The 57,671-nt window shown below is 40.5% G+C and carries 54 protein-coding genes, 1 tRNA gene, 1 other RNA gene, 2 pseudogenes, 1 riboswitch and 1 other annotated feature (2 of these 60 only partly in view); of the genes and pseudogenes, 55 read left to right on the plus strand and 3 right to left on the minus strand.

The genetic code is table 11. The annotated features are described in order from the left end of the window. From I872_RS01875 to I872_RS01970, 20 genes and pseudogenes are all read left to right on the plus strand, one after another. Positions 1–302, plus strand: partial view of an O-acetylhomoserine aminocarboxypropyltransferase/cysteine synthase family protein gene (locus I872_RS01875; protein ID WP_015604466.1) — the 3' portion only. It extends 979 nt beyond the left edge of the window; the window shows 302 of its 1,281 coding nt (coding positions 980–1,281); its start codon lies beyond the left edge, outside the window; it ends in the stop codon at positions 300–302. A gap of 97 nt (positions 303–399) precedes the next feature. Beyond that, positions 400–1,326: a glycosyltransferase family 2 protein gene (locus I872_RS01880; RefSeq protein WP_015604467.1), complete on the plus strand. Its 927-nt coding sequence runs from the start codon at positions 400–402 to the stop codon at positions 1,324–1,326. A gap of 54 nt (positions 1,327–1,380) precedes the next feature. After that, positions 1,381–2,589 (plus strand): hypothetical protein, encoded by a 1,209-nt coding sequence (locus I872_RS01885; protein ID WP_015604468.1) that lies wholly within the window; start codon positions 1,381–1,383, stop codon positions 2,587–2,589. A gap of 123 nt (positions 2,590–2,712) precedes the next feature. Continuing rightward, complete coding sequence (rfbD, locus tag I872_RS01890; protein ID WP_015604469.1) at positions 2,713–3,567, plus strand: dTDP-4-dehydrorhamnose reductase; 855 nt, start codon at positions 2,713–2,715, stop codon at positions 3,565–3,567. A 56-nt stretch (positions 3,568–3,623) separates the two neighbouring features. After that, on the plus strand, positions 3,624–4,913 hold the full coding sequence (locus tag I872_RS01895) for a lipopolysaccharide biosynthesis protein (protein ID WP_015604470.1): 1,290 nt from the start codon (positions 3,624–3,626) through the stop codon (positions 4,911–4,913). Between the two features lie 6 nt (positions 4,914–4,919). After that, a complete protein-coding gene (locus I872_RS01900; protein ID WP_015604471.1) occupies positions 4,920–5,894 on the plus strand; it encodes a glycosyltransferase family 2 protein in 975 nt (324 codons plus the stop codon). 26 nt (positions 5,895–5,920) lie between these two features. Beyond that, complete coding sequence (locus I872_RS01905; RefSeq protein ID WP_015604472.1) at positions 5,921–6,892, plus strand: glycosyltransferase family 2 protein; 972 nt, start codon at positions 5,921–5,923, stop codon at positions 6,890–6,892. Then, positions 6,889–7,605, plus strand: coding sequence for a glycosyltransferase family 2 protein (locus I872_RS01910; protein ID WP_015604473.1), 717 nt, complete (start codon positions 6,889–6,891; stop codon positions 7,603–7,605). The genes I872_RS01905 and I872_RS01910 overlap by 4 nt, the downstream gene beginning before the upstream one ends. Then, positions 7,605–7,964, plus strand: a complete 360-nt coding sequence (locus tag I872_RS01915; RefSeq protein WP_015604474.1) for a DUF2304 domain-containing protein — start codon at positions 7,605–7,607, stop codon at positions 7,962–7,964. Before I872_RS01910 ends, I872_RS01915 begins: the two co-directional genes overlap by 1 nt. Next, positions 7,954–8,733: a glycosyltransferase family 2 protein gene (locus I872_RS01920; RefSeq protein WP_015604475.1), complete on the plus strand. Its 780-nt coding sequence runs from the start codon at positions 7,954–7,956 to the stop codon at positions 8,731–8,733. Before I872_RS01915 ends, I872_RS01920 begins: the two co-directional genes overlap by 11 nt. Positions 8,734–8,757: 24 nt before the next feature. After that, a complete protein-coding gene (locus tag I872_RS01925; RefSeq protein WP_015604476.1) occupies positions 8,758–11,691 on the plus strand; it encodes a rhamnan synthesis F family protein in 2,934 nt (977 codons plus the stop codon). Then, complete coding sequence (locus I872_RS01930; protein ID WP_041826868.1) at positions 11,678–12,979, plus strand: DUF2142 domain-containing protein; 1,302 nt, start codon at positions 11,678–11,680, stop codon at positions 12,977–12,979. Before I872_RS01925 ends, I872_RS01930 begins: the two co-directional genes overlap by 14 nt. 9 nt (positions 12,980–12,988) lie before the next feature. After that, on the plus strand, positions 12,989–14,224 hold the full coding sequence (locus I872_RS01935) for a glycosyltransferase family 4 protein (RefSeq protein ID WP_015604478.1): 1,236 nt from the start codon (positions 12,989–12,991) through the stop codon (positions 14,222–14,224). A gap of 126 nt (positions 14,225–14,350) precedes the next feature. Beyond that, positions 14,351–15,499: pseudogene (cps2T, locus tag I872_RS01940) on the plus strand (beta 1-4 rhamnosyltransferase Cps2T). Continuing rightward, positions 15,496–16,431: a glycosyltransferase family 2 protein gene (locus I872_RS01945; protein ID WP_015604479.1), complete on the plus strand. Its 936-nt coding sequence runs from the start codon at positions 15,496–15,498 to the stop codon at positions 16,429–16,431. Before cps2T ends, I872_RS01945 begins: the two are co-directional and overlap by 4 nt. 5 nt (positions 16,432–16,436) lie before the next feature. Next, entirely contained in the window at positions 16,437–17,246 is an 810-nt protein-coding gene (locus I872_RS01950; RefSeq protein ID WP_015604480.1) for an ABC transporter permease, read from the plus strand. Further along, positions 17,246–18,454, plus strand: coding sequence for an ABC transporter ATP-binding protein (locus tag I872_RS01955; protein WP_015604481.1), 1,209 nt, complete (start codon positions 17,246–17,248; stop codon positions 18,452–18,454). The genes I872_RS01950 and I872_RS01955 overlap by 1 nt, the downstream gene beginning before the upstream one ends. Positions 18,455–18,471: 17 nt before the next feature. Further along, entirely contained in the window at positions 18,472–20,118 is a 1,647-nt protein-coding gene (locus tag I872_RS01960) for a rhamnan synthesis F family protein (RefSeq protein ID WP_015604482.1), read from the plus strand. A gap of 24 nt (positions 20,119–20,142) precedes the next feature. Next, on the plus strand, positions 20,143–22,659 hold the full coding sequence (locus I872_RS01965; protein WP_015604483.1) for an LTA synthase family protein: 2,517 nt from the start codon (positions 20,143–20,145) through the stop codon (positions 22,657–22,659). 23 nt (positions 22,660–22,682) lie between these two features. Continuing rightward, positions 22,683–23,170 (plus strand): annotated as a pseudogene (locus I872_RS01970) (EbsA family protein). Here the strand turns inward: I872_RS01970 and I872_RS01975 are convergent. Then, on the minus strand, positions 23,167–23,364 hold the full coding sequence (locus tag I872_RS01975) for a ferredoxin (RefSeq protein WP_015604484.1): 198 nt from the start codon (positions 23,362–23,364) through the stop codon (positions 23,167–23,169). The pseudogene I872_RS01970 and the gene I872_RS01975 sit on opposite strands and share 4 nt — an antisense overlap. A gap of 45 nt (positions 23,365–23,409) precedes the next feature. Between I872_RS01975 and I872_RS01980 the strand changes: the two genes are divergently transcribed. The 18 genes from I872_RS01980 to I872_RS02065 all read left to right on the plus strand — a co-directional run bounded on the left by I872_RS01980 (position 23,410) and on the right by I872_RS02065 (position 38,431). Beyond that, entirely contained in the window at positions 23,410–23,868 is a 459-nt protein-coding gene (locus tag I872_RS01980; protein ID WP_015604485.1) for an SAG1386/EF1546 family surface-associated protein, read from the plus strand. A gap of 9 nt (positions 23,869–23,877) precedes the next feature. Next, entirely contained in the window at positions 23,878–24,555 is a 678-nt protein-coding gene (gene cmk, locus I872_RS01985) for a (d)CMP kinase (protein WP_015604486.1), read from the plus strand. Between the two features lie 26 nt (positions 24,556–24,581). After that, positions 24,582–24,712: a sequence feature (ribosomal protein L20 leader region), on the plus strand. A gap of 17 nt (positions 24,713–24,729) precedes the next feature. Continuing rightward, the gene (infC, locus tag I872_RS01990) at positions 24,730–25,260 is read left to right on the plus strand and encodes a translation initiation factor IF-3 (protein ID WP_015604487.1); all 531 of its coding nucleotides are present in this window, start codon (positions 24,730–24,732) and stop codon (positions 25,258–25,260) included. Positions 25,261–25,292: 32 nt separating this feature from the next. Continuing rightward, positions 25,293–25,493, plus strand: a complete 201-nt coding sequence (rpmI, locus tag I872_RS01995) for a 50S ribosomal protein L35 (protein WP_015604488.1) — start codon at positions 25,293–25,295, stop codon at positions 25,491–25,493. 46 nt (positions 25,494–25,539) lie between these two features. Further along, positions 25,540–25,899 carry a 50S ribosomal protein L20 gene (rplT, locus tag I872_RS02000; RefSeq protein WP_005590588.1) on the plus strand — a complete coding sequence of 120 codons (360 nt, stop codon included), beginning with the start codon at positions 25,540–25,542 and terminating at the stop codon, positions 25,897–25,899. 102 nt (positions 25,900–26,001) lie between these two features. Then, positions 26,002–26,469, plus strand: coding sequence for a deoxycytidylate deaminase (locus tag I872_RS02005; RefSeq protein WP_015604489.1), 468 nt, complete (start codon positions 26,002–26,004; stop codon positions 26,467–26,469). A gap of 33 nt (positions 26,470–26,502) precedes the next feature. Then, complete coding sequence (locus I872_RS02010) at positions 26,503–27,117, plus strand: tetratricopeptide repeat protein (RefSeq protein ID WP_015604490.1); 615 nt, start codon at positions 26,503–26,505, stop codon at positions 27,115–27,117. Between the two features lie 173 nt (positions 27,118–27,290). Continuing rightward, a complete protein-coding gene (gene metK / locus I872_RS02015) occupies positions 27,291–28,481 on the plus strand; it encodes a methionine adenosyltransferase (protein ID WP_015604491.1) in 1,191 nt (396 codons plus the stop codon). A gap of 103 nt (positions 28,482–28,584) precedes the next feature. Continuing rightward, entirely contained in the window at positions 28,585–29,844 is a 1,260-nt protein-coding gene (locus I872_RS02020; RefSeq protein ID WP_015604492.1) for a UDP-N-acetylglucosamine 1-carboxyvinyltransferase, read from the plus strand. A 33-nt stretch (positions 29,845–29,877) separates the two neighbouring features. Continuing rightward, entirely contained in the window at positions 29,878–30,429 is a 552-nt protein-coding gene (locus I872_RS02025; RefSeq protein WP_015604493.1) for a GNAT family N-acetyltransferase, read from the plus strand. Further along, a complete protein-coding gene (gene spxR / locus I872_RS02030; RefSeq protein ID WP_015604494.1) occupies positions 30,422–31,699 on the plus strand; it encodes a CBS-HotDog domain-containing transcription factor SpxR in 1,278 nt (425 codons plus the stop codon). Before I872_RS02025 ends, spxR begins: the two co-directional genes overlap by 8 nt. Positions 31,700–31,712: 13 nt before the next feature. Next, the gene (locus I872_RS02035; protein WP_015604495.1) at positions 31,713–32,570 is read left to right on the plus strand and encodes a methionyl aminopeptidase; all 858 of its coding nucleotides are present in this window, start codon (positions 31,713–31,715) and stop codon (positions 32,568–32,570) included. Positions 32,571–32,617: 47 nt separating this feature from the next. Continuing rightward, complete coding sequence (locus I872_RS02040; RefSeq protein ID WP_015604496.1) at positions 32,618–33,538, plus strand: YihY/virulence factor BrkB family protein; 921 nt, start codon at positions 32,618–32,620, stop codon at positions 33,536–33,538. Positions 33,539–33,841: 303 nt separating this feature from the next. Further along, positions 33,842–34,942, plus strand: a complete 1,101-nt coding sequence (locus tag I872_RS02045; protein ID WP_015604497.1) for a hypothetical protein — start codon at positions 33,842–33,844, stop codon at positions 34,940–34,942. Between the two features lie 53 nt (positions 34,943–34,995). Continuing rightward, positions 34,996–35,904, plus strand: a complete 909-nt coding sequence (locus tag I872_RS02050) for a hypothetical protein (protein WP_015604498.1) — start codon at positions 34,996–34,998, stop codon at positions 35,902–35,904. A 120-nt stretch (positions 35,905–36,024) separates the two neighbouring features. Then, positions 36,025–36,849: a hypothetical protein gene (locus tag I872_RS02055; RefSeq protein WP_015604500.1), complete on the plus strand. Its 825-nt coding sequence runs from the start codon at positions 36,025–36,027 to the stop codon at positions 36,847–36,849. 416 nt (positions 36,850–37,265) lie between these two features. Continuing rightward, positions 37,266–37,715 (plus strand): MarR family winged helix-turn-helix transcriptional regulator, encoded by a 450-nt coding sequence (locus I872_RS02060; RefSeq protein WP_015604501.1) that lies wholly within the window; start codon positions 37,266–37,268, stop codon positions 37,713–37,715. Positions 37,716–37,723: 8 nt separating this feature from the next. Then, the gene (locus tag I872_RS02065; protein ID WP_015604502.1) at positions 37,724–38,431 is read left to right on the plus strand and encodes a B3/B4 domain-containing protein; all 708 of its coding nucleotides are present in this window, start codon (positions 37,724–37,726) and stop codon (positions 38,429–38,431) included. Between the two features lie 71 nt (positions 38,432–38,502). On the opposite strand, the gene I872_RS02070 is transcribed toward I872_RS02065, so the two are convergent. Continuing rightward, positions 38,503–38,943: a GtrA family protein gene (locus tag I872_RS02070; RefSeq protein WP_015604503.1), complete on the minus strand. Its 441-nt coding sequence runs from the start codon at positions 38,941–38,943 to the stop codon at positions 38,503–38,505. Positions 38,944–38,971: 28 nt separating this feature from the next. Further along, positions 38,972–39,094: riboswitch (PreQ1 riboswitch) on the plus strand. On the opposite strand from I872_RS02070, the gene I872_RS02075 reads away from it, so the two are divergent. From I872_RS02075 to pulA, 4 genes are all read left to right on the plus strand, one after another. Then, complete coding sequence (locus tag I872_RS02075; protein ID WP_015604504.1) at positions 39,092–39,607, plus strand: QueT transporter family protein; 516 nt, start codon at positions 39,092–39,094, stop codon at positions 39,605–39,607. Its footprint overlaps the riboswitch before it by 3 nt. 106 nt (positions 39,608–39,713) lie before the next feature. Continuing rightward, positions 39,714–41,672 carry an NAD-dependent DNA ligase LigA gene (ligA, locus tag I872_RS02080; RefSeq protein WP_015604505.1) on the plus strand — a complete coding sequence of 653 codons (1,959 nt, stop codon included), beginning with the start codon at positions 39,714–39,716 and terminating at the stop codon, positions 41,670–41,672. Positions 41,673–41,680: 8 nt separating this feature from the next. After that, positions 41,681–42,640, plus strand: coding sequence for a diacylglycerol kinase family lipid kinase (locus I872_RS02085; RefSeq protein ID WP_015604506.1), 960 nt, complete (start codon positions 41,681–41,683; stop codon positions 42,638–42,640). A 14-nt stretch (positions 42,641–42,654) separates the two neighbouring features. Continuing rightward, on the plus strand, positions 42,655–44,952 hold the full coding sequence (gene pulA, locus I872_RS02090) for a type I pullulanase (RefSeq protein WP_015604507.1): 2,298 nt from the start codon (positions 42,655–42,657) through the stop codon (positions 44,950–44,952). A gap of 153 nt (positions 44,953–45,105) precedes the next feature. Here the strand turns inward: pulA and I872_RS02095 are convergent, their stop codons facing one another. Continuing rightward, a complete protein-coding gene (locus tag I872_RS02095; protein ID WP_015604508.1) occupies positions 45,106–47,307 on the minus strand; it encodes an LTA synthase family protein in 2,202 nt (733 codons plus the stop codon). A 463-nt stretch (positions 47,308–47,770) separates the two neighbouring features. Between I872_RS02095 and I872_RS02100 the strand changes: the two genes are divergently transcribed. The 13 genes from I872_RS02100 to I872_RS02155 form a co-directional block, all read left to right on the plus strand. Next, positions 47,771–48,934 (plus strand): class I SAM-dependent rRNA methyltransferase, encoded by a 1,164-nt coding sequence (locus tag I872_RS02100; protein WP_015604509.1) that lies wholly within the window; start codon positions 47,771–47,773, stop codon positions 48,932–48,934. Beyond that, on the plus strand, positions 48,931–49,608 hold the full coding sequence (gene aroD, locus I872_RS02105; RefSeq protein WP_015604510.1) for a type I 3-dehydroquinate dehydratase: 678 nt from the start codon (positions 48,931–48,933) through the stop codon (positions 49,606–49,608). The genes I872_RS02100 and aroD overlap by 4 nt, the downstream gene beginning before the upstream one ends. After that, entirely contained in the window at positions 49,598–50,452 is an 855-nt protein-coding gene (locus I872_RS02110; RefSeq protein ID WP_015604511.1) for a shikimate dehydrogenase, read from the plus strand. Before aroD ends, I872_RS02110 begins: the two co-directional genes overlap by 11 nt. Before the next feature lie 52 nt (positions 50,453–50,504). Continuing rightward, positions 50,505–51,572 (plus strand): 3-dehydroquinate synthase, encoded by a 1,068-nt coding sequence (aroB, locus tag I872_RS02115; protein WP_015604512.1) that lies wholly within the window; start codon positions 50,505–50,507, stop codon positions 51,570–51,572. A gap of 89 nt (positions 51,573–51,661) precedes the next feature. Next, entirely contained in the window at positions 51,662–52,828 is a 1,167-nt protein-coding gene (gene aroC / locus I872_RS02120) for a chorismate synthase (protein ID WP_015604513.1), read from the plus strand. Between the two features lie 16 nt (positions 52,829–52,844). Then, entirely contained in the window at positions 52,845–53,951 is a 1,107-nt protein-coding gene (locus I872_RS02125; protein WP_015604514.1) for a prephenate dehydrogenase, read from the plus strand. 18 nt (positions 53,952–53,969) lie between these two features. Beyond that, entirely contained in the window at positions 53,970–54,305 is a 336-nt protein-coding gene (locus tag I872_RS02130) for a YlbF/YmcA family competence regulator (protein WP_015604515.1), read from the plus strand. A 257-nt stretch (positions 54,306–54,562) separates the two neighbouring features. After that, complete coding sequence (locus I872_RS02135) at positions 54,563–55,048, plus strand: thioesterase family protein (RefSeq protein ID WP_015604516.1); 486 nt, start codon at positions 54,563–54,565, stop codon at positions 55,046–55,048. A 107-nt stretch (positions 55,049–55,155) separates the two neighbouring features. Then, positions 55,156–55,504, plus strand: a transfer-messenger RNA (tmRNA) gene (ssrA, locus tag I872_RS10765). Between the two features lie 587 nt (positions 55,505–56,091). Next, positions 56,092–56,916 (plus strand): DUF695 domain-containing protein, encoded by an 825-nt coding sequence (locus tag I872_RS02140; RefSeq protein WP_015604517.1) that lies wholly within the window; start codon positions 56,092–56,094, stop codon positions 56,914–56,916. A 38-nt stretch (positions 56,917–56,954) separates the two neighbouring features. Next, positions 56,955–57,042 (plus strand) — tRNA-Ser (locus tag I872_RS02145). Between the two features lie 210 nt (positions 57,043–57,252). Next, a complete protein-coding gene (locus I872_RS02150) occupies positions 57,253–57,633 on the plus strand; it encodes a CidA/LrgA family protein (protein ID WP_015604518.1) in 381 nt (126 codons plus the stop codon). After that, on the plus strand, positions 57,626–57,671 hold the 5' portion of the coding sequence (locus tag I872_RS02155; protein ID WP_015604519.1) for an LrgB family protein. 650 nt of this gene lie beyond the right edge of the window; only the first 46 of its 696 coding nucleotides appear in the window; its start codon is at positions 57,626–57,628; its stop codon lies beyond the right edge, outside the window. Before I872_RS02150 ends, I872_RS02155 begins: the two co-directional genes overlap by 8 nt.

A 57,671-nucleotide genomic window follows, 5' to 3' on the forward strand; every position in this document is an offset into this window, starting at 1 on the left:
ATCATGCTTTGGCTAAAAAATATTTCCCTAAAGGCGTGGGCTCTATCTTCACCTTTAATGTCAAAGGTGGAGAGAAAGAAGCTCGTAAGGTTATTGACAGCTTAGAGATTTTCTCTGACTTGGCCAATGTAGCTGATGCTAAGTCTCTGGTTGTCCATCCAGCTACGACGACTCATGGTCAGATGTCGCCAGAGGCTCAGCTGGCAGCAGGTATTACGCCAAATCAAATCCGTCTCTCTATCGGCTTGGAAAATGTGGATGACTTGATTGAGGATTTGAGAATCGCCTTGGAATCTATTTAATTTTCAAGATCTCTAGACAGAGCAAATAAGATTAAAACTAGGTTTTTGCCTAGTTTTTGTTATAATGAAAGATATAAAAAAATAGCAGGTAATCAAAATGGCAATTTCAGTGATTGTTCCGTGCTTCAATGAAGAAGAGTCTATTCCTTTGTTTCATGAAGCCATGGAAGCGGTGAAATATCAAATCCGTGACCAGTTCGAATATATTTTTGTCAATGACGGATCGACGGATCGGACCTTGGATGTTTTGCGTGAGCTCAGTAGTCGCTGTCCAGATGTTCACTATTTGTCCTTTTCTCGTAATTTCGGAAAAGAAGCAGCCCTCTATGCTGGTCTGCAGGAAGCAAGCGGGGATTTGGTGACAGTCATGGATGTAGATTTGCAGGATCCGCCCGAGCTTCTGATTGAGATGAAGGCAATGCTAGACACGAATCCCGAACTGGACTGTGTGGGGACCCGTCGGACTACTCGAGAGGGAGAGCCGCCAATCCGAAGCTTTTTTGCCAATTTGTTCTATAAGCTGATTAACAAGATTAGTCAGGTAGAGATGGTAGATGGTGCACGTGACTTCCGACTGATGCGCCGCCCAATGGTAGACGCTGTTCTGGAAGTTTCAGAGTACAATCGTTTCTCCAAGGGGATTTTTGCCTGGGTTGGCTTCAATACCGAGTACTTGGAATATAAAAATGTCGAACGAGTGGCTGGCAAGACCTCTTGGAATTTCTGGTCTCTTTTCAACTATTCTTTGGAAGGCATCGTCAATTTCTCTGATGCGCCGCTCAACATTGCCTTTTTAGGAGGTATCTTGTCTTGGATTTTAGCCTTCATCCTGATGGCGGTGATTATTATCCGTACCTTGGTTTTTGGTGACCCAACATCGGGCTGGCCGTCCCTTATGACCGTCATTCTCCTTATCGGCGGCTTCCAGCTGCTGACCATAGGCATATTGGGCAAGTACATCGGTAAAATCTTCATGGAAACCAAGAAACGACCGGTTTATGTGGTTAAGGAGAAGAGTAAGTGAACCTTTGAGAGAGTTTTTAGGACTTGAGTAGCCTATATTAGCTGAGGAGAGATTGTGAAAAATAAAAAAATTAATATTGTCTTATGCTTATCTTCGTTTATTTATGCGATACAGTTTTATATCAATAATAAAATCACCCCAGTAGGAGACCAAACAGCCTTTTTAGAATATGCTAAGGAATTTCATTATAATTATTTATTCTTTGGGATTGATCGTTATTTTACTTGGAGCAGTAGACTGCTCATTGAGTCAGCTACCTTATTATTTTCCGTTCACGAAAAGCTGTTCATAGCAGCAGCCTTTCTGGCAACGTTGCTTTTGGTTTATGCTTTAAGGAAGCTGACCCCTTCCTTGCCTTGGCTGCCAGCTTTACTAATTTTTATATTCCTTCCGGCAACTGAATTTTTAAGCGCGGGCTCTATTCCGACCTATGTTAATTACATTTTCCCTGCTTCCTTGTTGTTTTTTGCACTTTTTTTCAGAGAATCTAAAAATACTTTGATTAATATAGCTAGCCTTTTGTGCTTTTTAGTTGCTATCATGCAAGAACAATTAGCTGTCTACGCTTTTTTGTGGCTTCTGTTTGAAACTGCCCTTGCGAAGAAAGATAAAAAAACTTTACTGGGTAATCTATGCTATTTGGCACTAAGCGCTTTAGGAATTTTATCAGCTAAGCTGTCTCCAGGGAATGCCCTACGTTTTGAAAAGAATATTGTCAGTTGGTTCCCCAACTTTCCGAACTTGAATATCTTCCAAAAGCTTGGGCTTGGCTTTCTGGAGACAGGGGATAATCTGCTTTCCACATCCTTTGCCTTTGTGATGGTCTTCTTGCTTGTGCTTTTTGTTTATGCTCTTCACAAGAAAAATGTAACAGCCATAGCTCTGAGCGGTTTTGTCATACTCAATATTTTTTCACAAAAAATGGGCTGGAATACTATTTTTGGTACCTTAACAGGTATCAGTAAAGTAGCCAGAGAATCAGGGACATTTTCTTTTAATATTACTTATCTGAGCGCGGTCGCTTTTTATGGCTTGCTGCTATTAATGATTCTTTACGCTTTATGGCTCGTCATTCCTGATTTTAGAGAAAAAATATGGCTGACCTATTTATTTGTAATTGGCTTTATTGGCCGCATGGTTATTTCATTATCTCCAACTCTCTACGCTTCAAGCACTCGAACCTTTTTGCCATTGATGATAAGTCTATTCATTGTTACTTGCAGATTATTGTATCATTTATATACAGAGTATCAAAAGGAATAAGAAACTATACTTTTGTGCTCCTACTGAATAGATTTTCCGATAGTGATTAGATCAAGCAGATTTTTTCAGCTTTTTTTGGTATAATAAATTCATCGAATATTTATGATCTGAAAGGAAAAACAAATGATTTTAATTACAGGCGCGAATGGACAGTTGGGAACAGAGCTCCGCTATCTTTTAGATGAGCGTAACGAGGAGTATGTGGCTGTTGATGTGGCGGAAATGGATATTACTAATGCCCAAATGGTGGACAAGGTCTTTGCGGAAGTCAAGCCAAGCTTGGTCTATCACTGCGCAGCCTATACTGCAGTTGATGCGGCTGAGGACGAAGGAAAAGAGCTGGACTATGCCATCAATGTGACCGGTACCGAAAATGTGGCAAAAGCAGCAGAAGAACACGGGGCGACCATGGTCTACATCTCGACAGACTATGTCTTTGACGGACAAAAACCTGTCGGCGAGGAATGGGAAGTAGACGATCGACCAGATCCACAGACTGAGTATGGACGTACCAAGCGCATGGGTGAGGAGCTGGTTGAGAAATATTCTAGTCGTTTCTATATTATCCGTACTGCCTGGGTCTTTGGTAACTACGGTAAAAACTTTGTCTTTACCATGCAAAATCTTGCTAAGACGCACAAAACTCTGACTGTAGTCAATGACCAGCATGGCCGTCCGACTTGGACTCGTACGCTGGCTGAATTTATGACCTATCTGGCTGAAAATCAAAAGGAATTTGGTTATTACCATCTATCCAATGATGCGGCAGAGGACACAACTTGGTATGACTTTGCAGTGGAAATTCTCAAAGACACAGATGTGGAAGTTCAACCAGTTGATTCCAGCAAATTCCCAGCTAAGGCTAAGCGACCTTTCAACTCCACTATGAGCCTGACCAAGGCTAAGGAAACAGGCTTTGTCATTCCGACTTGGCAGGATGCTTTGAAAGAGTTTTACAAGCAGGAAGTAAGAAAATAAACATTGAGCAACCTTGTGGTTGCTTTTTTTAAGGGGAATTTATGGTATAATTGAATATGGTTTTATTTATATTGAAAGAGGGTTCTATCAAATTGAAAGAGAGATCATTGCCTAAAATTTTCTTTTGGAATATGCTCGGTAGTTTATCTTCAGCAGCTGTATCCGTTATTTTATTATTTATAGTTACTCGCACCTTATCTAATGAATCAGCTGATCTTTATAGCTTTGCTTATGCAATTGCAAATTTGCTAGTTATTGTCGCAGGCTTTCAAGTTCGAGATTTTCAAGCGACAGATATTAAAGAAAAATATTCATTTGATACCTACTTAGCTACTCGGTTTCTAACTAATATTTCAATGATACTAATTTTGTTAGGCTATTTAATTTTAAATCCTTCGACTTATGAAAATTTTTGGATTATATTTTGGGTATCTTTTTTCAGAGTTAGTGAAGCACTGTCTGATGTATTTCAAGGTTTGTTTCAGCAGAAAGAACGATTAGATATAGCTGGTCAATCATTATTTTTTAGAAATATAATTTCAACAATAACATTCACTGTTCTGTTATTATTTTCTAAAAATCTTCTTTTATCTATTGTTTTTCAAACACTCACCTCTTTCATAGTAGTTCTTTTTTTTGATTTTCCAAAATCTAAGTTGTTTCATCGTATTAATATCTCTACAGTAAAGCTAAAAGATATTTATAGTATTTTAAAGGATTGCTTACCTTTATTTATAAATGCTTTTTTATTAGTTTCAATCTATAACCAACCTAAGTATGCATTAAACGATATTTTTAATAGGGGATTGATTGAAGCGGGAGTACAGAGAGACTTTAGTATTTTATTCACTCCAATTTTTGCAATGAATCTAATGATTGTTTTTTTACGCCCTATGATTACACAACTAGCAATTTTCAAGGAAGAGAATAAAATTTCTCATTTTATTACGTATAAAAATAACTTGTTTAAGATTCTGTGGGGAACAAGTATCTTGATCTGTATTGCTGGGGCAATTGCTGCTATCCCTATTTTAAATATTGTTTACGGAACCAATCTGAATCAATATCAAATGAGTTTCTTTATACTGTTGTTAGGAGGCATTGCTAGTACGTTTTCTACAGTATGTGATAATATTTTAACTGTTTTTAGAAAACATCATTATTTAGTCATTTCATTCTTAGCGGGGTACCTTGTATCCATTCTTACAGCTGAACCACTAGTATCCCAATATGGAATTTTTGGAGCCTCTTTGTCCTTTCTTGTTTCTATGATTGCTTGGTTGAGTGTCTCGCTAATTATTTATTTTATGACCAATCCGTATACTTTTTTGAGAAGGAGAAGATAGAGAAGTATGAAATTTTCTATTGTAGTTGCTGCATATAATGTTGCAGAATATCTGAATGAGTGTGTTGATAGTATCGCAAATCAAGATTTTGATGCTTCGAATTTTGAAGTTATACTAATTGATGACGGATCTACTGATCAAAAGACTAGTAAAATTTGTGATGATTTGTCTGATAAATATAGTGTTGTGAAGGTTATACATCAAGAGAATCAAGGTCTTTCTTCTGCAAGGAATACTGGAATTAAAAATAGTCAAGGAGAGTATATTCTTTTTGTAGATGGGGATGATTTTTGGAGTAATAAGGATTTTTTATCAAATTTATCAGTTCAGTTGAAAAAAAATAAAAGTGATGTCATTATTTTCCCGTATTCCAAATATTATGGTATAGATAACTATAAAACGACTACTTTAAAAACTAATTTTGATTATAATAGCTATTACGAAAATGTTATACAATTGGTTTCTAATGAGGTGATGATAGCACCAGCTTGGAATAAGTGTGTAAAAAAAGAGCTGTTTGATAGGGGCTTGAGTTTTCCTGTTGGCTTATTATCTGAAGATTGTTTGTATTGTGCGGATTTACTAAAACAAATGAATTCTTACTCTATTCTAAATATACAGTGTTACATGTATAGACAAAATAGAGATGGAAGTATAACAAATATTGTAAAAGAGAAAAATGTAATAGATATTTTGGAAAGCATTAAAAAAGGAATGGATGATAATACTCAATATAATAACAATCTGCGCCAAGCTTTAAATATCTATTTTGCAATCTCATATATCTCTATATTACCTTATGTAAATCAATACATTGAGAATTTGAAAATTAAGGAGTTGCTTTATCAGTATAAGTATTTACTGAAGTATGCAAAATATATAGAGAACCGAGCATTTAAATTAACAGGTCTATTAGCCAATTTATTGGGGATAAAATTTTCAATAAAACTATTTCCTGTTTTATTGAAGTTTTATAAATAGAGTGGATTAGTTATGAAAGGAAAAATATGTCTAAACCAGCTATTTCAGTTATTATTCCAGTTTATAATGCACAAGACGGGATTAAACGCTGTGTAGATTCTCTTTTGAATCAATCATTTAAGAATTTTGAAATTATTCTACTGAACGATGGTTCGAAAGATAACTCTTTAAATATTTTAAAAGAATATGAATTGAAGTATAGTTTTGTGAGAGTAATTGACAAACAAAATGAAGGAGTTGCAGTAACTAGAAATAAGGGGATTCTTCTAGCTGAGGGAGAATATACTATGTTCTTGGACAATGATGATTTTGTTGATAGTGATTACATTGAAACTTTTTATCAGTCCATCCATGAGAAAAAGCTAGACTTGGTTATTGGTGGGTACAAACGTGTCAATCAGGGTAACCAGATTATCTTTAGTCAAGATATACAGCAGTCAGAGTGGTCCAAGTATATTATAATGGCTCCTTGGGCCAAAGTTTACCGCACGGAGTTCTTAAAAACGAACAATCTAGAATTTTTTGACTATGGTATAGGAGAAGATATCATTTTTAACCTAGCTGCCTATAAGACAACAGATAAAATAGGATTGTTAGACTATAAAGGATATAATTGGTATTACAATAATCAGAGTGTTTCTAACACTTCTCAGAGAGGCTTTTCTCCTAAAATTGATATTTTGGTTCTTTTTTCAAAAATATTAGAGCTGGGTAAGCCATCTGAGCTAGAAGTATATTACTTGAAAAGATATTATGTTTGGTATTTGCTTTTTTCTGGGAGAACCTCATCAAATCAGGAGTTTACTCATCAGTATATTAGGATTAAGGAATGGTTAAAAGAGAATAAACTCATCAGTACGATTTCTCCTTTGTCTAAGAAGGTTCAGGGAGAAAGGTTTCAGACTAAAATTTCACTTATTGTTTTTTTGAGCCTGGAGAAGTTAAGGTTAGTTCCATTATTTGCTAAAATTTATTGTAAAGGGAAGAAAGATAATTGAAAGTTTTAATGATAATTCCTGCTTATAATGAAGAAGAAAGTATTTTAAATACGGTTATGAGCATTGTAGAACATCGGAAGAAAGTTGATTTTGACTTAGACTATGTGGTCATCAATGATGGGTCAGTTGACAGAACCAAGGAGATTTTGGACAGTCATCATCTGAATGCTATTCATTTGGTTATGAATTTAGGGATTGGCGGAGCTGTTCAGACGGGCTATAAGTATGCTCTTGAGAATAATTATGATGTGGCCGTACAGTTTGATGGAGATGGCCAGCATGATATTGAGTCGCTGGATGCTTTGCTGGAACCTATTCGTCGTCAGCAGGCGGATTTGGTTATTGGTTCTCGTTTTATCGGTGACAAGGCTTCGGAGTTTCAGACGACTTTTATGCGTCGATTTGGCATTACCATTATTTCAGCTTTTATTAAATTAACAACTGGTACAAGGATTCTGGATACCACGTCAGGCTATCGTTTGGCCAATCGAGACATTATTCGACAATTTGCTGCGCGCTATCCTATCAAGTATCCTGAGCCAGAATCAATCGTCCATATCTTGAAGCGGAAATATAAAGTGGTGGAAGCACCAGCCAATATGTTTGAACGTGCAGGAGGGGTCTCTTCGATTACTCCGATTAAGTCCATTCGCTATATGATTGAAGTTTGCTCTTCGATCTTGATTGCTGCTTTTATGAAAGAGAGTGAATAATGTCCATTTTGTCTATTGTTATGCTAGTGGCTTCAGTTCTATTCCTGTATTTTGTCTTTCGGAATATCAATCAAAACAATATTTTATTTGAGCAAGCCTTTATGTGGATTATTATTGGCTTTGTACTGATTGTTATCTCTATTTTTGATTGGATTCCAGTTTCGATTGCCAAATTGTTAGGCTTTGAACTGACCTCAAACTTTGTCATGTCCTTAGCCATTTTTTTCCTGCTGGTTATTATTTTTTTGCATACTATTGCCATTTCAAAACAAAAGGAGCAAATCAAACAGTTGGTCCAAGAATTGTCCATTATGAAGCAAAAAATATCTAAGTTAGAGAGTGAAAAAGATGAAAAATAACCATACCTGGGTCATTTGTGCCTATGGAGAAAGTGAATTTTTAGAAGATTGTATCCTTTCTTTGCAAGCTCAAACCTTGCCATCAAAGGTTATCTGCTATAGCTCAACACCACTGGATTCAATCAAGCAACTGTGCCAGAAGTACGGTATTCCTTTTTACACGAAAGAAGGCGGCGGTATCGGGAAGGACTGGAATAATGCACTCTCTTTTGTTGATACTCCCTATGCTACCATTGCCCATCAGGACGACTATTATGAGCCTGCTTATCTAGAGGCTGTGATGCAGAAAATAGAGCAGTCTAAAGACATTCTCATTGCTTATACAGACTATTTTGAAGAGAAAAATGGAGTAAAAATTCCGGCAAATACCAATCTAAAAATCAAGACTCTTATGCTCAAAACACTGAACCTGATGCCGACCAGCCGTTTTTGGAGAAATCGGGTGCTGGCTTTTGGTAATCCCATTTCCTGTCCGGCTGTGACTTACAACTTAGAGGCATTAAGCGATTTCCGATTTGATGAGGAAATGCGTGTGAGTCTAGATTGGTATGCTTGGTACAAGATTAGTGCCTATAAGGGTTGCTTTGCTTATATTTCTAAGAAGCTCATGTGCCACCGGATTCACGGAGAGTCTGAAACAACCAAAACTATTTCAGATAATACTCGAACCAAAGAAGATTTGTTCATGTATCAGCTTTTCTGGCCTAAGTGGGTGGCTAATCTGATAAACAAAGCATATATGAAGAGTCAAGATGCCAACTCAAATTAATATAGTTATTTACAAGGAAAGTATATGAAAGATTTAATATCTGTTGTTGTAACATGCTACAACCATCAAGACTACATTGAACAGTGTTTGCGCAGTATTTTTGAGCAAACTTATCAAAATATTGAGTTATTGGTATTGGATGATGGTTCCACAGACAAGTCTGCCCAGATTATCCAAGAAACTTTGGTAGATTCCCCTTTCCCGACGAGGTTTGAAAGCCATGAAAATATGGGGGTCGTCAAGACAAGAAATAAGGCTTTGCAGCAAATTCAAGGAACTTATTTTATTTTTGTGGATAGTGATGATTTCTTAGATGTTGACTACGTTGAGAGCTTCTATACAACCATGCTGCAAGAGGAAGCAGATATTGTCTATGGGGATCTATATGACCCTGATAAAAAAGAAGTTTACCTTAAATCACGGCCCTATGACAAGGTAGCTTTCTTAACAGAAAATTTCATTTCCAACTGTTCCCTCATTCGTCGCTCGATTGCTGAGGGTGTTTATTATGATGAAGCACTGAATCGTGAAAAACTGGAAGACTATGATTTTCTCTTAAATTTGATTATCAACCAAGGTGCGAAACCTGTTTATGATACAAAAACAAAGCTGAATTATCGGGTCTTTGACAAGGAATCTATCTCTAAACGAGATTCTACTCGTTACCATTACGAAATCTATCTGAAAATCCTGCGTAAGTATGTGAAACAGTTGCCTGATGAGATTTATCAAGCTTTGTCTGCAAATATCTACACTCTAGATGGCAGACTGGATGATTTGATTCAGCATATGGACAGGGTGTCTGACTATATCCAAGAGCTAAAGCGAAACTGGGAACGTGATAGCGAATTGATTTATCAATATCAGGATGACATTGACGAATTACGTAACTCACTCTCTTATCGTGTTGGGAATGCTATCGTCACTCCAATTAAGCAAGTGGGTCAGATTGTCAAAAATCCGCGGAATATCCGAACTGTCCTATCTCAAATGAAGCGTCAGTACATTACCATAAAAAGAAATATCAAATCGCCCAAAAACTATTATTATCGAGTTTTACGGAATTCTCAGCGAAAACAGCTTCAACAAGTGACTGGCAAAAAGTGTCTAGTCTACGTCATTTTTGAGTCAGAAGAGAATCTTCAGCGCTACAAGGTTCTATTTTTAGAGAAATTAGCTGCTTTGGTAGATGAAACGTTGATTGTGGTAAATGGAGGATTGAAACCGGAGGATTTATCTGTCTTAGAACAATATGGACAAGTTCTGGTAAGGGATAATACAGGTTACGATGCTGCGGCATTTAGGGAAGGTATTTTAACTATTGGTAAGGAAAAGTTGCAAACCTCTTCTCAGCTTCTGTTAGTCAATGATACGAATATTGGTCCAATGAGAGATTTGAATGAAGTCTTCCAAACAATGGCGGAGAGAAATCTTGATTTCTGGGGAATTTCCTTTGGTGAAGTACAAGAAGATGCCACGAATTTCAATCAATATGGCTATATTCCAGAACATCTGCAATCCTATTTTCTTGTCATTGAGCCTTTATTGCTTCGATCAGAGGAGTTTTTCGACTATTGGAATGACCTAACCGATACGGATTCGCGTGATAAGGCTATTGGGAAACACGAAACAACTTTTACTAAGTATTTTGCGGATTTGGGTTATCGATATGATGCTTTGGTGTCTGAAAACAAAGACAGTGCTATGTATATTCATCCTTTGAGAATGCTCAGGGCTGGTAGTCCTTTGGTTAAGTACACCTCATTACAAAATTATAATGCGCAACAATTCCGTTGGCAGGGGCTGGAAAGACGAACGGAAATACCTGATTTGCTTAATTATGTACAAATGGAAACAGATTATCCAGTTGAAATATTGGAAAACATTGTACAAAAATTCAAATCAGTCTCCAGAGAACAATATATCTTGATTATAGATGGGGTTGAAAATATCATTCCGCAATGTACACGTTACCGAGTGCTGAACAAAGCAGAACAGTTACGAAAAAACGGCTTCACGGTCAAAGTAGTAAATGTATCAGAATTTGAGATTTCTCAGGCTCGATATGCAAGTCATATTATTATCTATCGGGCTCCATGGTCTTATCAACTTCAATTCTTGTGCGATACAGCTAAAAGAGATAAAAAACCAGTTTATTTTGACATTGATGATTTGGTTTTTGATACAGTTTATACAGATCAGCTGAGCTATACTCAAGGCTTGTCAGAAAAGGACAAGGGCAACTATGATGCTGGTGTCAAAAATTATGGCAAGATGTTAGCTGCCTGTGATGGAGCGATTACTTCGACTTTCCAACTGAAGGAAGAGCTGCTCAAATATAAAGATAAGGTGTTGCTGAACAGAAACCGAGCTTCCAGTGACTTGATTGAAATCAGTTCTCACTTTATCAAAGATTATAGTCAGCAGGATTCAAAAGTCAAGATTGGCTATTTTTCAGGCTCTATCAGTCATAATGAAAATTTTGAATTGATAAAGCCAACTATCCAATCCTTGCTTGAAACTTACAAAAATGTGGAACTCCATATTGTCGGCCATTTAGATATTCCAGAGGATATGAAGCCTTACCAACAGCAGATTGTTGTCCATGACTATGTTGACTGGAAGGATTTACCTCAGCTGATTAGTAGGGTAGATATCAATTTAGCGCCGCTAGTTGACTCGGTCTTTAATCGGGCTAAGTCTGAAATCAAATGGATGGAGGCTGCCTTAGTAAAAGTTCCTACAGTTGCTAGTCACATTGGAGCCTTCTCTGATATGGTAAAAGATGGGGAGACTGGACTTTTAGCTAAAGACGGAGAGTGGAAAGAAAAGTTAGAGCGTTTGATTCTTTCGCCTGACCTACGTCAGGAATTAGCAGAAAATGCCTATGATTTTGTTCTTGAAAACTGCAGTTTAGATAGTAAAGATGAAATGGTGAATGATTTTGAAAAGAAGTAAGACGATAAAAATAGAAAATATATTTCTGGTCTTGGCGACGCTCTTTGTCTTGACATTTATGGTGGTTCAACCGATCAACCGTGTTCCAGATGAAACGAATCACGCCCGTATGACTTGGGAGATTTTCCATAAACCGACAGAGAAAACTTACAAGTGGATGGAAAATATTTCTTCGGAACCGCATGTTTCTCCAACAGAGTACAAGAAGCTTTTTACGGAGAAATTGGATTTATCTCAGGAAGAGTCTACTTTGGGGATTAATCTAAAAACTCTTTCCTTTTTACCGCAGCTAATTGGCATGACCTTGGGATCGTTTATCTATCCATCAGTGGGAGTTATTATCATGATGGGGCGATTTTTTAACGGCCTAGCCTATATTTTGGGTGTTTACTTCCTGATTAAGTATTTTAAGTACGGCAAGAAGGCTCTCTTTTTCATTTCACTTCTGCCAATTATGATTCAACAGGCAGCTTCTCTCTCCTACGATGTAATGAACTACTTGGAGCTTATGCTAGTTATTGGTTTTTTCACTAATATTGCTTCCAGCAAGAAATTTACCAATAAGAATTTCATTCAGCTTTTGGTCATATCCGTTGGACTCTTTGCAACCAAACTGAACAATGTTTTATTGCTAGGCTTGTTTCCTTTCATTGATTTTGAAATGGAAGGATTCTTAGCTGTTTTGAACAAGCCTTTTCTTGCGATCAAGGCATTTATCGGTCGTCATCGTTATGTTTTTTACAGTTTGGCTCTTGTCGTAGTTTTATTAGCCTTGCATCTGGTTGTCCGCCATCAAGGAGGGATTTTCCACTACAGTAGGGTTCTGCTCAACACTTTGTTTAAACAGCGCATGAACGGTGACCTCAATACCATATTGACTATTGGTCTCTTTGGATTTTTGGGTAATTTCACCATTCAGTTGCCCCTGTGGCTAATCTTTCTTGATGTAGCGGTACTGACTATCATTTTCTTGCAGTCCAAGAAAGATTTTATGACGAAGTCCTATGCAACTGTTTCTGCTTATCTTTTCCTTTTGCAGGTCATTGCTGTTGTCACCATCATGTATCTTGAGTGGACTCCGATTGTTTTAGGAAAAGGTGCTCAGATATCCGTTGGAACTCAGGGCCGCTATTTTACGCCTTTCCTAATTCTCTTCTTACCCCTTCTTGCGAATATGGGCAAGCTAGAGATTCAGGAGTGGACAGTTAAAAACTTGCTTATAGGCACTTTGTCAGCTAACTTTTTAATTTCAATCTATTTAATGATTCCATTCTATTGGAATTGGTAAGGATAAGCTATGAAGAAAAATATTTTATTCATTTCGCCGACTGGAACCTTGGATAATGGGGCAGAGATTTCTATTTTCCATCTGATGAAGTATTTGGTTCAAGATGGCTACGACGTTATCAATGCGATACCAGATTATCATGTCCAAGTCCAGCAAGACTATATTTCTACTCTTGCAAAAGAAGGAATTAGAACCATTGCTCTGCCATCCGTAAAATGGTGGTGGGAGGATGCACCAGGTGGTCTTCCTGGAACTCATGAAGAGAGGGTAAATTCTTACCAAGAAAATATTGCTGCGCTGAGAAAGTTAATGGTAGATAGCCATATTGACTTGGTCATTACAAATACAGTTAATATGTTTCAAGGAGCAGTAGCAGCAGCTTGTGAGGATATTCCGCATTTCTGGCTGATTCATGAATTTCCTGAGGGAGAATTTGGTTATTATAAAGAGAAAATTGGTGTTATAGACTCTTTAGCAGATGAGATATTCACTGTTACAGGAAACCTTCAAAAATCGCTATCTTTTCTCTTGCCTCAGCGTGAAATTAAATCGTTTATTTCGCATAATGAAGTCGTATCAATAAAACTAAAACAAGGAAGCAAGAAAAGATTTGTTTCTGTTGGTCGAGTAAATGATAATAAAAATCAGATTGAACTGATTCAAGCTTATCAAAATTTAGAAAATGCTTCGGATTATGAGCTTGTATTTATTGGTGGTTGGGATGAAACTTATAAAAAGAAATGTGATGATTACATCCAAGAGAACCGATTAACCAATATTTTCTTTTTGGGGCACAAAGATAATCCTTGGGAAGAGTTAACATCAGAAGATATCTGTGTTTTTACTTCCAAAATTGAAACTTTTGGTTTAGTATACATAGAGGCTATTTTAAATGGAATTCCAACGATAATATCAGATAATCAAGGATATATGACAGCCTACAATTTATTTGAAGTCGGTACGATTTACCAATTAGGAAATATTGAACAGTTGACGAGTATTTTGCAAGATTCTATAAAAAACTTCTCACAGCAAAAAGACTTTGTTGTAAAACAAAGAGAGAGGATTCAAAATGTTTATCGAATAGAAAATAACTATGCTGAGTTGTTAAATGCAATAACAGAGGATAATGTGAAAAATAAGAAAATATTGTATTATTTTAATAGTCTATTTGAATTCAAAAAAGTATCTGAAAGAAAAATTACCCATCTATTTAAAAAAATTATAAGAAGAATTATGAAATAGTGAATATTATTAAGAAACAGTAAATGGTAAAAAGAAATGGCATTTACTGTTTCTTTCTTTGCAACACAAATCACCAAGAAAATGATATAATAGACTAGATTGTAAATCTTTGAATAGAGGAAAAGCATGAGACATGTCTTCATCATTGGGAGTCGCGGACTTCCTGCTAAATATGGCGGATTTGAAACTTTTGTTGAAAAATTAGTAGAAAATAAGGTTTCTTCCCAAATCCAGTATCATGTAGCTTGTTTGTCAGATGATGAAGCTTTTCATCATTTTGATTACAAGGGAGTGGATTGCTTCACCGTTAAGGCTCCTAAGTTGGGGCCGGCTCGGGTGATTGCTTATGATATGATGGCTATCAATTATTCTCTAAAGCTAGTGCAAGAGCAGCAGATTGAGCGTCCAATTTTTTATATTTTAGGCAATACGATTGGAGCCTTTGTGGCGCCTTTTGCACATAAAATTCATAAAGCGGGCGGGACTTTCTTTATCAATCCAGATGGTCTGGAATGGAAGCGGGCCAAGTGGCCTAAGCCAGTTCAAGCCTATCTTAAATATTCTGAGAAGGTTATGACCAAGTATGCTGATCTGGTCATTGCGGACAACCAAGGCATTGAAAGCTATATAAAACTGTCCTATCCTTGGTCTAAGACGGCTTTCATTGCTTATGGAACAGATCTCCAGCTATCTTCTCTTGACTCTCAGGATGCTCGCGTGCATGATTTTTTTGAGAAATGGCAGAGCAGAGAAAAGGAATATTATTTGATTGTTGGACGTTTTGTGCCAGAAAATAACTACGAGACCATCATTCGGGAATTTATAAAATCCAAAACCCAACGTTACTTGCTCATTATCTGCAATCATGAGGGAAATCCTTATTATGAAGAGCTTAAGCAAAAACGGGTTTTGATAAGGATGCTCGGATTAAGTTTGTCGGGACAGTCTATGATCAGGAACTGCTCAAATATATCCGCAATCAAGCCTTTGCCTATTTGCACGGCCACGAAGTCGGTGGAACTAATCCTGGACTTCTGGAAGCTCTGGCTCAGACTGATGCCAATTTGGTTTTGGATGTGGACTTCAACCATCAAGTAGCCAAAGAAGCCGCTCTTTACTGGCAAAAAGAAGAGGGGCAGTTGGCCCAGCTGATTGACCGAGTGGATGGTCAGATCGACTTTTCTGAGCTAGGTCAGGCAGACCAAAAAAAATATGAAAGAAAACTACACCTGGGAAAAAATTGTGGGTGAATACGAGGAGCTATTTTTATCATGAAAGTGACCATTCTTCTGTCGACCTATAATGGTGAGAAGTTTTTGGCAGAGCAGATTGAAAGTATTCAAGCTCAAACTTATAGGGACTGGCAGCTTTTGATTCGAGATGACGGCTCTAGTGATGGGACACGAGCGATTATTGAGGATTTTTGCCGTCAAGATAGCCGGATTTTCTTTATCAATCCAGAAGAAGCTCAAAATTTGGGTGTCATTAAGAGCTTTCATAGCTTGCTTAAGTATCAGGATTCGGATGTTTACTTTTTTAGCGATCAGGATGATGTCTGGTTGCCAGATAAGTTGGCGCTTCAGTTAGCAGCAGCAGAGAAATACGATGCTTCCGTACCTTTGTTGGTTTATATGGATTTAAAAGTAGTGGATCAGGACCTAAATGTTGTTCACGAAAGTATGATTCGGACGCAGTCTGACCATGCCAATACAGAATTGATTCAAGAATTGACGGAAAATACGGTGACAGGTGGCGTTTCGATGATTAACCGCGCTCTGGCTGATTTGTGGACAGGGCAGGAGGAGCATGAACTGCTTATGCACGATTGGTATCTGGGCTTATTGGCTTCGGCTTTCGGACAGCTCGTTTATCTGGATCAGCCAGGTGAACTCTACCGCCAACATTCGAATAATTTGTTAGGAGCCCGAACCTTACGCAAGCGAATGAAGAACTGGATTCATCCTAGCCGTCTATTTGCTAAATATTGGAAATTGATAAAAGACAGTCAGACTCAGGCCCGCAACCTTCTCATCCAGCCTCTGACAACTGAAAATAGAGAAATTATTGAAAATTTTGTGACAATCATGGAAGCTCCTTTTGCAGAGCGGCTGCGACGTATTCGAAAGTATGGCTACAGAAAAAATCGTGCCTTTCATACTTTAGTTTTCACGACACTCATTCTCACAAAATTTGCTTATAAGGAGTAATATGCATGCTAGATTATTTTAGCCAAAAAAACTGGATTCTCTTGAGAGAATTGGTTAAAACAGACTTCAAATTGCGTTATCAAGGCAGTTTCATTGGGCATTTGTGGTCGATTTTAAAACCCTTAATGCTTTTTACCATTATGTATCTTGTTTTCGTTCGTTTCCTGCGTTTTGATGATGGGACGCCTCATTATGCAGTATCGCTTCTCTTAGGGATGGTGACTTGGAACTTTTTCTCAGAAGCGACCAATATGGGCATGATGTCCATTGTTGCTCGAGGGGACTTACTGCGAAAACTGAATTTTTCTAAATCAATTATCGTTTTTTCAGCTATTACTGGTGCAGCGATTAACTATGCGATCAATTTGTTGGTTGTTTTTGCTTTTGCTCTGATTAATGGAGTATCAATCACGCTAGGATGGCTAGTTATTATCCCGCTTTTTCTGGAATTAGTTTTGATTTCAGCTGGTTTTGCCTTTATGTTGGCGACACTTTTTGTTAAATATCGTGATATTGGACCCATTTGGGAAGTAGTGCTGCAGGCAGGCCTGTATGCGACACCGATTATTTATTCACTGACTTATATCCTGAAGGGTGGGCATGTTTTGGTCGCTAAGCTGATGATGCTGAATCCAATGGCTCAGATTATTCAAGATCTTCGTCATTTTATCGTTTTCTCAGGCAGTACTCGGGGCTGGGATTTGATGGACCATTACTGGATTGCTCTGATTCCTTATTTATTGCCAGTAGTGATATTTGGACTTGGATATTATATCTTTAATAAAAATGCTAAGAGATTTGCGGAGATTCTATAATGTCAAATAATATTGCAGTAAAAGTTGACCATGTTAGTAAGTTTTTTAAACTGCCAACAGAGTCAACACAAAGTTTAAGAACAAGTCTAGTCAACCGCTTTCGGGGAATCAAAGGTTACAAAGAGCAGAATGTTCTTAAGGATATTTCCTTTGAAGTGGAAAAGGGAGATTTCTATGGAATTGTTGGCCGTAATGGTTCTGGCAAGTCCACTCTTCTTAAAATTATCTCAGAGATTTATATTCCCGAAAAGGGCACAGTGACCATCGATGGCAAATTGGTTTCTTTTATCGAGTTGGGTGTCGGCTTCAATCCAGAGCTGACCGGCCGGGAAAATGTCTATATGAATGGCGCTATGCTGGGCTTCTCAACTGAAGAAGTAGATGCCATGTACGATGATATCGTGGAGTTTGCTGAGCTGGGTGAGTTTATGAATCAAAAACTTAAAAATTATTCTAGCGGGATGCAGGTTCGCTTGGCTTTTTCAGTTGCAATCAAGGCTCAAGGGGACATTCTGATTTTGGATGAGGTTCTGGCTGTGGGGGACGAAGCCTTTCAGCGCAAGTGTAATGATTATTTCATGGAACGGAAGCATTCAGGAAAGACAACTATTTTAGTAACTCACGATATGAATGCCGTCAAAAAGTATTGTAATAAAGCTGTTTTGATTGAAAATGGATTAGTCAAAGTTGTCGGAAATCCAGATGATGTAGCTAACCAATACAGTCTGGATAATGCAACTGACACAAAAGCCATGAACGAAGATTATGTCGCTGAAAAGGAATCTGAGGCAGTATCTGATTTAGAGGTTCGTCTACTAAGCTCTCCTCAGACAGCACCAACTGAAGAAATTGAATTTGAAATTAGCTATCAAGTCAATCAGAATATGGCAACCTACATAGCTTTTTCACTGACTGATATTGACCGTACCATTTGGTTGTATAATGATAATTCAATGGATAATTTGACAGAAGGAACAGGAAAAAAGACACTAAAATACAAATGCCATCTTTCCCAAATCAATCATGCAAAATTGAAATTGCAGGTTTCTGTGCGTGATGAAGAGAATCAGATTTTAGCCTTTGCAGATTCTAAGAATACTCCGGTCCTTATTATCAGCCGACGGGATATTGAAGATGGCGATACCTCTGCAAAAGACTCAGCAACGGGATTGATTCAGCGTAATGGGGTCTGGGAGATCTCTCAATAAAATGATAAGGTGTTTTCATGGAACGAATATTACTCTATGTTCATTTTAATAAATATAAGCGCGTGAGTAATCATGTCTTCTACCAATTAGAACAGCTCAAGCCCTTGTTTTCCAAAATCCTTTTTATTTCAAATAGTTATATAGAGGAAAAAGTTAAGAAAAAGTTGCAAGAAGCATTTGGAATAAGCAATGTGTTGGAGCGGGACAATCAAGGTTATGATTTTGCGGCTTGGCGGGATGGAATGAGCGCCATAGGTTTTGAGGAGCTCAAAACCTACGACTCTCTGACTTTGATGAATGATACTTGTTTTGGTCCGCTCTGGGATTTGGAGCCTATTTATAAGAGGTTTGAGGCGGACGCTCAGGTTGATTTTTGGGGTATGACCAACTTTCGAAAAACAAAGTATTTTGAAGAACATCTGCAGAGCTATTTTGTTACCTTTAAGCAGCAGATATTGAGGGCGACTTATTTTCAAGAATTTTGGGAACAGGTAAAAGATTTTACTGATGTTCAAGATGTGATTGACCGCTACGAGACGAAATTCACCCAATATTTTACAGAGGCAGGTTTTACCTATCAGGTTGCCTTTGATACTCGTCTAGAAGAAGCAGAGGATTTAATCCATCCAGACTTTACTTATTATAAGCCTTTTACTATTCTTGAGAAAAAGGTTCCCTTTTTGAAAGTGAAAGCTATCAGTGGCAATCCTTTTTCTGCGAGGTATCTGCTGGAAGAAATCAAAGAGAGAACTTCTTATCCTGTTTCTTTAATTTCCGAGCATATATTTGAATATATTGGTCCAGATGTACCCTGCCTTTTGCAGGATAAGCAGCTTTCGAGAGATGATAAGAATGACTCGCCAGAAAAGCCGGTAGCTCTTCATATTCATGTGACAGACCTTCAAGTCTTCGAGCAATTTAAAGAAAAATGGGAAGATCTTTCTCTACAATACCAATTTGTGGTGACGACAGCTGACGAAGAAATCTTTGCTCAGCTTTTGGGAAACGTATCAGACCGCTATCAGGTTCTTTTTGGAAAAGAAGAAAATCCTATGCAGGCGATGCTTGAACAGAGTGAGTTGCTACAGCAATTTGCTTTTGTTGGGCATATTTCTACTGCAATTTTAGTAGATGGAATGCCTCAGCTTGATAATTGGATGCGTAGTGAACTGATGGAGATGATGTTTGAAAATGCCAATGCTAGTATTAAAGTCTTGGAACAAGATGATAAGCTTGGGCTCGTTATACCAGATCTTCCAAGTTTAGTCAGATATGGATTGTTTGAGCAAAAAATATTTCGGAAAGAAATGGCTGCAATTTGGCAAAAACTCCATTGCCAGAAACCGTTTGATTTTGAACAACATCCTGTTTTTGCCAGAGTGTATGGTGGCTTTTTTTGGTTTAAACCTTCCGTATTGACTGGTCTTTTTCAAAATGAGTACCAGTTATCAGCTCAAATAGAACCTCAAGTTTTAGAAAGTTTATTGGTTTATTTGGCTTGGGATCAGGACTATGATTTTAAAATCATGCCTAGAACCCCATTGCCTGCTCTATTAGACTTGCAAAGAGAAGCAGAACAATTAATCCAGCAGAAAGGGAAACTGGTTCATAAGAGCCTAGCAAAAAAAGTTAGAAGGTATTTATCGAATCTTTTTAAAAGTTAGATAATAGTTTCTGTAGAAAGAATAATGAAATTTTTAGTCAATTATTATAAGCAGATTTCCTATTTGCTTATCAGTTTTTTAGTTTTGGATACCATAGCTGTTGCGACTTTATTCTTGTTTCAAGTAAATAAGAGTTTAGACAATTATGCCAGCCTCGGTTTGGTTTTTCTTGTTTTAATAGCGGTTTTATTTGGTGTAGGTCAGATTGTTGCCCAACTGTTTAATAGAAAATTATTAGTTTGGTCTTTTCTCGTTTATGGAATCTACGCCCTGTTTTCTTATTTGCTGACTGTGACGCAGCATGTGAATGATTTTGATTTTAAAGCAGAGAATATTTTTAGTAATCACTTTGTAGAAGTTAACGGTTTACCTTACTTACTGCTAATATTTTTATTTGCTTATCTCATTAACCGCTTTTCTTCTCTTCAAAAATATCATTCCCGAAGCTTTCTGACTGTTGATGAATTCAATAGCGGTTTTCTAGAGACACTGTTCTTGTCCCAGTCTTTTCTTCTCTTATCGTTAACAGATAGTAAGATGACCGCTATTTTTCAGCAACAGAGTTTGTTAATGACTTATCTTACAGATAGCGGATTTGAAATTTCTCAAGATTCTATTTTTAAGTTAATTGGTGTTATTATTTTACTCTTTTTCCTATTTTCGCTTCCTAGCTTTTTAGCGGTAAAGGGATTGATAGATATTTCGAGAAATAAAGGAAGCCTTTCAGTTGCAGTCTTATGCAGCGCAGCTTTTTCTGTCATCTTCAACTATACTATTCAAAATAGTATTCGAGCGGATGTTTCTGTTTTAGAACTTCATTTATTTACTGGGGCAAGTCTCTTTCAGATAGCAGTCTTTTTTACACTATTTATTTTTATCTATCTTGCTTTTAATCAAATTTTTCTACCCACAATTATCATATTGGCAATAGGCATTAGTTCCACCATTGCCAGCAGTTTGAAATTTCAATATCGACAAGAACCAATTTTGCCAAGTGATATCAGTTGGCTAAAAGATCCTAAGCTTTTATTTGATTTTCTTGGTGGTAATTATGGAATCTATGCGATTGCTAGTGTGGTAGCTATTGGTCTTTTCTATTGGTTTTTCCGTAGGAAAATTTTACCTGGAAAAATAATCGCCATGGTAAAAATTCAACTTATTTCACTGGTTATTCCTATTGTTTTTTTCTTAGGTGTTTTACAGATATTCTCTTCGAAAGAGAATGGTAAAGTTGCCGATAATATTCCAGTTGTGTCTATTTTGAATAATTACCATGATTTGACTTGGTTTGGAAATACAGTAAATTCGCAAATGCGGTCGGTCTCGTTTGTTTGGTTTACTCAATTATCTGATAAGCCTATGATTCAGCCAACGGGATATTCTAAAGAAAAAATTCAAGAATTAGAAAAGAAATATGGAGCACTAGCTGATTCTATCAATCAGGAACGTAAGCAGAAAATAGAAGAACAGACGGTCATTTATGTTCTTAGTGAGAGCTTCTCTGATCCAGCACGGATTTCTGGTGTATCTATGTCACAAAATCCTATTCCTAATATTCAGGAAATCATGTCTAAGACTACCAGTGGGTTGATGCAATCAGATGGCTATGGCGGTGGAACTGCGAATATGGAGTTCCAAACGCTGACTGGCTTACCGTTTTATAACCTATCGCCTTCTGTCTCAGTCATTTATACGGAAGTTGTACCAAAGATGAACAAACTTCCGGCTATCAGTGATTTTTACACTTCTCAAAATCGTACCGTGATTCATTTGGCCTCACCAAGTAATTATTCCAGAGACATCATTTATAAAGATCTGGGCTATGATACCTTTATTCATTATGGAACTCAAGGGTTGCAGGGAGATCATATTGGTGGAAACTATAGTGATAAAACGACCTATAATCAAGTCTTAGATCGCCTAAAAACAGACCAAAGTCAATTTTTCTCAGTTATGACGATGCAAAATCATATGCCTTGGACGGAAGTCAATCCGATTTATATGTCTGCTAGTTATCCAGGTTTCACGGAGGCAGGAAACAAATCCTTATCCAGCTATGTAAGGATGCTCTACCACACAGACAATGCGACCAAGGAGTTTCTAGACAAGCTTTCTAAAATTGATAAAAAAATAACAGTAGTCTTTTATGGTGACCACTTGCCGGGTCTGTATCCTCAGTCAGCATTTAAGGATCATCCTGAAAATCAATATTTGACCGATTACTTTATCTGGAGCAATTATGAGACACCTAAGTTGAACTATCCTTTGGTCAATTCTAGTGATTTTTCAGCCTTGCTACTTGAGCAGACCAATTCGAAAGTATCTCCTTACTACGCTTTATTGACGGAGGTTCTCCATAAGGCTAGTGTGGACAAGAAGGCACTGGATTCATCAGCTCAGGAAATTGCAGATGATTTGAGATTGATCGAATATGATATGGTTGGTGGTAAAGGCTATCTTTCGAAGGATTTCTTTGCTATACCAGCAAAAATAAAAAATAGAATAGGTTTACCAATTCTATTTTATATTATTTTATGCTAAACTAGTAGTAAGGGGGTGAAGATATGATAAAGATTTTTGGGAAAGTACGCTATCATTGGCAACCAGAAATGTCGGTATTGGTGATTTATTGGTCTTTGTCAGTCATTCCAATTTTTATAGGACTGGCCTTGATGTACGAAAGCTCCAGCGTTCCGACTCTTGTCCTCTTTTCATTCTTTTTGTTTATGGTCTTACTGGCTATCGGTGTACATAGATATTTCACGATTTATGATGACGGTATTTTGCGTATTATTACGGCAAATCCTTTCACACCAATCAAGATTGACATTTCAACGATTGAGAAGCTAGAAGTAACAAAGACGTCTATCACCCTTCATTTTACAGGGAAGAGTCGCAGCAGGACCTTCTGCATGCGGAAGTGGCCAAAAAATATTTTGTCAATGCCCTAGCTTTAAATGATCATTTTAAAGGCGAGGTTGAATTAGTAGATAATCTGACTCTTCTAGATTATTTTGAAGTCTACTATGGTGACCAAGCCAAGAAACATTAATCTTTTAGTAGGGCTCGGGTTGGACAGTTTTTAATAGCTTCGAGGATTTCAGGCTGACTAGCAACCTCTTTTTCTAAGAGCTGGTCGTCTTGATAAAATTTGACAATGCCATTATCGTGATAATCAAATAGATCTGAGTAGGTCTGGCAGAGTCCGCAAGCAATGCAACGTTCGGGAATGAGTGTAACTTTCATACTCATATTGTAATAAGATTTTTAGAAAAACTCAAGGAGGAAGTCATGGAAAAAGAACCATGGGAAGCAGATGTATATGATAATGGAGCAGAGAAATTGAATCGCAGAAAGAAAAGTCAGGCGAGTCAAGTTGATCGCTGGCTGACAATATTAGCAGCTGTTTTTCTAGTGATGGTCATTGCTATGGCACTATTTTTCGCTTATCTATCTACTGGTGGAAGTAATAAAAAGACCGTTATGGATGGATTTTATGGCACTTCTAACGCAGCAGCAACTTCAAGTAGCAGTGCGGAGCAACCAGCTCCATCAGAGCAACCAAGTGAATCAGAAGAAACGCCAACTCAGTCTTCAGAAGGTACTTTGACTGTTCAGCCTGGTGAAGGAGAAGCTGCGATTGCGGCGCGTGCAGGTATCTCTATTGCAAAATTAGAGCAGCTAAATCCATCGCACATGTCTACTGGTTCTTGGTATGCCAACCCAGGTGATATTGTTAAGATTCAGTAGGAGCGGGTTATGAAACAGATTCAGATTGCGATTGATGGACCTGCTTCAAGTGGAAAATCCACTGTTGCAAAGATTATTGCCAAAGATTTTAATTATACCTATTTGGATACGGGTGCCATGTACCGTGCAGCCACTTACCTAGCTTTACAAAATCATTTGACTGAAAATGATGTAGATGAGATCGTAGCCTTGCTCGAGACTTATTCGATTAGTTTTGGTCGTTCTGAGAGTGGTGAGCAGTTGGTGTTTGTGGGGGATGTTGATGTCACCCATCCGATTCGAGAAAATGAAGTGACAAACAATGTCTCTTGGGTTTCTGCTATTCCGCAGGTTCGGGAAAAATTAGTGGCCCTTCAGCAGTTGATTGCTACACAAGGCGGTATCGTTATGGATGGCCGTGATATTGGAACGGTTGTCTTACCAAATGCGGAACTGAAAATTTTTCTAGTGGCTTCGGTTGAGGAAAGAGCAGAGCGCCGCTACAAGGAAAATCTTGAAAAAGGGATTCCGGCTGATTTGGAAACGCTCAAAAAGGAAATAGCGGAGCGGGATTACAAGGATAGTCATCGCGAAGTATCACCTTTGAAACCAGCGGCTGATGCCATCCATTTTGATACGACAGGTATTGGAATTGCAGAAGTTGTCAAATTTATTGAAGAAAATGCAAAAAAAATCATTGACAAATAAAAAGAAACTTGGTATGATAGTAGAGTTGAGAAAAGCAGAAGTGAGAACTTCTCGCCTTGCGACTAACGTTGTCTGGCTCTACAGGATTCAGTTTCAGTGATGAAATACTATCATGTAGTGCGGGTTTGCGTTAGCAGGTCCGCACTTGTTTTTCTCTAAAAATAAAAAAAGAAGGTGAAAACCATAGCAAAACAAGACTTATTCATCAATGATGAAATTCGTGTGCGTGAAGTTCGGTTGATCGGTCTTGACGGCGAACAATTAGGTATTAAACCGCTTAGCGAAGCGCAATCTCTTGCGGATGAAGCGAATGTCGATTTGGTCCTGATTCAGCCACAAGCTAAACCACCTGTTGCGAAAATTATGGACTATGGCAAGTTCAAGTTTGAGTATCAGAAAAAGCAGAAAGAACAACGTAAAAAACAAAGCGTTGTCACTGTGAAAGAAGTACGTCTCAGTCCTACCATTGATAAAGGGGACTTTGATACAAAACTTCGTAACGCACGCAAGTTCCTTGAAAAAGGAAATAAAGTTAAGGTATCCATTCGCTTTAAAGGCCGGATGATTACCCACAAAGAAATCGGGGCTAAGGTCTTGGCAGACTTTGCTGAAGCAACTCAAGATGTTGCAATCATTGAGCAAAAGCCTAAGATGGATGGACGTCAAATGTTCATGCAAATGGCACCGATTAGTGACAAAAAATAAACTGTCAGAAAGTTAGAAAAGGAGATTTTATCATGCCAAAACAAAAAACACACCGCGCATCAGCTAAACGTTTCAAACGTACAGGTTCTGGTGGCTTGAAGCGTTTCCGTGCTTACACTTCTCACCGTTTCCACGGAAAAACTAAGAAACAACGTCGTCATCTTCGTAAAGCATCAATGGTTTCTGCAGGAGATTTCAAACGTATCAAAGCAATGCTTACAGGTCTTAAATAAGAGACTTTGTGACAATTATCTAGGAAATATTTGGAGGAAATAAAACATGGCACGTGTTAAAGGTGGCGTTGTATCACGCAAACGTCGTAAACGTATTTTAAAATTAGCTAAAGGTTACTATGGAGCAAAACACATCTTGTTCCGTACTGCAAAAGAGCAAGTAATGAACTCTTACTACTATGCATACCGTGACCGTCGTCAGAAAAAACGTGACTTCCGCAAATTGTGGATCACTCGTATCAACGCGGCAGCTCGTTTGAACGGACTTTCATACTCACAATTGATGCATGGTTTGAAATTAGCTGAGATCGAAGTAAACCGTAAAATGTTAGCTGACTTGGCTGTTAACGATGCAGCAGCTTTCACAGCTCTTGCAGATGCAGCGAAAGCTAAACTTGCTAAATAAGAAGATAAAAAGTTGAAACGATGTTTCAGCTTTTTTCTTGTTAGGGTGACAATCACCAAGTGTTTTAGTATAATATAGTGAGAATGGATGGAGGAGTGAATGATGATATCAAATCGGTTAGCTTGGGATGAATATTTTGCAGCACAGGCTCTTTTGATTGCCAATCGTTCGACCTGCAAACGCGCCAAGGTCGGAGCGGTCTTAGTCAAGGATAATAAGGTCATATCGACCGGCTACAATGGCTCTGTTTCAGGAACGGAGCACTGTATTGATCATGAGTGTTTGGTCATTGATGGTCATTGTGTACGGACCTTGCATGCGGAGGTCAATGCTATCTTGCAAGGAGCGGAGCGAGGCGTGCCTAAAGGCTTTACGGCTTATGTGACCCATTTTCCCTGTCTCAACTGTACCAAGCAACTGCTTCAGGTCGGCTGCAAACGCGTAGTCTACATCAACCAATATCGTATAGATGACTATGCCCAGTACCTCTACCAGGAAAAAGAAGTGGAACTGGTTCATTTACCGCTGGATGATGTCAAGAAGGCCATCGCTCAGACGGATTTGGTTTAGGCGAGAAGTTCTGGAGGTAAAAGGAGAAAGTAGATGAATGATAAATTGGCAGCCGCTTGGCAATATTTCTTTGAAGGACAGTTAAACAAGGCCGAAGAACTAGAGCAGCAGCTGGAAAAAGATTCCTTTAGCCGCTGGAATTTACGGGCCTATCTAGCTGTAGAAAGGCAAGATTATCAGAACGCTTTTGCAAATTTAGAGGCTTATCTGAATCAGGCTCAGAAAGAAAGTGATAGAGAAAATGAGCATATCGCTTATCATCAGCTAGGTTATGTTGCTAGATCTGCGGGAGATTTTTGTCAAGCTTTAGAGTGGATTGAAAAAGAAGCTGCTTTCCTAGCGAAGTATTTCCCAGATGACCATTATCGTCAATCAGTTAATCTCTATGAGCTAGGCTATCTAAATCTTAAATTAGGCCGATTGACTCAAGCTCAGGATTTTATGCAAAAGTCACATATCTATTCTATGGAGTCAGATGATGTGGTAAATCATGCATGTAGTTGCCGAGGCTTGGGTGAAATTGCTCAAGCTTTGGGAAATCTACAAGCAGCAAGAACCAACTTTGTGGCTGCTATCAGACTTTTTGACCAAGCTGGTGATGCTATCGGTAAGGCGGAAGTTGAAGAGTTGTTAGCAAGCTGCCCTTAGTTTATCATTCAATAAAGCTATAGTTTCTGATTATAGCTTTTTCTATTAAAAAAATTCTGAATTTTTAGGGAAAAGTGGTATAATGAGAAAGTTATATAGTCCCGATAAGGTGGTAGTTATTTCTATCAGTGCTTTGTAACTCTATAACAATTTATTTAAGGGGGGACATTTCTATGTCAGAACGTAAACTTTTCACGTCTGAATCTGTATCGGAGGGACATCCTGATAAGATTGCAGACCAAATTTCCGATGCTATTTTGGATGCTGTCTTGAGTCAGGATCCAGATGCCCATGTGGCTGCTGAGACAGCAGTTTATACAGGCTCGGTTCATGTTTTTGGTGAAATTTCGACCACAGCTTATGTAGATATAAACCGTGTGGTTCGTGATACCATTGCAGAGATTGGCTACACCAATACAGATTATGGCTTTTCTGCAGAGACAGTTGGCGTCCATCCATCTTTGGTGGAACAGTCACCAGATATTGCTCAAGGGGTCAATGAAGCATTTGAGGTTCGGGGAAATGCTCAAAAGGATCCGCTGGATTTGATTGGGGCGGGTGACCAAGGCCTTATGTTTGGCTTTGCGGTGGATGAAACGCCAGAGCTCATGCCATTGCCTATTTCTCTGAGTCACAAGCTGGTGCGTCGTTTGGCAGAACTGCGCAAATCAGGTGAATTGTCTTATCTACGACCAGATGCCAAATCTCAGGTTACGGTCGAATATGATGAAAATGACCGTCCAGTGCGTGTGGATACAGTAGTTATTTCTACCCAGCATGATCCTGAAGTCAGCAATGAACAGACTCATCAGGATGTTATCCAAAAGGTCATTGCTCAAGTGATTCCAAGCGAATACTTGGATGGTCAGACCAAAGTCTTTATCAATCCTACTGGCCGCTTTGTTATCGGTGGTCCACAAGGAGACTCTGGTTTGACAGGGCGTAAGATTATTGTGGATACCTATGGTGGCTATTCTCGCCACGGCGGTGGTGCCTTCTCTGGTAAGGATGCAACCAAGGTCGATCGCTCTGCCTCTTACGCGGCTCGTTATATCGCTAAAAATATCGTAGCTGCTGGTTTGGCTAAAAAAGTAGAAGTTCAGTTGGCCTATGCCATTGGGGTTGCTCATCCAGTTTCCGTTCGCATTGATACTTTTGGAACTGGCTTGGTTTCTGAAAGCAGACTTCAGAACGCTGTCCGTCAGATCTTTGATTTGCGTCCGGCAGGTATTATCCAAATGTTGGATTTAAAACGACCGATCTATCGTCAAACGGCTGCTTACGGTCATATGGGTCGAACAGACATCGATCTTCCTTGGGAACGCACAGACAAGGTAACTGCGCTCCAAGCGGCTTTGCAATAAAATAGTAGCTCTCGGTTTAAACTGAGGGCTTTTTTGTCTAGGAAAATGGATAAAACTATGATATAATAAAGAGTAATACTGTGAAAGAGCTAAATTTTAAAACATGAAAAAAATTGTAATTAATGGTGGTCGCCCTTTAAAAGGAGAGGTGACTATTAATGGTGCTAAAAATAGTGTTGTGGCCCTTATCCCAGCTATTATTTTAGCTGATAATATTGTTACTTTAGATGGTGTACCGGCGATTTCGGATGTGGATAGCCTCATCGAAATCATGGAAATCATGGGAGCGATTGTCAAGCGGTCTGGCGATTGCTTAGAAGTTGATCCTAGAAACATTAAGAATATGCCGATGCCATCTGGTAAAATCAATAGTTTACGGGCGTCTTACTATTTCTATGGAAGTTTACTAGGGCGTTTTGGAGAAGCGACAGTTGGTCTTCCTGGAGGTTGTGACCTTGGTCCTCGTCCGATTGATCTCCATCTCAAGGCTTTTGAAGCGATGGGAGCTCATATGACCATGGAAGGCAATTATATGAAATTGTCAACGGATGGCAAGCGCTTGGCTGGAGCTAGTATTTACATGGATACCGTTAGTGTCGGTGCCACGATTAATACGATGTTGGCCGCAGTCAAGGCTGAGGGGCGTACGGTGATTGAAAATGCGGCACGTGAGCCAGAAATCATCGACGTAGCGACCCTGCTGAACAATATGGGAGCTCATATTCGTGGGGCTGGGACTGACATTATCACGATTGAAGGTGTGGACAGCCTTCATGGAACGCGTCATCAGGTTATTCCGGATCGGATTGAAGCTGGGACCTATATTTCTTTGGCAGCAGCAATTGGACAAGGTGTCCAGATAAATAATGTTCTTTATGAACATTTGGAAAGTTTCATTGCTAAGTTAGAAGAAATGGGTGTGCGCATGACCATTTCAGAGGATAGCATCTTTGTAGAAGGGCAGAAGGATTTAAAGGCTATTAACATCAAGACTTCGCCTTATCCTGGTTTTGCCACTGATTTGCAGCAACCGATCACTCCGCTCTTGCTGACCGCTCATGGTCATGGAAAAATCGTTGATACCATCTATGAGAAACGGGTCAACCATGTCGCTGAATTGGCAAAAATGGCTGGTAAAATCTCAACCGCTAGCAATCAAATCGTCTATGAAGGACCAAATCAACTGCAAGGTGCTTCTGTCAAAGCAACGGATTTGCGTGCAGGTGCAGCCTTGGTGATTGCTGGTCTGATGGCACAAGGCCGAACAGAGATTACCAATATTGAATTTATTTTACGCGGTTATTCCAATATTATTGAAAAATTAAGAAGTCTGGGTGCTGACATCCAGCTCATCGAAGAATAAGCGTTCATCGCTTATTTTTTATAGAGGAAGCATATGAATTTGTGGACACAGTTAGCAGCTTTTTCTTTTATTGAAACGGAGCATTCGTTTTTACGCCCGATTCTTTTTGGAGATGCAAAATCCCTTTATAAAATTGCTTCTAATCCGGATAATACCGAGTTTATTTTTCCGACTGAAAGTAGCTTACAGGAAAGTGAATATGTCATCGCCAATTATTTTATGAAAAATCCTTTGGGAATTTGGGCAATTTGTGATAAAGAAACGAATGAAATGATTGGTTCCATTAAATTTGAGAAAATGGATGAGATAAAAAAAGAAGCGGAGCTAGGATATTTTTTGAGGAAGGACTATTGGGGACAGGGCTTGATGACCGAAGTTGTCCGTGAATTGGTTTTTCTTTCCTTTACGACATTCGACTTTAAGCGTCTAACCATCATCACGCATGAAGAGAATCTAGCTAGTCAAAAAGTTGCACAAAAAGCTGGTTTTAAGCTCTTCCGTCAGTTTAAGGGGAGCGATCGCTACACGAGAAGGATGCGAGATTACACCGAATATCGCTACGAAAAAGGAGATTTCAATGAGTAAACACCAGGAAATTTTAGCTTATCTTGAAAATCTTCCAATTGGCAAGCGGGTCAGCGTTCGGAGTATTTCAAATTACTTGGGTGTCAGCGACGGAACTGCCTACCGAGCAATCAAGGAAGCTGAAAATAGAGGAATTGTCGAGACCAGACCCAGAAGTGGGACTGTCCGAGTCAAGTCGAAAAAAGTTGTTTTAGAGCATCTGACTTATAAGGAGATTGCTGATATTACTGGCTCAGAGGTACTTGCCGGTGAAAAAGGACTAGAAAAAGAATTTAACAAGTTCTCAATCGGAGCGATGACCGAGCAAAATATCCTACATTACTTAAATGAAGGCGGTCTTCTTATTGTCGGGGATCGGACGCAGATTCAGATTTTGGCTCTTGAAAATGAGAATGCCGTGCTGGTAACGGGAGGTTTTGAAGTCGATCCAGAGGTTTTAAAACTGGCCAATCGCATTGAAATTCCCGTCCTAAGAACCAAGCACGATACCTATACCGTGGCGACCATGATTAACCGCGCTCTGTCCAATATCCAAATTAAAACTGATATTTTGACGGTAGAACAAGTTTATAGAGCCAGTCACGAATATGGTTTCTTACATGACACAGATACAGTTCGTGATTATCTGGACTTGGTTCGTCGTAATCGGACCAGTCGTTTTCCAGTCGTTAATCAGCATCAAATGCTGGTTGGTGTCGTGACGATGCGGGATGCGGGAGATAAGTCTCCTTTGACCACCTTGGACAGGGTGATGACTCGCACGATTTTCATGACTGGACTATCGGCGAATATTGCCAATATCAGTCAGCGCATGATTGCAGAGGATTTTGAGATGATTCCGGTGGTACGTGGCAATCAGACTCTCCTTGGAGTGATTACACGTCGGGATATTATGGAGAAAATGAGTCGCTCACAGATTTCCAGTTTGCCGACCTTCAGCGAGCAGGTGAGTCAGAAGATTCATCGCCAAGAGGATGTTTTTTCTTTCACTGTCGAGCCTTTCATGCTGGAGCAAAATAGGGTCTTGGCTAATGGCGTCCTGACTGAAATTATCACTCGGATTACGCAGCAGTTGATGACAAGAAGCGGCCGCAGCTTGATCGTCGATCAGATGATGATCCATTTCTTTCAAGCAGTTCAAATTGATGATGTCCTGCAGATTCGGCCCCGCATTATTCATCAAACGCGGCGAACAGCAGTGATTGACTATGATATCTACTTAGATTCGCTATTCGTTGCCAAAGCGACGATTACTGTAAAAATTAATTAGTAAAGAGGTTATAATGATTACTATAAAATCACAACGTGAAATTGATTTAATGGACAAGAGCGGAGATTTTCTGGCTTCTGTTCATATCGGTCTGAGAGACTTGATCAAGCCAGGTATTGACATGTGGGACATTGAAGAATATGTCCGCAAGCGCTGTAAAGAAGACAATGCTTTGCCCCTTCAGATTGGCGTAGAGGGCAGCGTTATGGATTATCCTTATGCGACTTGTTGTTCCCTCAATGATGAGGTGGCCCATGCCTTTCCTCGCCATCAAAAGTTAGTCGAAGGTGATATCATTAGTGTTGACATGGTTGTCGGTTTAGTAGACAAGGCTGAGCTGGATGTCTCCAAGCTGGATTTTGACAATGTAGAGCAGATGAAGCAATACACAGAAAACTTCCGTGGCGGTGTCGCAGATTCTTGCTGGGCTTATGCAGTTGGTCAGATTAGTCCAGAAGCGCAGCAGCTCATGGATGTGACCAAGGAATGTCTCTACCGAGGAATTGCAGCTGCAAAAGTTGGCAATCGCATTGGAGACATTGGTGCAGCTATTCAAGAATACGCTGAAAGTCATGGCTACGGAGTGGTGCGTGATTTAGTTGGTCACGGGGTTGGCCCAACCATGCATGAAGAGCCAATGGTACCACATTATGGCCGTGCAGGACGCGGTTTACGCCTGCGAGAGGGAATGGTTCTGACTGTCGAGCCAATGATCAATACAGGTACATGGGAAATTGACACGGACTTTGAAACAGGTTGGGCGCATAAAACCCTTGATGGCGGTCTTTCTTGCCAATATGAGCACCAATTTGTCATTACCAAAGATGGTCCTGTGATTCTAACCAGCCAGGGAGAAGAAGGGACTTATTAAGCATAGAGGGCTGGGCTTGTCCCAGCCTTTTTGAATAGGAGAGAGATGTGACAGGATTCATCAAAAAGATAAGAGAAAATGAGTTTCTCAGAGCTTTTTTCCATTTTTATCAGGCATCGGAGGCAGATATTACCAGTATTGCTGTGGCCTACTATTTTCTGATTTCGATTTTTCCCTTGTTATTGATTGCGGCAAATATTCTGCCTTATTTTCAGATTCGGCCAGATGAGCTCTTGGTCGCGCTGAAAGATTTACTGCCAGAATCATTGTATCTGACGATCGCCAAGGTTGTCCGAGATGTGCTAACCAAGCCTTCGACAGGTTTGCTGAGTATTTCTATCCTATCTGCCCTCTGGACTTTTTCCCAGAGTATGACTTTTCTGCAAAAGGCTTTTAATAAATGCTATGGTACGAAGCAAGGGCGGGGTCTTATCTGGGAGCGGATCTTTGCTTTTATCATGAGTCTAGGTTTGCAAGTCCTACTAGGCTTGTCGCTCGGTTTGACCATATTCGGTCGAATGCTGGTTGGGATTCTTTATAATTACTGGCAGTTTGACCGTGGCCTCTACCAGCAGTTGCTGACCATGACAGAGCCTACAATTTACTTGATGCTCTTTCTTTCGCTGATTCTGCTTTATTTTTCTTTACCCAATGTGAAGATTCCCAAAATCCGCTATGTGCTACCAGGTGCGATCTTGGTTCTTGTTATCATTTATAGCCTCATGAACCTTTTTACTGTTTATATTGAAGCTTATCTAGATCGCTTTTTAGATGTGCGTTTTGTCGGCTCAGTGGTGGTTGTGATTATCATGTTTTGGTTTATCCTGATTGCCAAGGTGCTAATCGTCGGTGCTGTCCTCAATGCAAGCATCCAAAGTCGCTTTGTATCGCACTTTGAAAGCCGTAGTGGTGAGTTTATTTTGAGATTTGATGACGAAGGACAAGCAGATATGGATACAGATATATAATAGGTGAAAGAGGAGAATTAAAGTATAATTTATACATTTCTATTCTCCATCTGATAATAGCCTAGCCTTTCTATTAGCTGTTTAGGGGGTGTTGCAGAAGACAGATATGAGTTTCAAATTGGAATGACCAGAGGAGTAAGGGGAGGGGAAGACACTCCCCTTTTATGGTATAATGGGACAATGACATTTTTCTGTTTGGAAATCATTCCAAAATAGATTCAAAAGCTAACGAATTGTCCAAATCAGAATAAAGGAAAAGTCAAGAGTATTTCAAACAAAAATATGGTAAATAGGGGGAGAAAAATGAAGAAAGTACTAACAATGGTCGGATTCGTCCTGTTGGGTGTTCTGCTTCTATGGGGTTATCATAGTTATCAACAATCAGAGCAGGATAAACAAGAACGCCAACAATCAGAGCAGGCCAAGCAAGAACGCCAAAAATATGAGAATATGGATTACTATACAGGGAAATGGGAAATTGATTCGTATGAGTTTTTAGAAGATGGCAGGGGCGTGGCCGTGCATTGGAAGTCTCTGACTCCAGAAGAAGATCGATTGTTTGCCAAATACAATCCAGAGGTGGCTGAGAATTTTTTAGGCGTTCATGGAGCTTCCAATCAACGCTATATTGTTCGTGATTATTTCCATAATTCTACCTATAGAGGGACACAAAAATTACCAAAAGAGGATCCCGAAGTTTATTATGCCATGTCCATCTATCGAATAGGTGATCGAAAATTGGAAGGTAGTCAGCTCGATATTTATAAACTTGTAGAGGACTATAACCCTGATTATATACCCGAGAAAACTGGTGGTATTATCGAAAAGGATGGTAAGGATTATATACCGTTACAAGTATACAAACGAGGATGGGAGCTATCACAGAAAAAACAATTATGGCTGAACTTAGAAACCAAACAAATTGATTGGGAAGATACAAAAATACAACAGTTTCCTAAATCACCGTCGGTAGATTTAGGTCCTTTAAAGGACAAAATGGAAGAAATGACAGTAATGTTTGGAACAACTACTGTATTCGATAAGTTTTATCAAAATCAACTTTCCTTTCATCAGGATGTATTGAAGGGAAGTGTTTTGGAGACAGCTGCGCCTAAAGTTTATCAATTATTAAGTAAGCAAGATTCACAGTTTTATCTCCTAATTGATTCTAAGATATATAACCATGAGGTTTATGGAGATGTTCCACAGTTTCTTGATTTGTATCAGCTTTTTGTCCCAGCCAATACGAATCTTTACGAAGGGCTGACGATTCCAGCTGAACTCAGTAAGGATGATCAAGAGCATTCAGTTAATAGCAAAGAAGAGTTTGACTTGTATTACGATGTTGCTAAAGACCGCGAACTGAACAAACAACGTCGAATATTGGTTGAAAAAGGAGAATAAGAGGGCGATTAGCTCTATCCTTTCAAAGTCAAATAAAGGAGGATTTTTACCAAATGAAATACCTAAAGACTCTCAGCTTCCGAACTAAGGTGTTTGTGGGCTTGCTTCTAGTTTCTTTGGTGGGCTATGGTGTCTATTCCTATACCTGGCCCATATATGTCCAGTGGCAGGAAGACCATGAGGTATTGATAGTCAAAACAGAGGTGGAGCGTATCGAAACCTTTGGTTCCCAGAACCGTTATGTTTATTATAAAACAAGAGACTCAGTGACTCCAGATGTTTTATCTAACCATTATGTCATGAAGACTGCCAAACTTGTTGGTAGAGAAAGTAATCAACCAGTCGAGTTATCATTTGATGTGTATGATCTCAACCATTTAGAGAACCCACCAAAGACGATTGATGTAGTCAAACTGGTTCAAAGCTATGATGAAAGTTATAAGTTAGACTTTCAGGCAAGAAGAGGCTATACTGATGGGGGAAAGGATTATATCGTTCTTTCTTTAGTGAATAAGGAGAATAAGGAAGATAAGAAGGAGGTTGCTTTGGATGTGGATTCTGAACAGATAGTGCCAGCTCTACCTACAGATAAAACAGATTCCAAACGATCTGCCTTCTCTTTTACTTATACTAATTTGGATGATATAGCCACTGAATACGGCTTCATACCCACTTACGATTTAGCCTACAGTAATGATTCAAAAGTGAGAGAAGATACTAATATAAACTTTATTAGGGACTACCCCGAATATTATAAGGCTATGGAGGGAGCCGCTAATATAGTAGTAAGAAAAGGAGCCTATTATGATCCGGAAGCTATTTTCCAAGATATGCGGCATTGGTTTGCGCCGGTCGGTCAGGATAAGCTAGATGTTGTTGGGATAGATCCTAAAACAAAGGAAGAGACTCCGCTCAACAGTTTCCAAGAGTATCAGGAATGGTATGAGAAACACGTAAAATAGATTTGGAAGGACTCCACCAGGGCTTGGAGACTGTCAAAAGTGTGGGCAAGAATGTTTCTGATTTTTTCCATGGTGGTCTGAAAGCAGCCTCATCCTTGTTTGGATAATAGGAGAAAATAAATGGATAAGATACAAAAAGATATTAATGATGCACTTGAAACAGCACGAAGATTAAGCTTAGTAAAGGCGATTTTTGGACTATCTCTATATTCTCTTATGGTTATGATTGGTACGTCTTTACCGATAAGTTTATTTCGAATGGCTAGTGAAGCTGGGTATGACCCAGCTATTCCACTGACCTCAATGGTTACACAGCTAACATCAGTGGAAAAAGGGCTCATTCCCCCAGATAGTTTCTTTGGCTTTCTATTTTTTCTTTGTTGCGGTCATTTTACTTGTTTTTATATTATTTCTAAAAGAAATCGCATTAAAGCCTATTTAATGACTCAGATTTTTCAATTGTTTTTGCTCGTAATTACATATTATAGTTGGTTTGTAGCCATCTTGTATTTAATCCCTCTAGTAGCAGTTCGTATCGTTTACTGGATTGGGTTTGTCTTATCACTGATTTACCTTATCTATATCCTTGTTACAAAGCAACGCGCTAGAAAGGATTATTTCTCCTCAGAATATTATAAAAATTTTTTGAATGTGATTTTATTCTTATGGTTGTTGATGTATGGAATCAACCTCTTTACTCACGGGCTTAATCATTTCCTAGCGTATCTCTTGCTTGCTTTATTACCTATTGCACCTATTTTACTAGGACTATTTTTGGTATCATTTTTCAAGTCCAATGTAGTAACGCTAGAGAACTTGAATGCAGTCAATAAAAACCAAGAGAAATACCGTGAGGAATATGGTTATACCATCGAAGAATGGTATGGGAAAAAGTCAAAAATGTATAAGGAATATATTAAGAAGCAACGAGGCATTAGTAAATAACTATCTATCCCAAGCTTTCCACCTGAGTTGCCTTCAGGTGGTTTTTCTATGCTCTTCTCATGCCGATTTGATATTGTAGTATTACATGATGTGAGCAATAAGGCTGCGCTAATGGATTTTAAAGGTGAAGACTATACTCGAGAGAATCTAGCTAGCGATTGTACTGACCTTTATCAAATATATCAAGAGGTTGCTTAACAAGCAATCAGCTAGCCTTCCCAGTATCTATTTCTAACAAAAATTGAGGCTAAGACCTTTTCCTAGCCTCTTTTTTGATGGTGTAGATAAGGGAAAGGCAGAAAGACTTCTGTGCGGAGGTTTAGTTTTATATAGAATTTTTCTAAGATAAGTATTTCTAAAGATTTTTATTGCATTTGCAATAAAAATCTGCTATAATATCTTCAGAAGGAGGAGGTATGTCAATTTTACGTGAGATTGGAATCATTGCTCGGGCTTTGGATTCCATCGCTAATATTGAGTTTCGTGACATAGATTTGGCGCGGGGGCAGTATCTCTATCTGGTGCGGATTGCGGAGAATCCTGGGATTATCCAGGAGGAGCTGTCAGACTTGCTCAAGGTAGATCGCTCGACGGTGGCTCGATCGGTCAAGAAGCTAGAAAGTAAAGGTTTATTGGAACAGCGGCCAGCAGCCAATAACCGCAAGAACAAGGAATGGTTCGTTACCGAGAAGGGGGCAGCCCTCTATCCTTTTATCCTAGCGGAAAACGAATATTCGGAGCAGGTTTCGTTGGAAAATTTTTCAGAAAACGAGCGGAAAGAGTTAGAGAAGTTACTGGTTCGCGTCCGAGAGAATATTACCAAGGACTGGGAGCTGGTCAAAAAAGGTCAGAAAAGAAATTATTGAGGTAGTACATGAAAATTGCAGTTGAAAATGAGTTTTGGGCTTTGTTTCCAGAAGCTCAGATTAGTGTTTTAGTGGTCAAGGGACTGGATAATAGAGTGGATGAAAGTAAGGATCCTTATTTCAAATCCCTGCTGGATAAGGGAGCCAAGCGAGCAGCAGACTTTATTCCAGATGAGAACTTCACTCAGAACGATGTCATTCAGGAGTGGCGGCAGGCTTTCAGCCAATTCAAGACCAAAAAAGGAGCGCGCTCCTCTATCGAAGCCCTGCTCAAGCGGGTCAGTCAAGGACGGGAATTCAACCCAATCAATCCTTTAGTAGATATTTATAATAGCGTTTCCCTCTCTTATGCTGTTCCTTGTGGCGGTGAGGATTTGGACAAAATTGTCGGCGGTCTTTATCTAGGAAAAGCCAAGGGTGGCGAAGCATTTTTCCCACTGGGAGCTGAGACTGATGCACCAGCTTTACCTGAAGAAATCATCTACTATGATGATGAGGGAGCGGTCTGCCGTTGCCTTAACTGGCGAGAAGCGCAACGAACCATGCTGACAGAAGAGACCAAGGACGCCATCTTGGTTATCGAGGCCATCAATGGAGAGCAGGCGGCGCGTGCCCAAGCAGCTATGACGGAACTTCAGACTCTGATTGAGGACTATTTTGGGGTTAAGGGTGATATTACCCACCTGACAGCTGAAAATCCAAGCTTGGAAGTCTAAAAATAAAAATATCTGGATCAGAAATATCTGGTCCAGATGTTTTTGTTTGGGGGAAATAGGCTGCTCTATTCTTATCTTGCCTTATTTTTAAAGACAAAAATCTTGCTGAAGACGTAGTTGAGAACGATAATCAGCACTTGAGCAATTAAAGTTTCAATGGTGTTGACCATCTTAATATCGTTGTGGACGAATTGACCGATAATCTGCGGGAAGCTAGTGACAAAGATAAAAGTCAATAGTAAATTTAAGCCCATAGTAGCAAGGCGGGCTGTGAAAAATTTGACCAGTCGTACTGGCCAGCCCTGTCTCTTTTGCTTGAAAACGATGGTATCGTTGGTCACAAAGGCAAAGAGAATTCCCAGAATATCACCAATTATCGTAGCCAGTAGTTCCTTGCCCGTTAATTCATAGCAGAGCATCCGACTGACAACGGATACGACAGTTGTGGCCACACCAAAGAAGAGGTAGGATAGGACTTCATTGTCAAAGAATTTTTTAATCAAAGTTTTCATAAGCATAGTCTATCACATTTCTAGGATTTATGCTATACTAGTGAGGTTGTCGATTTGAAGGAGATAGCTTTTCCGTCTAAGGCAACCCTTGGCGCTTAACTTCTTTCGCCAAGCATATTACACGCGCTCATGCGCTAAAGGAGAAAACATGAAACAAGAAAACTTATCAGTTCGTGATTTGACACACATTGCCATTGTTGCTGCTATTTATGTAGCCCTAACCGTCACGCCTCCCTTAAATGCGATTAGTTACGGTGCTTACCAGTTCAGAATTTCTGAAATGATGAACTTTATGGCCTTTTACAATCGTAAATATATTCTGGGAGTGACCATTGGCTGTATGATTGCCAATCTCTATAGCTTTGGAATCGTTGATGTCTTTGTCGGCGGTTGGTCAACTTTAGTCTTCCTATCATTAGGTGTCTACCTCTTTAGTCGCTATAAGAATCAATACCTGATCAAAGATTTGATTCGTTTGGATCACTTCTATTTTGCGATTTTCTTTTCTATTTCGATGGTGACGATCGCTGCAGAGTTGTATTTCTTACAAGGCTTGCCTTTCTTATTGACTTGGTTCACAGCAGGCATTGGAGAATTTGCTTCCTTGATAGTTGGAGCTATGATTATTAACCTTATTGCTAGACAACTTGATTTGACAAGATAAGACAGGCAGAGAGCGGCATTTCCGCTCTTTTTATGTACTTTTGCTTTTTAGGAATAATTGGAAACAAATAGAGGAAGATTTTGTATATTTATGATAAAATAGAAGTATGAAAGAAAGAATGTCAGAATTAGTAAAATTGCTCAACCGATATGCTCATGAATACTATACGGCAGACAGGCCAAGCGTATCGGACAGCGAGTATGACAGACTCTATCGCGAGTTAGTGGAGTTAGAAGAAAAGTACCCAGCTGATATCCTGCCTGATAGCCCGGCCCATCGGGTGGGTGGGAAGATTTTAGAAGGATTTGAAAAATATCCGCACCAGTATCCTCTCTTTAGTTTGCAGGATGCTTTTTCACGTGAAGAATTAATGGCTTTTGATCAACGAATCCGCAAGGAATTTCCTCAGGTTTCCTATATTTGTGAACTCAAGATTGATGGGCTTTCTATTTCCCTGACCTATGAAAAGGGAATCTTGGTAGCAGGAGCGACTCGGGGGGATGGCTCTGTTGGTGAAAACATCACGGAAAATCTCAAGCGGGTTAAGGATATTCCTCTGACCTTGAAAGAACCGCTAGACATTACGGTTCGCGGAGAGTGTTACATGCCCAAGGCTTCCTTTGATGCGGTCAATCAACTGCGTCAGGAGAACGGTGAGCCTGAATTTGCCAATCCTCGCAATGCGGCAGCAGGAACCCTGCGACAGTTAGATACAGCAGTTGTGGTCAAGCGCAATCTAGCAACCTTCCTCTACCAAGAAGCCAGTCCGACTCAGGCTGGCAGCCAAGAAGCAGTTTTGAATAAGCTAGCGGCTTTGGGATTCTCAGTCAATCCGATTCATTTTCTAGCGGATTCGATTGATGGCGTTTGGGAATTTATCGAAAAGATTGCTCAGGAGCGGGACAGTCTTCCTTATGAGATTGACGGTATCGTTATCAAGGTCAATGATTTGGCGGTGCAAGAGGAGCTTGGCTTTACTGTCAAGGCACCCAAGTGGGCCATTGCTTATAAGTTTCCAGCTGAGGAAAAGGAAGCCCAGCTTCTGTCTGTTGACTGGACAGTTGGTCGGACGGGAGTTGTGACTCCAACGGCGAACTTGACGCCAGTTCAGCTGGCGGGGACGACTGTTAGCCGAGCAACCTTGCACAATGTGGATTATATTGCAGAGAAGGATATTCGTCAGAAAGACACAGTTATCGTCTATAAAGCGGGAGATATTATTCCTGCTGTCTTGCGCGTGGTAGAATCCAAGCGGGTCTCAGAAGAGGCTTTGGAAATACCAAGTCACTGTCCGAGCTGTGAGAGCGAGCTGGTGCATTTCGAGGACGAAGTGGCTCTGCGCTGCATCAACCCGCTTTGTCCAGCTCAGATCAAGGAAGGATTGATCCACTTTGCCAGCCGAGATGCCATGAATATTACTGGCCTTGGTCCAGCAGTGGTCGAAAAGGTCTTTGATAAGGACTTGGTCAAGGATGTGGCTGGAATTTACCGACTTTCTGTAGAAGATTTGCTGACCTTGGACGGCTTTAAGGAAAAATCAGCGAATAAATTGTATACTGCCATTCAAGCTTCCAAGGAAAACTCAGCAGAGAAATTGCTCTTTGGTTTGGGAATCCGTCACGTGGGAAGCAAGGCTAGTCGGATTTTGATGGAGAAATTCCACGATATGATCAAGCTGTCTCAGGCCAGTCAAGAGGAAATTTCTTCTATTGACAGCTTGGGTACGGTTATCGCGCAGAGTCTGCATTCTTACTTTGAGCAGGAAGGCAGTCAGCTTCTCCTACGGGAATTGCAAGAAGCTGGCGTCAACCTAGACTATCTGGGGGAGAAAGTGGCAGCTGATGCCGCTCTCGCTGGCAAAACAGTCGTATTGACCGGAAAATTACAAAAATTAACACGGAATCAAGCTAAAGAAAAATTGCTGAGCTTGGGTGCAAATGTCGCTGGAAGTGTGTCTAAAAAGACAGATTTGGTGGTGGCAGGCAGCGACGCAGGCAGCAAATTGACCAAAGCCCAAGAACTTGGAATCGAGATTCGGGACGAGGATTGGCTAGATAGCTTGTGAGGCTGAGTATGGAAAATAAGATAAAAAAAGCAAGATTGATTTATAACCCAACTTCTGGGCAGGAAATTATCAAAAAAAATATTGCCGAAGTCTTGGATGTTTTGGAAGATGTTGGCTATGAAACCAGTGCCTACCAGACGACTCCAGAGCCTTTCTCTGCTCGGCGGGAAGCTGAAAGGGCAGCCAAGGCAGGTTTTGATTTGGTCATAGCAGCTGGTGGAGATGGGACTATAAATGAAGTAGTAAATGGGGTTGCGGGCCTAGATGTGCGCCCCAAGCTGGCTTTCATCCCAACCGGTACAACCAATGATTATGCGCGTGCCTTGAAAATTCCGATGGGAGATCCAGTAGCTGCAGCTCGGATTATCGAGAAAAATCAGACGATTCAGATGGATATCGGTCGGGCTTATGGCAGCAAATACTTTATCAACATTGCGGCGGCGGGCACTCTGACAGAGCTGACTTACAGTGTCCCTAGTGAGGTCAAGACCCGTCTAGGCTATCTGGCTTATGTAGCCGAAGGGGCCAAAATGCTGCCACGCTCCAAATCCCGTAAGGTACGGATTGAGCATGACCATGGTGTTTTTGAGGGCAAGATTTCGCTTGTCTTTGCAGCCTTGACCAATTCTATCGGAGGCTTTGAAAAACTAGCGCCAGATACAAAACTGGACGATGGAAATTTCACCTTGATTCTTGTAAAAACGGCTAAGTTGTTTGATATGCTTAGTCTCATCATACAGGCGATTAATGGTGGTCAACATGTGACGGATGCCAATGTTGAATATCTGAAAACCAGCAAATTGAAGCTAGAAGTATTGGATAAAAAAGCACCTTTTATGTTGAATCTGGACGGTGAGTACGGAGGAGATACACCAGTAGAATTGGAAGTTTTGCATAATCATCTGGAGTTTTTCGCCAATATAGATGAAATCGATGAGAGCGCTCTTTCCTTAGAAAAATTAGAATGAAGAGATAAATGAAAATGCTAGACTATAAGGTCATTGTCCATTACCACAATCCTAAGGGAGATTACTTTTCTTATGATTTGTGGCAGTGGCAGACGGATCAGTGGGGAAAAGAAGCCCCTTTTTCTAAACTAGATTATTTTGGTATTCAGGGAGAACTATCTTTTAAAAGTTGGGAGCCCCTTAGTCAGGCTCATGTGATTGTCAAGCGTTCAGACTGGTCCAGCCAATCTTGCGACTACCACATTGACTTATTGCCAGTTCATTTGTCCACAGAGGTTTGGTTGATTGAAGGCGATCATCAGGTCTACTATTCCTTGCAAGCGGCGACGACGAGCCACCAATATTCGCGGCGACGTCCTCATAATTTTGATGTAGCTATGCGGTCGGATTATTTTGACGAATGCTGGGGCTACCAAGGTTGGCTTGGGCATCGTCTGCATGGGCAAGTAAATGAGTTTAAAGTTTGGGCTCCGACAGCCAAAAAAGTTGAATTGGTAGTTTATAAAACTTCCGATAATCAAGCAGCTGTTTATAAAGAATTCCCTATGGAAAAGGGAGAGATTTACTCGCACGATCATGCTAAAAATACAATCGGAGTTTGGTCGGTGGAAGTGCCAGAAGATTTAGCTGGCAAGGCCTACCAGTATCATGTTCATTTTGAAAACCAGCATTTTTTGACGCGCGATCCTTATACAATTGCTACCAGTCCAGATGGCAAGCGCTCAGCTATTGTTGCCGAACAGGACAAGACTGTTGCTGGTTTTAAGGTATGTCAAGGCAAGGAGGCAACTTGGCGTTTAGATAATCCAAATCAGGCGGTCATCTATGAGATGCATATCCGAGATATTAGCAAATCGCCTAGTTCTGGTATCGCAGAACATTTGCGAGGGACTTTTTTGGGGGCATGTCAAAGCGGTACTAGAAATGGTCAGGGAGACCAAAGCACTTTTGATTACATTCGCAATCTAGGTATCAATGTGGTGCAGCTCCAGCCGGTTTCTGACCGACATAAGGACTATGACGAAAATGGCCAAGTTACTTATAACTGGGGCTATGATCCGCAGAACTATAATGCACCAGAAACCAGTTTTTCTTCCAATCCAGATGATCCGGGTCAGGCTATCCGAGATTTGAAAACCATGATTCAGGCTTACCACGATGCAGGGATTTCTGTGACCTTGGATGTGGTTTACAATCATATTTATTCCACCTTTGACTCAGCCTTTCAGTCAACGGTTCCCGATTATTACTACCGGATGAATCCCAACGGTTCTTTCCAGAATGGTACAGGTGTCGGCAGTGAGACGGCCAGTGAGCATGAAATGTTCCGCAAATTCATGATTGATTCACTTCGTTACTGGGTAGAAGAATTTAATGTGGATGGCTTCCGCTTTGATTTGATGGGAATTCATGATGTCACCACCATGAATATCATCCGAGAAGAAATGGATAAAATTGATCCACGGATTTTGCTTTATGGTGAAGGTTGGGATATGGGAACAGGCCTGATGTCAGAGGACAAGGCTAAGAAAGACAATGCTTATCAACTGCCGCGAATTGGCTTCTTCAATGATACCCAGCGTGATGCAGTGAAAGGTGCTGAAGTCTATGGTGGCTTGAAAGCTGGTTATGTGAGCGGACAAGCGACTGAGGATATCATAGCTAAAGCCATTCTGGGCAGCAGTGAGTTAGGCTCTTATTTGACACCAACTCAAGTTCTTAATTATGTGGAGGCGCATGATAATTTCAACCTGCATGACTTGCTGGTTGACTTGCACCCAGATGATGATGAGGTCATTCGGACGAAAAGAATTGAGCTGGCAACAGCTATGAACTTGCTCATGCAGGGAATGGCATTTATGGAATTGGGACAAGAATTTTCTCGCACGAAACTAGTAGGAACAGGAGAAGAGGGCCAAGTCCTGCCTAGCGATCGTGACAGAGCAATGAACAGCTACAATGCTCCCGATGCAGTCAACCAAGTGAATTGGGAATTGATCAGCCAACATCAGGAGAGTATTGATTATATCAAGCAGATTATTCATTTAAAAACAAGTCAGAAGGAATTTTCTTATCAAACCTATGAAGAGATTTACAAACATGTCTTTGTAAGAGAAGCCTTTGCTGGCAGTGGTATCGTCATTTTTGAGATTAAAGATGAAAAACATTATGAAATCATTTTTAACGCAAGTGGCCTGCCATATTACCTTGAGAATGCGGATCACCTACGTTTATTGGTCGGCAATAGCCGCCATAAGAGACCCTTCTATGTTGAAAATCTGACCGCTTCCGTTTTTGAAGTGATTAAATAAAATTGAATAAAGATAATAAAAGATTGAAGACAGGCTTTGTGGCTTACCTCTTCAATCTTTTTTTGTGCCTTGAATTGTCAAATTAAGTGCACAAGAAAAACTCTCCCCAAAACATTTTTCAATGCTTTAAGAAGAGTTGAGTAGCCTCATAGTTTAGGGGCTGGCACTTGAACTGGAGGAGCTAGAAGAACTGGAGGACTCTCCGCTAGTTCCCTCTTCGCTGCTAGTGCTAGAGTGAAATTGTTCTGGGTGAAGTGCTCGATAACTTGGTGAATTAAAGAGATCAACAGAGGATACACCGCCACGTTTTGAATAAAGGCTAGTCGATTGATCACCTTTTTCTTTCTCAATGGCCTTGAGGGCTTTCAAAGAGTTGATGTAGTTGTAATCATCAGGGTTGACTTTTCCTAGGTTATTGCCTGTGTAAAAGCGGAATAGATCCCCCGTCTGAATAGTATCGCTCATCTTCAGCTGTGTATTTGCGGCTGTTCGGATAGCTTCTAGTTCAGCTGTTGTTGACTCGTCTGGCAGAGTGATCTCCTCACCAGTTTGTGTGTTGTAAATGCGGCCGCTATAACTTGTGTATTTTGGTGTTACAAAGTTATTGGTTGAGCGGAAGGCCACGATTTGCTGGTGCTGAGGTGAGAGGAGGTCTTGCCCGACTTGGAGGTAATTTTTGGAGTCAATTCCCAATAAATGCTCCAAGGTTGGTAGCATATCGATTTGTCCGCCAAAGGTATCGATAATTTTTCCCTTTTCCATTCCAGGTATCACGACCATGTATGGCACTCTCTGTAACATAGCATTGTCATAGCTAGACCATGTCTCAGAATTTTTATTGATCAAAGGTGCCAGAGCTGGATTACGAGAATTAGAAATTCCATAGTGGTCTCCGTAAAGGACAATAATTGAATTTTCATACAGTCCAGCTTCTTTTAGGTAGTCAAAGAAAGCTTTGACAGCTGAGTCGAGGTAGTTTGCTGTTGCAAAATAGCCATTGATGGTTTCGTCTTTGGTATCTGCCAGTGGGAAACCAATCTCATCACCAATCAAGCTGGTCGTATAAGGATAGTGATTGGAGACGGTGATGTATTTGGCATAGAAAGGCTGCTGCAAATGTTCCAGATACTTGATGGAATCTTTGAACATAATCTTATCGTTCAAGCCATACTGGAAGGAGTTAGTCTCATCTTGCTTGGTAAAGTAAGATGCATCGAAGAAATAATTATAGCCCCATTGCTTGTAAGCGGTGTTGCGATTCCAGAAACTGCCTGTATTTCCATGGAAAACAGCAGATGTGTAATCTCCATTTTTAGACAGGATAAAAGGTGCTGCCTGCTGGGTATTGGTACCGCCGTAGTTGACCATGAAAGAGCCTTGGTTGAGACCGAAGAGCCCTGTTTCAATCATAGTTTCTGCGTCGGAAGTCTTTCCAGCCTTGACTTGGTTAAAGATATTTGAAAAGGCTAAAGTTGAATTAGAGTGGTAAAGCGAGTTGAGGAATGGCGTAACTTCGTATTCCTTGCCATCCATTTGCAGTTTATAGTCAATCAGAAACTGCTGGAAGCTTTCCAAGTGGATATAGAATACATTGCGTCCTTTAGCAATGCCGTAGTATTCAGAGTTTGGCTCGGCATAGTGGGATTGGATATATTGTTCAACAGGCTCCAGATCTTTGGCAGAGGCTTTGGAACGCTCTTTATTAGCGCTATAAGTTTGATTAGCACTGTAGCCGAGGAAGGCAGGGAGTCCGAGCGCGCGAACGACATAGTAATTGGAAAATCCGCGTGTCAGGAGCTCTGGACGATCAATTTCTGCTAGGAAAAGATTGGCCGAAAAGAGCATCGCTGATAGGGATGTCACGGCAAAGCTGGCGCGAATATTAAACCTACGATGATCCAAGCGAATATACTTTTTGTAAAAAAGCCAGCCTAGAATTGGGAAATCAATGATATAGATAGCATCCCAAGGGCGGAAGAGCTCCATGGCTGCTGCCCCGAGGCCTGCAGACACCTTGCTGGAAGCCAACATAGTATTGACTGTGACAAAGTCGGTAAACTCACGATAGTAGATGGAGTTTGAGATCAACCATACAAAAAGTAAGATGTAGATAGCCGTGCTGACACAATAAAAAAGCTTGGTCGGCTTGATATAAAGGGCGAGTCCAATCAGCAAAAGTCCAATTGGGAAGGGGTTAATCAGAGCCAGAAAAATCTGATAGGCTCCTTGAATATCTAAATTAAAATCAACAGTATAAGCCCACATGGTTTTTAACCAGTAAATCGTGAGCAAGCTCAAGACGAAACCGAGCCTTGTACTCATAAAATTGAGTAAATTCTTGGTTGTTTTTTTCACAGAAAGGTACTTCCTTGTCTTATTTCCTAAAAATTCTCTTTTTCTAAGTATATCACAATTTTTCAAGTTGAGGAAAAATTGAGGTGAATTAGTGCTTAGTTTATTTTATTTGTAAAACAATGAAGAGTATATCTTCTTCTAATAATTTTAATAGAAAGTGGAAATAGGGAAATTTTTAATCGAAGAGAGTGGGACAGAAATCGGTAATTCGTTAGAATTCGATTTCGTCGTCCCACCTCCGCACAGTTGAGTAGGGCTGTAAAAGCTGATGAAATCAGCGTAATAGAGCCCACTCAACCACTGCGTCTTGCTCGACAATCCAAAGACAATTGAGAGGCTAGGACTTTTGTCCCAGACTCTTTATGATAGCAAATGTTGGAGATTTCTTCTACTAAAACAAGTATTATGTGAAAATAATAAATATGCTTTGAGAATTTTCACAATATTTGGTATAATAATGCTTATGAAGAAACTTACTGTTAATAAACAGACAGAGGAAAAGTTGAGAAAAGGAATTTTAGTTCTAGATAAGAATGATTTTCCAACTCTTTCATTCACCGATCAATGTGTGGAATTGCATAGTCAGCAGGGGAAGTTCTTGGGAACGGCTTATCTCTCCTTACAAAATAAGGGACTTGGCTGGCTGATTTCCTATGCTAAGGTAGAGCTGAACTCCGCTTTCTTTCAGCATTTGTTTGAAAAAGCTAAAGACAAGCGTTTTTATTACAGTCATGCAGAGGATACGACAGCCTATCGCCTGTTTAACCAAGAAGGTGACGGTTTTGGCGGTTTTACGGTTGATATCTATGAGAAATATGCCGTTTTCTCTTGGTACAATTCCTTTGTTTTTTCAATCAAGGATCAGATAGTGGCTGCTTTCCAGCAGGTATTTCCTGAGGTCGCTGGAGCTTACGAGAAGATTCGCTTCAAGAGCTTGGACTATGAGTCTGCCCATCTCTACGGAGCAGAAGCGCCAGCCTATTTTACGGTTTTGGAGAATGGCGTGCGCTATCAAGTCTTCATGAATGATGGCCTGATGACTGGGATTTTTCTGGACCAGCACGAAGTGCGGGGGAGTCTGGTTGACGGCTTAGCTAGCGGAAAAAGTCTGCTCAATATGTTCTCCTACACAGCAGCATTTTCGGTGGCAGCTGCCATGGGCGGTGCCAGTCAAACAACTTCGGTGGATTTGGCCAAACGTAGCCGCGAGCTTTCCCAAGCGCATTTTGAAGCCAATGGTTTGGATTTAGAGCTGCATCGTTTCGTGGTCATGGATGTCTTTGATTACTTCAAATACGCCAAGCGTCACGAGTTAAAATATGATGTGATTGTCCTAGATCCGCCGAGCTTTGCTCGCAATAAAAAGCAGACCTTCTCTGTTGCGAAAGATTACCATCGTTTGGTGGCTCAGGCCTTGGAAATCTTGAGCCCAAAAGGAACATTGATTCTTTCGACCAACGCAGCTAATGTTTCTAAAAGTAAGTTTAAAAAAGAAATTGAAAAAGGATTTGCAGGAGTCCCTCACCGCTATCTAGCGGAATATGGTCTACCAGCAGACTTTGTATACAATAAGAAAGATGAGAATAGTAACTACCTCAAGGTATTTACAATTAAGGTGAACAAATGAAATTAGTCGTTTCAATCATGCCCAGAAGTTTAGAAGAGGCTAAAGCAATTGATGTGAGTCGTTATGATGATGCTGACATTATCGAATGGCGCGCGGACCTTTTGCCTAAAGAGAGCATTCTGAACGTTGCTCCTGCTATTTTCGAGAAATTTGCTGGACGTGAATTGCTCTTCACGCTGCGAAGTCGCGGAGAAGGTGGCGAAATTGATCTCTCAGATGATGAATATGTTGCTCTTATCAAAGAAGTAGCCAATTTTTATTCGCCAGACTATGTTGATTTTGAATACTATTCGCATAAAGATAAATTTGAAGAAATGCTCGAGTTTCCAAATTTAGTTCTCAGTTATCATAATTTTGAGGAAACGCCTGAAAATATGATGGAAATTTTGTCAGAATTGACTTCTTTGAATCCTAAGGTGGTCAAGGTTTCTGTCATGGCGCACAATGAGCAGGACGTCTTGGATCTGATGAACTATACTCGTGGATTTAAGATTTTGAACCCTGAACAAGAGTATGTAACGATTTCTATGGGAAAAGTTGGGAAGATTTCTCGCTTAGCTGCAGATTTGACAGGTTCAAGCTGGTCTTTTGCCAGTGTTGAGCAGCCGAGTGCACCAGGTCAGGTTTCTCTAGCAAACATGAAGGTTGTGCGGGAGATTTTAAATGAAAATTAATGGCCATACTCGTCTAGCAGCAGTTGTTGCTAAGCCGATTAAGCATAGCATTTCACCATTTATTCATAATACTGCCTTTGAGAAGACTGCTGTCAATGGTGTCTACCTTGCTTGGGAAATTGAAGCAGGGGATTTAGAAGCGACCGTTGCTAATATCCGAAGGTATGATATGTTTGGGATAAATTTGTCAATGCCCTACAAGCAGGAGGTCATCCAATATCTTGATGAATTGGCTCCCAGCGCCCGTCTTATCGGAGCTGTGAATACCGTGGTGAATAAAAATGGTACATTGATAGGATATAATACGGATGGCAAGGGCTTTTTTAAGAGCTTGCCGTCTTTTGCTATTCAGCGCAAAAAAATGACCATTTTAGGTGCTGGAGGAGCCGCGACAGCTATTATCGCTCAAGCTGCTTTGGATCAAGCAGAAGAAATTTTTGTTTTTACTCGGCAGACCTCCTATGCTAATACTGTCAGCAAGATGGTAGCAATCAGTCGCCAAACTAAGAGCAGGATTCAGGTGCTGAACTTGGAAGACCCGGCTCTTCTACAGGAGAAAATTACCCAATCTGACCTGTTGGTCAATGGAACAAGTGTGGGTATGGATGGAGAATCTTTACCTCTAGTAGAAAGTATTCAACTACCTGCAAAGATTTTAGTCGCGGATGTGATTTATAAACCTTTTGAAACACCTTTTTTAAAGTGGGCTCGAAGTCAGAAGGTAGAGGCAGTGAATGGTCTAGGTATGTTGCTTTATCAGGCAGCAGAAGCTTTTGAGCTTTGGACAGGACAACCCATGCCTTGTCAGGAAATTTGGCAGCAGCTAGAAGCTCTGTATAAATAGTCACTCGTACTCAGCTCCTCTATGGTGGAGCAGGAAAAACAAGGAGACGCTTATGAAATTAAATGTAAATCTCCCCCATCATCCCTATGATATTACCATCGAAAAAGGTGCCTTATCTCAGGCTGGAAACTGGCTGAGTCAGCTTTGGCAACCTCAGAAGGTGGTTATCGTCACGGACAATCGAGTGGGCAGACTCTATGCGGAAAAGGTCAAGCTGAGTTTGGCAGCGGCTGGATTTGAGACTTTTGTCTTTGATTTTTTAGAAGGCGAAGCCAGCAAGAATTTAAAGACGGTCAACAAAGTCTATGAGTTTTTGGTCAAGGTTGGTCTGACCCGCAGTGACGGTATTGTGGCCTTGGGTGGCGGCGTTGTTGGTGATTTGGCAGGTTTTGCTGCTTCGACCTATATGCGGGGCATTCATTTCGTGCAGATTCCGACCAGTCTGACAGCTCAAGTGGACTCCTCTATCGGTGGTAAGACAGGTGTCAATACGCCTTGGGCAAAGAATATGGTCGGGACCTTTACCCAGCCTGACGGAGTTCTGATTGACCCAGATGTCTTGCAGACCTTAGGGCAACGTGAATTGATTGAAGGCATGGGCGAGGTAGTCAAGTACGGCTTGATTGAGGATAAGGAACTCTGGGACGAACTGTCAGAAATGGATGGCAGTCCAGAGTCGATTTTGGAGCATGCAGAGAGCATCATCTACCATTCTTGCGATGTCAAGCGTAAGATTGTGGTCGAGGACGAGCTGGATAATGGCGTCCGCCTCTATCTGAATTTCGGTCATACTATTGGGCACGCTATCGAAGCGACAGCAGGCTACGGAAAAGTCATGCACGGTGAAGCTGTGGCGATTGGCATGGTACAAGTTTCCCGCGCCGCTGAAAAGAAAGGCCTCATGCCAGCCGGAATTACAGAAGACATCATCCATATGTGTCAGAAGTTTGGCTTGCCGGTGGATCATGAGCCTTGGGATGAAAATGCTCTCTATCAGGCCTTGACCCACGATAAGAAAGCTCGAGGCAACTCTATCAAGCTAGTACTGGTGCCCGAGCTAGGGTCGGCTAGTATTCACCAGATTCCGCTGGAAGAGATGAAAGAATTTCTGAAGAAATAAGTGCCAGGTGGAGTTTAAGACGATTGGACATTTTAGATGAAAAATAGACAGAATGTCCAGTTTTCCATCCCAGAAATAGGAGAAAATGTATGAGATACTTAACTGCAGGAGAATCCCACGGACCACGTCTGACAGCTATTATTGAGGGAGTGCCGGCTGGTCTTCCTTTGACCGCTGACTATATCAATGCTGAGCTCAAGCGCCGCCAGGGTGGGTACGGCCGCGGTGCCCGCATGAAGATTGAAAGTGACCAAGTTGAGATTACCTCTGGGGTTCGGCATGGCTTGACCATGGGCGGCCCGATTACCCTCAATGTTACAAATCTGGATCATCAGAAGTGGCTGGAGATTATGAGCGCAGCGGATGTGGATGAAAAGAAAAAAGGGCTGCGTAAGATTACCAAACCACGCCCTGGCCATGCGGACTTGGTTGGTGGTATGAAATACCGCTTTGATGATTTGCGAAATTCTCTAGAGCGCTCTTCTGCCCGCGAAACGACCATGCGTGTAGCTGTTGGAGCAGTAGCCAAGCGCTTACTGGAAGAAATCGGTGTAGAGGTTGCCAGTCATATCGTGACCTTTGGCGGTATTGATATCGATGTACCAGACAATCTGACTGTAGCAGAAATCAAGGAAAGAGCCGCCCAGTCTGAGGTTTCCATTGTCAATCCCGAGCGTGAAGAAGAAATCAAGGCCTACATTGATCAAATTAAGAAAGACGGGGATACTATCGGTGGTGTCATTGAGACTGTTGTTGGCGGTGCGCCGGTCGGTCTAGGCTCCTATGTCCAATGGGACAAGAAGCTGGATGCCAAGATTGCTCAAGGAGTCGTGTCCATCAATGCTTTCAAGGGAGTTGAGTTTGGCGTGGGCTTTGAAGCCGGCCGTCTCAAGGGCAGTCAAGTCATGGATGAAATCCTTTGGTCTGAGGAAGATGGCTTCACTCGCCGAACCAATAATCTAGGCGGCTTTGAGGGCGGTATGACCAATGGTCAGCCAATCGTAGTGCGCGGGGTTATGAAGCCCATTCCAACCCTTTACAAGCCACTGATGAGCGTGGATATTGAGACCCACGAGCCTTATAAGGCGACAGTGGAACGGAGCGATCCTACGGCTCTTCCAGCGGCGGGTGTTGTCATGGAAAGCGTGGTGGCAACAGTTTTAGCCACTGAAGTCCTAGAGAAGTTTTCTTCGGACAATTTAGAAGAACTAAAGGATGCAGTAGCCCGCCATCGGGAATTTGTCAAGAACTTTTAGAAGTAAGGAGAAGGGCATGGAGAGAAAAAGAGTCTATATCGCAGGACTGGGACTGATTGGAGCTTCCTTGGCTCTGGGCATCAGGCGAGCTCATCCTGAAATAGAGATTCTTGGCTACAATCGCAGTGAAGAATCGCGCAGAGTTGCATTAGAGCGGGGAATGGTAGATCGGGTAACGGATGATTTTGCGGCCTTTGCTCCATTGGCTGATGTGATTATTCTGGCTGTGCCCATCAAGCAGACCATAGCATTTATCAAGGACTTAGCGGAGCTGAACCTGAAGGAAAATGTTATCATCTCCGATGCTGGATCGACCAAGTTAAGGATTGTGGCTGCAGCAGAAAAGTATCTACAGAATAGACCCGTCCGCTTTGTCGGTGCTCATCCCATGGCCGGAAGTCACAAGACCGGAGCCAAGGCCGCCCATGTCACTCTCTTTGAAAATGCCTATTATATTTTCACCCCCTCTAGCCTGACCAAGCCTGGTACGCTTGAGGAAATGCAGGACTTACTGAGTGGTCTTAATGCCCGTTTTATCCAGGTGGACGCAGCCGAGCATGACCGAGTGACCAGTCAAATCAGTCATTTTCCGCATATCTTAGCCTCCAGCCTTATGGAGCAAGCGGCAGCTTATAGCCAAGAGCATGAGCTGACCCAGTCTTTTGCAGCTGGTGGTTTTCGCGATATGACACGGATTGCAGAGAGTGAGCCAGGTATGTGGACCTCTATCCTCTTGACAAATCCTGAAGCCATTTTGGAGCGGATGGAAGATTTTAAAAACCAGCTAGACAAGGTTGCCGCAGCGATTGAGGCTAAGGACGAGACAGCTATCTGGGAATTTTTCGACCGAGGCCGGCAAAGCCGCAAGCAGATGGAAATTCATAAGCGGGCTGGTGTGGATAGCTTTTATGACCTCTTTATCAACGTTCCTGATGAAGAAGGAGCCATTCTTGGTGTGCTAGAATTACTAAGAGGAACTTCCGTCGTCAATATCCGTATCAACGAGGAAAACCGCGAAGATACCCACGGTATTCTGCAAATTACCTTTAAAAATCGCCAAGACTTGGAAAAATCTGCTAAAATAGTAAGAGAAAATACTGTTTATGAAGTATTTTTGGACTAAAAAGAAATGGAGAATCTTATGACAAATATCTATGATTTAGCCAATGAACTCAGTCGTGGACTTCGCGAAATGCCAGAATACAAAGCCGTAGTAGAAAGCAAGCAGGCTATCAATGCGGACAGTGAAGCCAAAGCTATTTTTGATGACTACCTAGCTTTCCAGAAAGAGCTGCAGCAACTGGCTCAAACAGGTCAAATGCCGACTCCAGATATTCAGGAAAAAATGCAGAGTTTTGGAGATAAAATTCAAGGAAATGATCTTTTGTCAGCTTTCTTTAACAAGCAGCAACAACTCTCTGTCTACTTGTCTGATATTGAACGGATTATTTTTGAACCGATTCAGGAACTATTCTAATAGAAGAAGTTCTAAAATTAGATGAAACCAAGAAGCCGGATTTGGCTTTCTTGGTTTTTCTGTGCTTTAGAAAGGCTATTAAGACTGAAAATGAGTATTTTTAATGCAAGAAAGAGGTAGAAACTAAGGTACTCTCTATAAAATCAGATTATAGCAACAATTAAAATATATTGGCTGACTTTCTATTTACTATTGCCTCTAGGGCTGATATAATAATCAAAAAAACGCTTACACTCTGATTTTTGAAAGGAACTGGTATGACTTTAGAAACAAGAAAGATTGCTATTCAAGATACATATGGCGACCGATTTCAACATTGCTGGGGCTGTGGCCCTAAGAATGAACTAGGTCTGCATTTAAAGACTTATCCTAGCTTGGATGGGAAGGAATGTGTCACTAGAATACGACCAGAATCTCACTACACTGGTGGTGTGCCAGCCAATCTCTTTGGTGGCATGATTGCTATGATTTTTGATTGCCATGGAACGGCTTCAGCGGCTTGGTTTGCCCATCAAGAGAAAGGCTTAGACTTGACCGAAGATACAGTTATTGGACGCTTTATCACAGCTCGCTTAGAAGTTGATTACCAGAGCCCGACGCCTATTGACCAAGAAATCATCGTCACTTCGCATCTTGAGGAGTTGGGAGCAAGGAAAGCTATAATCGTCATGGAGATGTCAGTTGCAGGACAGCAAAGAGCCAAGGCTAGAATGATAGCAGTTGCAGTGAAAGATCATATGTAGTCAAATTCCCTTGATGCATTGTATCAAGGAAATTTTAGTATGTTTGAGTAATCTTATCTTGATTTTTGCAATGGGAGCATTATTTTGGTATAATAGTTTATTGTCTTGGGGTCGTTACGGATTCGACAGGCATTATGAGGCATATTTTGCGACTCATCTAGCGGATGTAAAACGCCAGTTAAATATAACTGCAAAAAATAACAATTCTTACGCTTTAGCTGCTTAAAAACCAGCCAGCGTGACCTGATTCGGATTGCTTGTGTCTGATGACAGGTCTTATTATGAGCAAGCTACGGTAAAATCAAGTCTAGGGATTTTACAAGAGATTGATAGACTCGCTTAGCTTGGGCTTGAGCCATGTGTCAAAGCTAAGTTAAATGAAGACATGGCCTATGGTCGTAGACAAATGTGTTGGCAGGTGTTTGGACGTGGGTTCGACTCCCACCGGCTCCATTTTTGGTTTCTAAACCTTTCTGAAACGTTGATTTATCAGCGTTTTTTATTTTGTACTTTCTAAACCTTCCCGAACCTTTTCGAAAAAGGGATACAACAAGAGGCTGGGACAAAAGTCCTAGCCTCTCAATTGTCTTTGGATTGTCGAGCAAGACGCAGTGGTTGAGTGGGCTCTACTAGGCTGATTTCATCAGCTTTTACAGCCCTACTCAACTGTGCGGAGGTGGGACGACGAAATCGAATTCTAACGAATTACCGATTTCTGTCCCACTCTCTAAAAATCAATATAATTAGCGAAGCGTTCTCTCATATCCTTCTTTGAAAATCGAATAGAGCGCATGAAACAGATGTCCTTTATAATGGTCTTCAACCTATCAAAATAGAGCAAAAGATATGTCACTCTGTTTTCTCAAAAATTAAAGGATTTGATAATCTTCTAAAATATGATATACTAGTAAAGTTGAAGGAGTTTTTCGGATTTTTAGAAAGAGTTAGGAAGAGGGCTAGAAAACAAAAGTGTATTGATTTTAAAGCTTTCCTGACTTCTCCACTAAACTCCATAGGGATATGTAAATGAGGTTTTTGATGATATGAGTTTTTTTGGAAAAATCTTAGGGACAAGTCAAGACAGTCATCTACCCATTGAGGAGATTTCTGCTGATTTAGAGAATCTTCCGAATGAATGGGGCTCTTTTTCGACTCTGATTGACGGGCGAATGGCTAGTATACGTCTAAATTTAGCGTTGGATTCTGTCGCTCCCTATCCATCTTATACTTATGCACTACGTTTGAAAATCGCTATTTTGAATGTTGATCCAGAAACAGGTTTTCCAGATTATGATGAATTTTCTAATCTGAACCTTATCGAAGATCGTCTTTCAGAAGCGATGAAGCGCATTGCGGCTATCTATGTCGGAGTGGTTATCACAGATGGTCATATTGAGTTTTATTATTATTTGAAAAATAGAGAAAAACATATGCCTGTCATTGCTCAGGTGATGGAGCAATTTTCTAAGTATCAGTATAGTTCAGCTACCTTAGTGGATCCTGACTGGAAACAATACTTTGACTTCTTGTATCCAAATGAGTATGAGTATCAATCTATTTTAAACCAACGCATCTGGTATCGCTTAGAAAAAGACGGGGATGACCACAGTCAACTAAGGGAAATCACTCATAAGTTTAGTTTTGAGACTTACGAAGATCGTGTTTCATTTATGGGGGATGTCTCTGCTCTCGATTATGATGTTTCTTCTAAAAAGAAAAAAGAAGGCGATCCTCGACCTTATAAACTGAAAATAGCGCGATTTGATACTACCGAGCTCCCTAGCATCAACCAACATGTTTGGGAATTAATAGAAATTTCGAAAAAATATAACGGAAAGTATAGCGGCTGGAGCTGCAATGTGGTATAATGGATAAAGCTTTGAGAAAGCGGGTCTTTCTCTTTTATGGAAGATTACTCAAGAGGCTTAAGAGGCTGTGTTGGAAACGCAGTAGGCGTGTAAAAGCGTGCGTGGGTTCGAATCCCATGTCTTCCGTTGTATTTCAAGAAGCGCCTAAAGGCGTTTTTTTGATAGCAGGACGAAGAACGACAATCACTTTGTTTAATGCTAGACTCCGAGAATATAGAAGTAAGGATAGTATGCAAGCAATCAGATGGATTCGTTTCCATCTTTTTTATTTGATAAAAACCTTGAAATTTTTCTGAAAAGGAGTAAACTGTACATAGAAAGTTTCGGAGGTTCTGCATGAAGTTATATGTCCAGTTGATGATTATTTTCTCGATTTCCATCATTGGAGAGGGGATATCAAGTGTCTTCCATCTTCCCATTCCAGGTAGTATTATCGGCTTAATCTTGCTATTTCTTGCTTTGCAGTTTAAGTTATTGAGACTCCGACATGTCAGTATGGTCGGCAACTTTCTGTTAGCCAATATGACCATTCTTTTTCTACCTCCGGCTGTAGGGATTATGGATAAGTTTCATGTGATTGCCCCTTATCTGCTGCCAATTATTCTGATTATCCTCGGCGCTATTGTCTTAAATATGGTCGTCATTGCCCTTGTCGTACAGTTCATCAAGCAGCATTTTGAAGGCGATTATGAGGAAGGAGGGGTGGATCATGTCTAATCTATGGAGTAACCCGTTATTTGGGCTTGCCTTGTCCA

The organism is Streptococcus cristatus AS 1.3089 (genome assembly GCF_000385925.1).
Taxonomy (GTDB): domain Bacteria; phylum Bacillota; class Bacilli; order Lactobacillales; family Streptococcaceae; genus Streptococcus; species Streptococcus cristatus_B.

Coding starts and splice junctions, on each gene's coding strand:
- I872_RS02020 (WP_015604492.1), top strand. CDS start 28,585: ATGAAAAAAATTGTAATTAATGGTGGTCGCCCTTTAAAAGGAGAGGTG.
- I872_RS02035 (WP_015604495.1), top strand. CDS start 31,713: ATGATTACTATAAAATCACAACGTGAAATTGATTTAATGGACAAGAGC.
- I872_RS01925 (WP_015604476.1), top strand. CDS start 8,758: ATGAAAGATTTAATATCTGTTGTTGTAACATGCTACAACCATCAAGAC.
- cmk (WP_015604486.1), top strand. CDS start 23,878: ATGAAACAGATTCAGATTGCGATTGATGGACCTGCTTCAAGTGGAAAA.
- I872_RS02140 (WP_015604517.1), top strand. CDS start 56,092: ATGAGTTTTTTTGGAAAAATCTTAGGGACAAGTCAAGACAGTCATCTA.
- I872_RS01935 (WP_015604478.1), top strand. CDS start 12,989: ATGAAGAAAAATATTTTATTCATTTCGCCGACTGGAACCTTGGATAAT.
- pulA (WP_015604507.1), top strand. CDS start 42,655: ATGCTAGACTATAAGGTCATTGTCCATTACCACAATCCTAAGGGAGAT.
- I872_RS01950 (WP_015604480.1), top strand. CDS start 16,437: ATGCTAGATTATTTTAGCCAAAAAAACTGGATTCTCTTGAGAGAATTG.
- I872_RS01900 (WP_015604471.1), top strand. CDS start 4,920: ATGAAATTTTCTATTGTAGTTGCTGCATATAATGTTGCAGAATATCTG.
- rplT (WP_005590588.1), top strand. CDS start 25,540: ATGGCACGTGTTAAAGGTGGCGTTGTATCACGCAAACGTCGTAAACGT.
- I872_RS01960 (WP_015604482.1), top strand. CDS start 18,472: ATGGAACGAATATTACTCTATGTTCATTTTAATAAATATAAGCGCGTG.
- I872_RS01975 (WP_015604484.1), bottom strand. CDS start 23,364: ATGAAAGTTACACTCATTCCCGAACGTTGCATTGCTTGCGGACTCTGC.
- I872_RS01945 (WP_015604479.1), top strand. CDS start 15,496: ATGAAAGTGACCATTCTTCTGTCGACCTATAATGGTGAGAAGTTTTTG.
- aroD (WP_015604510.1), top strand. CDS start 48,931: ATGAAATTAGTCGTTTCAATCATGCCCAGAAGTTTAGAAGAGGCTAAA.
- I872_RS02060 (WP_015604501.1), top strand. CDS start 37,266: ATGTCAATTTTACGTGAGATTGGAATCATTGCTCGGGCTTTGGATTCC.
- I872_RS02075 (WP_015604504.1), top strand. CDS start 39,092: ATGAAACAAGAAAACTTATCAGTTCGTGATTTGACACACATTGCCATT.
- I872_RS01920 (WP_015604475.1), top strand. CDS start 7,954: ATGAAAAATAACCATACCTGGGTCATTTGTGCCTATGGAGAAAGTGAA.
- ligA (WP_015604505.1), top strand. CDS start 39,714: ATGAAAGAAAGAATGTCAGAATTAGTAAAATTGCTCAACCGATATGCT.
- I872_RS01905 (WP_015604472.1), top strand. CDS start 5,921: ATGTCTAAACCAGCTATTTCAGTTATTATTCCAGTTTATAATGCACAA.
- I872_RS02025 (WP_015604493.1), top strand. CDS start 29,878: ATGAATTTGTGGACACAGTTAGCAGCTTTTTCTTTTATTGAAACGGAG.
- aroC (WP_015604513.1), top strand. CDS start 51,662: ATGAGATACTTAACTGCAGGAGAATCCCACGGACCACGTCTGACAGCT.
- I872_RS02055 (WP_015604500.1), top strand. CDS start 36,025: ATGGATAAGATACAAAAAGATATTAATGATGCACTTGAAACAGCACGA.
- I872_RS02070 (WP_015604503.1), bottom strand. CDS start 38,943: ATGAAAACTTTGATTAAAAAATTCTTTGACAATGAAGTCCTATCCTAC.
- I872_RS02135 (WP_015604516.1), top strand. CDS start 54,563: ATGACTTTAGAAACAAGAAAGATTGCTATTCAAGATACATATGGCGAC.
- I872_RS02050 (WP_015604498.1), top strand. CDS start 34,996: ATGAAATACCTAAAGACTCTCAGCTTCCGAACTAAGGTGTTTGTGGGC.
- I872_RS02110 (WP_015604511.1), top strand. CDS start 49,598: ATGAAAATTAATGGCCATACTCGTCTAGCAGCAGTTGTTGCTAAGCCG.
- I872_RS01895 (WP_015604470.1), top strand. CDS start 3,624: ATGGTTTTATTTATATTGAAAGAGGGTTCTATCAAATTGAAAGAGAGA.
- I872_RS01880 (WP_015604467.1), top strand. CDS start 400: ATGGCAATTTCAGTGATTGTTCCGTGCTTCAATGAAGAAGAGTCTATT.
- I872_RS02005 (WP_015604489.1), top strand. CDS start 26,002: ATGATATCAAATCGGTTAGCTTGGGATGAATATTTTGCAGCACAGGCT.
- I872_RS01965 (WP_015604483.1), top strand. CDS start 20,143: ATGAAATTTTTAGTCAATTATTATAAGCAGATTTCCTATTTGCTTATC.
- I872_RS02100 (WP_015604509.1), top strand. CDS start 47,771: ATGAAGAAACTTACTGTTAATAAACAGACAGAGGAAAAGTTGAGAAAA.
- I872_RS02125 (WP_015604514.1), top strand. CDS start 52,845: ATGGAGAGAAAAAGAGTCTATATCGCAGGACTGGGACTGATTGGAGCT.
- I872_RS01955 (WP_015604481.1), top strand. CDS start 17,246: ATGTCAAATAATATTGCAGTAAAAGTTGACCATGTTAGTAAGTTTTTT.
- I872_RS02010 (WP_015604490.1), top strand. CDS start 26,503: ATGAATGATAAATTGGCAGCCGCTTGGCAATATTTCTTTGAAGGACAG.
- aroB (WP_015604512.1), top strand. CDS start 50,505: ATGAAATTAAATGTAAATCTCCCCCATCATCCCTATGATATTACCATC.
- I872_RS02065 (WP_015604502.1), top strand. CDS start 37,724: ATGAAAATTGCAGTTGAAAATGAGTTTTGGGCTTTGTTTCCAGAAGCT.
- I872_RS01915 (WP_015604474.1), top strand. CDS start 7,605: ATGTCCATTTTGTCTATTGTTATGCTAGTGGCTTCAGTTCTATTCCTG.
- I872_RS02045 (WP_015604497.1), top strand. CDS start 33,842: ATGAAGAAAGTACTAACAATGGTCGGATTCGTCCTGTTGGGTGTTCTG.
- I872_RS02130 (WP_015604515.1), top strand. CDS start 53,970: ATGACAAATATCTATGATTTAGCCAATGAACTCAGTCGTGGACTTCGC.
- I872_RS02150 (WP_015604518.1), top strand. CDS start 57,253: ATGAAGTTATATGTCCAGTTGATGATTATTTTCTCGATTTCCATCATT.
- rpmI (WP_015604488.1), top strand. CDS start 25,293: ATGCCAAAACAAAAAACACACCGCGCATCAGCTAAACGTTTCAAACGT.
- spxR (WP_015604494.1), top strand. CDS start 30,422: ATGAGTAAACACCAGGAAATTTTAGCTTATCTTGAAAATCTTCCAATT.
- rfbD (WP_015604469.1), top strand. CDS start 2,713: ATGATTTTAATTACAGGCGCGAATGGACAGTTGGGAACAGAGCTCCGC.
- I872_RS01980 (WP_015604485.1), top strand. CDS start 23,410: ATGGAAAAAGAACCATGGGAAGCAGATGTATATGATAATGGAGCAGAG.
- I872_RS02085 (WP_015604506.1), top strand. CDS start 41,681: ATGGAAAATAAGATAAAAAAAGCAAGATTGATTTATAACCCAACTTCT.
- metK (WP_015604491.1), top strand. CDS start 27,291: ATGTCAGAACGTAAACTTTTCACGTCTGAATCTGTATCGGAGGGACAT.